General features: G+C 32.6%; 55 protein-coding genes (2 of these 55 cut by a window edge). 27 read left to right on the top strand and 28 right to left on the bottom strand.

All coding sequences use genetic code 11. From position 1 onward, the window contains the following. The 5 genes from OIU80_RS15390 to OIU80_RS15410 form a co-directional block, all read right to left on the bottom strand. A protein-coding gene (locus tag OIU80_RS15390; RefSeq protein ID WP_264287875.1) for a hypothetical protein crosses the window boundary here: on the bottom strand, positions 1 to 104 show its 5' end (the start). The gene continues 145 nt to the left of window position 1, outside the view; 104 of the gene's 249 nt are visible here — the first part of the coding sequence; it begins with the start codon at positions 102 to 104; its stop codon lies off the left edge, out of view. A 36-nt stretch (positions 105 to 140) separates the two neighbouring features. Continuing rightward, positions 141 to 314, bottom strand: a complete 174-nt coding sequence (locus OIU80_RS15395) for a hypothetical protein (RefSeq protein ID WP_264287876.1) — start codon at positions 312 to 314, stop codon at positions 141 to 143. A 77-nt stretch (positions 315 to 391) separates the two neighbouring features. Continuing rightward, positions 392 to 559: a hypothetical protein gene (locus OIU80_RS15400; protein WP_264287877.1), complete on the bottom strand. Its 168-nt coding sequence runs from the start codon at positions 557 to 559 to the stop codon at positions 392 to 394. 108 nt (positions 560 to 667) lie between these two features. Then, positions 668 to 844, bottom strand: a complete 177-nt coding sequence (locus OIU80_RS15405) for a hypothetical protein (protein ID WP_264287878.1) — start codon at positions 842 to 844, stop codon at positions 668 to 670. A gap of 88 nt (positions 845 to 932) precedes the next feature. Next, positions 933 to 2,498 (bottom strand): vitamin K epoxide reductase family protein, encoded by a 1,566-nt coding sequence (locus OIU80_RS15410; protein WP_264287879.1) that lies wholly within the window; start codon positions 2,496 to 2,498, stop codon positions 933 to 935. Between the two features lie 252 nt (positions 2,499 to 2,750). Between OIU80_RS15410 and OIU80_RS15415 the strand changes: the two genes are divergently transcribed. Next, a complete protein-coding gene (locus OIU80_RS15415; protein WP_264287880.1) occupies positions 2,751 to 2,909 on the top strand; it encodes a hypothetical protein in 159 nt (52 codons plus the stop codon). A gap of 34 nt (positions 2,910 to 2,943) precedes the next feature. Here OIU80_RS15415 and OIU80_RS15420 read toward each other — a convergent pair whose 3' ends face one another. Beyond that, a complete protein-coding gene (locus OIU80_RS15420) occupies positions 2,944 to 4,701 on the bottom strand; it encodes a helix-turn-helix domain-containing protein (RefSeq protein WP_264287881.1) in 1,758 nt (585 codons plus the stop codon). Positions 4,702 to 4,897: 196 nt separating this feature from the next. Between OIU80_RS15420 and OIU80_RS15425 the strand changes: the two genes are divergently transcribed. Continuing rightward, a complete protein-coding gene (locus OIU80_RS15425; RefSeq protein WP_264287882.1) occupies positions 4,898 to 6,076 on the top strand; it encodes an acyl-CoA dehydrogenase family protein in 1,179 nt (392 codons plus the stop codon). Positions 6,077 to 6,164: 88 nt separating this feature from the next. After that, positions 6,165 to 6,947, top strand: a complete 783-nt coding sequence (locus tag OIU80_RS15430) for a DUF3050 domain-containing protein (protein WP_264287883.1) — start codon at positions 6,165 to 6,167, stop codon at positions 6,945 to 6,947. Between the two features lie 218 nt (positions 6,948 to 7,165). Here the strand turns inward: OIU80_RS15430 and OIU80_RS15435 are convergent, their stop codons facing one another. The 4 genes from OIU80_RS15435 to OIU80_RS15450 all read right to left on the bottom strand — a co-directional run bounded on the left by OIU80_RS15435 (position 7,166) and on the right by OIU80_RS15450 (position 9,865). Further along, entirely contained in the window at positions 7,166 to 7,483 is a 318-nt protein-coding gene (locus OIU80_RS15435) for a 2Fe-2S iron-sulfur cluster-binding family protein (protein WP_039116982.1), read from the bottom strand. 72 nt (positions 7,484 to 7,555) lie between these two features. Further along, on the bottom strand, positions 7,556 to 8,029 hold the full coding sequence (locus OIU80_RS15440; protein ID WP_264287884.1) for a hypothetical protein: 474 nt from the start codon (positions 8,027 to 8,029) through the stop codon (positions 7,556 to 7,558). Positions 8,030 to 8,341: 312 nt separating this feature from the next. Then, positions 8,342 to 8,581: a NifU family protein gene (locus tag OIU80_RS15445; RefSeq protein WP_264287885.1), complete on the bottom strand. Its 240-nt coding sequence runs from the start codon at positions 8,579 to 8,581 to the stop codon at positions 8,342 to 8,344. 153 nt (positions 8,582 to 8,734) lie between these two features. Continuing rightward, complete coding sequence (locus tag OIU80_RS15450) at positions 8,735 to 9,865, bottom strand: Mrp/NBP35 family ATP-binding protein (protein WP_264287886.1); 1,131 nt, start codon at positions 9,863 to 9,865, stop codon at positions 8,735 to 8,737. A 336-nt stretch (positions 9,866 to 10,201) separates the two neighbouring features. Here OIU80_RS15450 and OIU80_RS15455 point away from each other — a divergent pair, with 336 nt between their 5' ends. After that, positions 10,202 to 11,812, top strand: coding sequence for a L,D-transpeptidase family protein (locus tag OIU80_RS15455; protein WP_264287887.1), 1,611 nt, complete (start codon positions 10,202 to 10,204; stop codon positions 11,810 to 11,812). A gap of 122 nt (positions 11,813 to 11,934) precedes the next feature. Here the strand turns inward: OIU80_RS15455 and OIU80_RS15460 are convergent, their stop codons facing one another. From OIU80_RS15460 to OIU80_RS15470, 3 genes are all read right to left on the bottom strand, one after another. Continuing rightward, on the bottom strand, positions 11,935 to 14,367 hold the full coding sequence (locus tag OIU80_RS15460; protein WP_264287888.1) for an ABC transporter permease: 2,433 nt from the start codon (positions 14,365 to 14,367) through the stop codon (positions 11,935 to 11,937). Positions 14,368 to 14,490: 123 nt separating this feature from the next. Next, a complete protein-coding gene (locus OIU80_RS15465) occupies positions 14,491 to 15,192 on the bottom strand; it encodes an ABC transporter ATP-binding protein (protein WP_264287889.1) in 702 nt (233 codons plus the stop codon). 91 nt (positions 15,193 to 15,283) lie between these two features. Continuing rightward, positions 15,284 to 16,528: an efflux RND transporter periplasmic adaptor subunit gene (locus tag OIU80_RS15470; RefSeq protein WP_264287890.1), complete on the bottom strand. Its 1,245-nt coding sequence runs from the start codon at positions 16,526 to 16,528 to the stop codon at positions 15,284 to 15,286. A gap of 159 nt (positions 16,529 to 16,687) precedes the next feature. Between OIU80_RS15470 and OIU80_RS15475 the strand changes: the two genes are divergently transcribed. Together OIU80_RS15475 and OIU80_RS15480 are read left to right on the top strand one after the other, a co-directional pair. Then, positions 16,688 to 18,037 (top strand): sigma-54-dependent transcriptional regulator, encoded by a 1,350-nt coding sequence (locus OIU80_RS15475; RefSeq protein ID WP_264287891.1) that lies wholly within the window; start codon positions 16,688 to 16,690, stop codon positions 18,035 to 18,037. After that, positions 18,037 to 19,368, top strand: a complete 1,332-nt coding sequence (locus tag OIU80_RS15480; RefSeq protein WP_264287892.1) for a sensor histidine kinase — start codon at positions 18,037 to 18,039, stop codon at positions 19,366 to 19,368. Before OIU80_RS15475 ends, OIU80_RS15480 begins: the two co-directional genes overlap by 1 nt. A gap of 157 nt (positions 19,369 to 19,525) precedes the next feature. On the opposite strand, the gene OIU80_RS15485 is transcribed toward OIU80_RS15480, so the two are convergent. The 5 genes from OIU80_RS15485 to OIU80_RS15505 form a co-directional block, all read right to left on the bottom strand. Further along, positions 19,526 to 19,852, bottom strand: coding sequence for an MGMT family protein (locus OIU80_RS15485; protein ID WP_264287893.1), 327 nt, complete (start codon positions 19,850 to 19,852; stop codon positions 19,526 to 19,528). Positions 19,853 to 19,873: 21 nt separating this feature from the next. After that, complete coding sequence (locus tag OIU80_RS15490) at positions 19,874 to 20,509, bottom strand: LysE family transporter (RefSeq protein WP_264287894.1); 636 nt, start codon at positions 20,507 to 20,509, stop codon at positions 19,874 to 19,876. 50 nt (positions 20,510 to 20,559) lie between these two features. Further along, positions 20,560 to 21,237, bottom strand: coding sequence for a tRNA (guanosine(46)-N7)-methyltransferase TrmB (trmB, locus tag OIU80_RS15495; RefSeq protein WP_195736992.1), 678 nt, complete (start codon positions 21,235 to 21,237; stop codon positions 20,560 to 20,562). Positions 21,238 to 21,374: 137 nt separating this feature from the next. After that, the gene (locus OIU80_RS15500; protein ID WP_264287895.1) at positions 21,375 to 22,742 is read right to left on the bottom strand and encodes an ammonium transporter; all 1,368 of its coding nucleotides are present in this window, start codon (positions 22,740 to 22,742) and stop codon (positions 21,375 to 21,377) included. A 242-nt stretch (positions 22,743 to 22,984) separates the two neighbouring features. Continuing rightward, entirely contained in the window at positions 22,985 to 23,476 is a 492-nt protein-coding gene (locus tag OIU80_RS15505; protein WP_264287896.1) for a nuclear transport factor 2 family protein, read from the bottom strand. Between the two features lie 292 nt (positions 23,477 to 23,768). On the opposite strand from OIU80_RS15505, the gene OIU80_RS15510 reads away from it, so the two are divergent. Further along, complete coding sequence (locus tag OIU80_RS15510; RefSeq protein WP_264287897.1) at positions 23,769 to 24,395, top strand: hypothetical protein; 627 nt, start codon at positions 23,769 to 23,771, stop codon at positions 24,393 to 24,395. Positions 24,396 to 24,484: 89 nt separating this feature from the next. Here the strand turns inward: OIU80_RS15510 and wrbA are convergent, their stop codons facing one another. After that, the gene (wrbA, locus tag OIU80_RS15515; RefSeq protein ID WP_264287898.1) at positions 24,485 to 25,648 is read right to left on the bottom strand and encodes an NAD(P)H:quinone oxidoreductase; all 1,164 of its coding nucleotides are present in this window, start codon (positions 25,646 to 25,648) and stop codon (positions 24,485 to 24,487) included. A 723-nt stretch (positions 25,649 to 26,371) separates the two neighbouring features. Here wrbA and OIU80_RS15520 point away from each other — a divergent pair. Next, positions 26,372 to 27,028 (top strand): oxidoreductase, encoded by a 657-nt coding sequence (locus OIU80_RS15520; protein WP_264287899.1) that lies wholly within the window; start codon positions 26,372 to 26,374, stop codon positions 27,026 to 27,028. Between the two features lie 59 nt (positions 27,029 to 27,087). On the opposite strand, the gene OIU80_RS15525 is transcribed toward OIU80_RS15520, so the two are convergent. Further along, the gene (locus OIU80_RS15525; RefSeq protein WP_129540076.1) at positions 27,088 to 27,402 is read right to left on the bottom strand and encodes an HPF/RaiA family ribosome-associated protein; all 315 of its coding nucleotides are present in this window, start codon (positions 27,400 to 27,402) and stop codon (positions 27,088 to 27,090) included. 345 nt (positions 27,403 to 27,747) lie between these two features. On the opposite strand from OIU80_RS15525, the gene OIU80_RS15530 reads away from it, so the two are divergent. Beyond that, positions 27,748 to 27,984, top strand: a complete 237-nt coding sequence (locus OIU80_RS15530; RefSeq protein WP_264287900.1) for a hypothetical protein — start codon at positions 27,748 to 27,750, stop codon at positions 27,982 to 27,984. Positions 27,985 to 28,046: 62 nt separating this feature from the next. On the opposite strand, the gene OIU80_RS15535 is transcribed toward OIU80_RS15530, so the two are convergent. From OIU80_RS15535 to OIU80_RS15565, 7 genes are all read right to left on the bottom strand, one after another. Beyond that, the gene (locus tag OIU80_RS15535) at positions 28,047 to 28,292 is read right to left on the bottom strand and encodes a hypothetical protein (RefSeq protein ID WP_264287901.1); all 246 of its coding nucleotides are present in this window, start codon (positions 28,290 to 28,292) and stop codon (positions 28,047 to 28,049) included. 398 nt (positions 28,293 to 28,690) lie between these two features. Further along, entirely contained in the window at positions 28,691 to 29,467 is a 777-nt protein-coding gene (locus OIU80_RS15540) for an HNH endonuclease (RefSeq protein ID WP_264287902.1), read from the bottom strand. A 78-nt stretch (positions 29,468 to 29,545) separates the two neighbouring features. Beyond that, entirely contained in the window at positions 29,546 to 31,990 is a 2,445-nt protein-coding gene (locus OIU80_RS15545) for an AsmA family protein (protein WP_264287903.1), read from the bottom strand. Between the two features lie 314 nt (positions 31,991 to 32,304). Further along, a complete protein-coding gene (locus OIU80_RS15550; protein ID WP_264287904.1) occupies positions 32,305 to 33,303 on the bottom strand; it encodes a Gfo/Idh/MocA family protein in 999 nt (332 codons plus the stop codon). A 356-nt stretch (positions 33,304 to 33,659) separates the two neighbouring features. Further along, on the bottom strand, positions 33,660 to 35,759 hold the full coding sequence (locus tag OIU80_RS15555; protein WP_404827379.1) for a prolyl oligopeptidase family serine peptidase: 2,100 nt from the start codon (positions 35,757 to 35,759) through the stop codon (positions 33,660 to 33,662). Between the two features lie 134 nt (positions 35,760 to 35,893). Continuing rightward, a complete protein-coding gene (locus OIU80_RS15560; RefSeq protein ID WP_264287906.1) occupies positions 35,894 to 38,101 on the bottom strand; it encodes a TonB-dependent receptor in 2,208 nt (735 codons plus the stop codon). Positions 38,102 to 38,301: 200 nt separating this feature from the next. Then, positions 38,302 to 38,646, bottom strand: a complete 345-nt coding sequence (locus tag OIU80_RS15565; protein ID WP_264287907.1) for a hypothetical protein — start codon at positions 38,644 to 38,646, stop codon at positions 38,302 to 38,304. Positions 38,647 to 38,875: 229 nt separating this feature from the next. Between OIU80_RS15565 and OIU80_RS15570 the strand changes: the two genes are divergently transcribed. Continuing rightward, complete coding sequence (locus tag OIU80_RS15570; RefSeq protein WP_319004972.1) at positions 38,876 to 39,643, top strand: porin family protein; 768 nt, start codon at positions 38,876 to 38,878, stop codon at positions 39,641 to 39,643. Here the strand turns inward: OIU80_RS15570 and OIU80_RS15575 are convergent. Further along, the gene (locus tag OIU80_RS15575; RefSeq protein WP_264287908.1) at positions 39,638 to 40,246 is read right to left on the bottom strand and encodes a hypothetical protein; all 609 of its coding nucleotides are present in this window, start codon (positions 40,244 to 40,246) and stop codon (positions 39,638 to 39,640) included. The genes OIU80_RS15570 and OIU80_RS15575 overlap by 6 nt on opposite strands. Before the next feature lie 370 nt (positions 40,247 to 40,616). On the opposite strand from OIU80_RS15575, the gene OIU80_RS15580 reads away from it, so the two are divergent. The 17 genes from OIU80_RS15580 to OIU80_RS15660 form a co-directional block, all read left to right on the top strand. Beyond that, entirely contained in the window at positions 40,617 to 43,088 is a 2,472-nt protein-coding gene (locus OIU80_RS15580; protein ID WP_264287909.1) for a bifunctional UDP-N-acetylmuramoyl-tripeptide:D-alanyl-D-alanine ligase/alanine racemase, read from the top strand. Positions 43,089 to 43,172: 84 nt separating this feature from the next. Further along, a complete protein-coding gene (gene mscL / locus OIU80_RS15585; protein ID WP_264287910.1) occupies positions 43,173 to 43,547 on the top strand; it encodes a large conductance mechanosensitive channel protein MscL in 375 nt (124 codons plus the stop codon). A 164-nt stretch (positions 43,548 to 43,711) separates the two neighbouring features. Next, positions 43,712 to 44,701 carry an aspartate-semialdehyde dehydrogenase gene (locus tag OIU80_RS15590; protein ID WP_264287911.1) on the top strand — a complete coding sequence of 330 codons (990 nt, stop codon included), beginning with the start codon at positions 43,712 to 43,714 and terminating at the stop codon, positions 44,699 to 44,701. Positions 44,702 to 44,825: 124 nt separating this feature from the next. After that, on the top strand, positions 44,826 to 45,404 hold the full coding sequence (locus tag OIU80_RS15595) for an SMI1/KNR4 family protein (RefSeq protein ID WP_264287912.1): 579 nt from the start codon (positions 44,826 to 44,828) through the stop codon (positions 45,402 to 45,404). A 122-nt stretch (positions 45,405 to 45,526) separates the two neighbouring features. Beyond that, on the top strand, positions 45,527 to 46,036 hold the full coding sequence (locus OIU80_RS15600; RefSeq protein ID WP_264287913.1) for an SMI1/KNR4 family protein: 510 nt from the start codon (positions 45,527 to 45,529) through the stop codon (positions 46,034 to 46,036). A 23-nt stretch (positions 46,037 to 46,059) separates the two neighbouring features. Beyond that, on the top strand, positions 46,060 to 46,524 hold the full coding sequence (locus OIU80_RS15605) for a DUF4265 domain-containing protein (RefSeq protein WP_264287914.1): 465 nt from the start codon (positions 46,060 to 46,062) through the stop codon (positions 46,522 to 46,524). 104 nt (positions 46,525 to 46,628) lie between these two features. Then, positions 46,629 to 47,156, top strand: coding sequence for a GNAT family N-acetyltransferase (locus OIU80_RS15610; protein ID WP_264287915.1), 528 nt, complete (start codon positions 46,629 to 46,631; stop codon positions 47,154 to 47,156). A 135-nt stretch (positions 47,157 to 47,291) separates the two neighbouring features. Beyond that, positions 47,292 to 47,672: a DUF1801 domain-containing protein gene (locus OIU80_RS15615; RefSeq protein ID WP_264287916.1), complete on the top strand. Its 381-nt coding sequence runs from the start codon at positions 47,292 to 47,294 to the stop codon at positions 47,670 to 47,672. Between the two features lie 18 nt (positions 47,673 to 47,690). Beyond that, the gene (locus tag OIU80_RS15620; protein ID WP_264287917.1) at positions 47,691 to 48,089 is read left to right on the top strand and encodes a tautomerase family protein; all 399 of its coding nucleotides are present in this window, start codon (positions 47,691 to 47,693) and stop codon (positions 48,087 to 48,089) included. Positions 48,090 to 48,104: 15 nt separating this feature from the next. Further along, complete coding sequence (locus tag OIU80_RS15625; RefSeq protein WP_264287918.1) at positions 48,105 to 48,614, top strand: hypothetical protein; 510 nt, start codon at positions 48,105 to 48,107, stop codon at positions 48,612 to 48,614. Between the two features lie 43 nt (positions 48,615 to 48,657). Further along, entirely contained in the window at positions 48,658 to 49,188 is a 531-nt protein-coding gene (locus OIU80_RS15630) for a GNAT family N-acetyltransferase (protein WP_264287919.1), read from the top strand. Positions 49,189 to 49,473: 285 nt separating this feature from the next. After that, positions 49,474 to 50,265, top strand: a complete 792-nt coding sequence (locus OIU80_RS15635) for an arylamine N-acetyltransferase family protein (protein ID WP_264287920.1) — start codon at positions 49,474 to 49,476, stop codon at positions 50,263 to 50,265. 336 nt (positions 50,266 to 50,601) lie between these two features. Next, the gene (locus OIU80_RS15640; RefSeq protein ID WP_264287921.1) at positions 50,602 to 51,429 is read left to right on the top strand and encodes a helix-turn-helix domain-containing protein; all 828 of its coding nucleotides are present in this window, start codon (positions 50,602 to 50,604) and stop codon (positions 51,427 to 51,429) included. 134 nt (positions 51,430 to 51,563) lie between these two features. Continuing rightward, positions 51,564 to 52,529, top strand: coding sequence for a nitrilase family protein (locus OIU80_RS15645; protein ID WP_264287922.1), 966 nt, complete (start codon positions 51,564 to 51,566; stop codon positions 52,527 to 52,529). A 376-nt stretch (positions 52,530 to 52,905) separates the two neighbouring features. Then, entirely contained in the window at positions 52,906 to 53,412 is a 507-nt protein-coding gene (locus OIU80_RS15650) for a GNAT family N-acetyltransferase (RefSeq protein ID WP_264287923.1), read from the top strand. Positions 53,413 to 53,703: 291 nt separating this feature from the next. Continuing rightward, the gene (locus OIU80_RS15655) at positions 53,704 to 54,123 is read left to right on the top strand and encodes a helix-turn-helix domain-containing protein (protein ID WP_264287924.1); all 420 of its coding nucleotides are present in this window, start codon (positions 53,704 to 53,706) and stop codon (positions 54,121 to 54,123) included. Positions 54,124 to 54,702: 579 nt separating this feature from the next. Continuing rightward, positions 54,703 to 57,671: the 5' portion of an RHS repeat-associated core domain-containing protein gene (locus OIU80_RS15660; protein WP_264287925.1), read on the top strand. It continues 1,174 nt past the right edge of the window; 2,969 of the gene's 4,143 nt are visible here — the first part of the coding sequence; it begins with the start codon at positions 54,703 to 54,705; the stop codon falls past the right edge of the window.

The following is a 57,671-nucleotide window of genomic DNA, read 5'->3' on the forward strand; positions in this document are numbered from 1 at the left end:
GTAATTTCCTTCTGTTCTCTCTTTGTTATTTTTTGAGCGCCTTCTAAATTTAAAATACTTTTTAACATAACTTGTTTTTTTGATTTTGTTAATACTTCAATCATTTTAAGACACTTGAAGCTTTATGTCCAAACTATTATCTAAGTCAACATACATGGTGTCCCTTTTGGAGCACATGCACATATACCATCTGGACAGCAAATAAGAATATCTGGACGTTGGCATACTGGTACAGATCCTGCACCACTAATAGATTTCTGTTCTTTTGTTGTAAGTTGCTGAGCACCTTCTAATTTTAAAATATTCTTTAACATAACTTGGTTTTTTGATTTTGTTAATACTTCAATAATTTTAAGACACTTGGAGCTTTATGTCTAATCACTTAATAGAATTAAATACAAAGATCAGATGGTCTTCTGCAAGGCCCTCCTTCTACATATTGACATGTCCCATTTGGACAATATCCACCTGCTGGCGGAACCCAACCACCGTTAATTTCTTTTTGCTGCTTTTTTGTCAACTCCTGAGCGCCTTTTAGGCTTAAAATGCTTTTTAACATAACTTGGTTTTTTGATTTTGTTAATACTTCAATAATTTTAAGACACTTGAAGCTTATGTCTTTATCTGTAAAGCCAAGAAAAGAACATTTCTTTTCTTGATTTTTAAATTAACACTCAACGTAACTATTGGGTCTGCAAATCTCATCAAATCTGCAATCAGATACACACTTAGTTCCTGTTGGACAAGATCCGCCACGGTCACAAGCTCTTCCTCCATGAATAGTTTTTTGCTCATTTCTTGTTAATTCTTGAGCACCTTCTAGCTTTAAAATTTTCTTTAACATAATTGGGGGATTTTAATTTGGTTATTACTCCAATCATTTAAAGACACTTGAAGCTTATGTCTATTCATATAAGAATTCCATATATACTTTACATATACACTAGAGAGTCTCTCTCTAACGTCTCATTACTTTCTAAAATATCATTAATAAAATATTTCAATTCGCTTAATTCATACTCGCTTGGATACAATTTATTATTAACGATTTTAACTGGTGTATAATTAAACTCATTTTGCGAACACCAATCGTATTGTTGTTGAATCTGCTGATTGACCTTCATAGAAACCGAGTCTACAATCCATTTTTTCTGCCATGCTTCTAATGACATTTTTTTAATATGCCAATCAGATATCGCTTCTACAATATTTTCAGGATTAACTTCATTAATCATTAACAATCTTTCTACAACAACTTTATAAGGATTTTGATTGTTTTCTGGATTTATATTAAACAAAACATTCAAAGATATTTTTTCAGGAAATTTCCAGACTAATTCAAATGCATCTTCAAATGCCTTATGACAATGCCCACAACTCGGACTTATGATAATAGTGAGTTTAGCGGCAGCCATACTATTACCAAAATGTAATCCTTCCAGTTTTTCAAACCCATCTAATGCAGTAATTTCTTTAGATAAGAATTCAAAAAGAGTAAAATTCCTTCTAAACTTAGTTAAGTTTTTTACCGAATTTTCAGCTTTTAATTTATCTTCTATAACTGGCTTTACCACAGACCACAATGACGAAACAACTATTAGAGAAAACAAATACTGAAAAAGACTAGTCAATGTAAAATTTACACTAAAACCTGATTCGAAAGCCCATACTATTCCTTGAATTATCATCAAAAAAGAAATAGCCAAGCATAATACACACCATTTTTTTATCTGAAATTTTTGAATCCAAATAGAATATATAATCACTGGTGCAGCTATCAAACTAAGAAAACCAACAAGATTAGCATTTGCTGACCCTATCAATATTGCCAGCACAGCTGTAACAAAAAAGATTAAAGGCAAATCTGAAAAGCCAAACCATTTATTAACCTCTACATTCTCCGATTTAATAACCGATTCACAAGAAGTACTTGGATTAATATTGCATAACTTAGATACCATTTGATTATCAATACCAAATTTCTCTTGTACAATAAAAACACTAATTAACAATCCTAATAAGGAGGTTATTAAAAAAGTATAATCAAATATCCTATAGTCATTATAAAAACTTGACAAGACGATTAGCGCCAAAAACAAAATGCTATATTTTAGCCACTTAGGATTTTCATTCAAAGCTTTCTCTTCTTGAACTTCATTGGGCTCAATTGCTAATACAACGCCATTCCAATCCTTAGAGAAATCATCTACTGATAGCGTAATCTTCTTACTTTTTTCAGTCTCAATTACAATTGATGATTCTATTTTTTCAACCAGAACCAAATCATTATTAAAAATCGCCAGGAAAGTATTAGGCAATTCATGCAATTGTTCTTTTGGAACTTTTATTACAATATTCTCTATTGATAATGTATTCAATGAATCTGTTATAGCAAACAGACTTGGATAATTAGGGTGCGAAAGGAATAACTCTTCGAATTCCTTTTTTGCATTTAAATAATTATTCAAATCAAGGTACTTGTTAACTAATTTAATCATAGTAATAATCTTAATTATTATAAAAAGGAATATCACAAATATTAATAATCTTTCAGATAAAAAAAGTTAAATTTCTAAATTTTTAAAAAAAATGAATACATAATTTATAAATAGTTAAGCACTTTTTAAACACGTAAACATCTATATGTCAATATAATACAAAATCAAGCGACTGAGAATTATTTCTAAAACTACAATCTAAATAACGGCTATTCCTTTTCCATAATTTTGATATTCTAACAAATAAAACTTATGAAAAAGTCCCCCTTAACATTAAACGATTTTAAAAAAAATGAACTTCCGAAAAAACATTACAAAATGATTACTGGAGGTGAAGATCCAAAAAATGGCACAACTGCTCCATCAGAAACTGACCCTCCAGGTACAGTAAAACCTCCGGGGCAATCCTAATTAAGGAACAATTAGAAACTACAACTTTATTCTTTTAAAAATTTGTAGTTTCTAATTTTTTAGTAAACTGAGTTGGTGTTACTCCGGTTCTTTTACTAAATGATTTTGTAAAAGAAATAGCATTTTTAAAACCTACACTCTCGGCTAGCGCCTGTGTTGAGTATTTTCGATATTTTGAATTTGTAATCAATTCATTAATAACATAATTAATCTTTAATTCATTGGAGTATTCACTAAAGGTCTTGCCAAATCTCTTATTAACAACATAAGACAAATAACTTGTGTTTGTTTTAATTTTTTTGGCTACAGATTGTTGAGTAAAATCAGAATTCAGATAGTAATGTTTCTTTTCTAACTGCTTTAATTTTTCATATATTTCTTCTTCCTTCTCTAAGTCTAAATTCATTTTGACAGCCATTTTTGGTATACTTTCCGTGACTGCTTCATCTTTATTAACACTCTCAGGAAGCGCTTCATTTAACTCTAACCTTAATTTATATTCTTCAATTAAACTATTTACTTTTCTATCAGTCTCTCTTTTTTTCTTAATACTCTTTACATACAAAACAATTAAAACCAAAAGCACTCCTACAAAAAGAAAAACCATCAGATTCCAAAACCTAATTTTATTTTGATTTTTGACCTGAAGCTCCTCCATATCCTTTCTGACATTCACATTTCCTAGCCGAAAGTTAACCTCCTGAACCTCATTATCTAATTTTGACTGAATTTGTTCAAACTTATCAAAATATTTCTCTGAATATTTCAATGCCTCTTGAGGGTTATTTTTAATGGTATAAATCTTAGCCAGATAATAATTTGAATTTACATAATACAAGTCATTAACCTTATTTATTTGATAAATTGAATCTACTTTTTTAAAAAAGTACAATGACTTGTCATAATCTTTAATATTGAAGAACAGACTTCCTAAATTATAACTAGCAATAAAAAGTTCTGGTTGCAAATTATTTTCTTTACTATACAGCAAAACATCGTAATACACCTTCTCGGCATTAGACAAATCATTCTTCATATAATAAATATTCCCTAAGCTCATTTTAGAGTTTAGTTTTGTATTTAGATAATTTTTAGAATATAAAATTGCCTTCGTGTAATAATGTTCCGCAGAATCCAAAAACTTGGGATTTGAATAATTTTTCCCATAAGCCTTCTCAAAAGCACGTCCTAAATTAAAATTAATATTACTCTTGTAATTTGTAAATTTTTCTTCTGAAAATGAATACTTTAATTGATCCGTTATCTCATTTGATTTTTTTAAAGATAAAATTGCAGCTTTATAATTCCCAACTTCTATGTTAATTAATGAAATATTCATGTAAAATTTCACCATCCGTATCTGATCATTCTCCTTCTTAGCAATAGTTACCCCTTTTTCAAATTTGTCAAAGGCTGCTTTTAGATTATTTTTCCTCCAATCTATAAGCCCTCCATAATTTAATAAATCGGCATTCAATATTCTCTTTTCTTTTGATTGTTTAACTTTTCCTAAAAACTTAAAAGCTTGTTCATAATACTGTTTTGATTTAATACTATCCTCTTTAAGTTGATACAAATAAGCTTTCGCTCCACTTGCAAAAGTTTTATGCGAATAGTCACTAGATTTCTCTATTCTATTTACAAAAACAAAAGCACTATCTACATTAGAATTTGCAGATGCCCTTACTTTATCTTGTAATAGAGCATACTCTTTGGAGCTTAGCTGTGAATTTTTCTGAGAAAAAACAGCACTTGTAATAAAAAAAAATAAGAGGCATTTAACAAATTTCATTAACCATTTAGTTTTGAATTATCCCAAATTTAGTTCATTAATACCAATAAGCAAATAATAATTTACAATAGAAAACACAAAACAATCACAATTTAATTCTGATTATTATTTCTAAATCCATAAAAAATATAACAATTTACTTTTGTTTTGTTATATCTATATTGTGTAAATTTGTTCTTGAAAAAAAACATAAATTATGAAACCAGACCTATTTCAAGCCCCAGATTATTATAACCTAGATGACCTATTAAGCGACGAACATAAACTTGTAAGAGATTCGGCCCGAGCATGGGTAAAAAGAGAAGTATCTCCTATTATTGAAGAATTTGCACAAAAAGCTGAATTCCCAAAACAAATTATAAAAGGCTTAGGAGAAATAGGTGGTTTTGGTCCTTACATACCTGTCGAATACGGTGGAGCTGGACTAGATCAAATTTCTTACGGCTTAATTATGCAAGAAATCGAACGTGGTGATTCGGGAGTTAGATCCACTTCATCTGTTCAATCTTCATTAGTAATGTATCCTATCTGGAAATACGGAAACGAAGAACAAAGAATGAAATATTTGCCTAAACTTGCCACTGGTGAATTTATAGGCTGTTTTGGATTAACAGAACCTAACCATGGTTCTGACCCCGGAAGCATGATTACCAACTTCAAAGATATGGGAGACCATTATTTATTAAACGGAGCTAAAATGTGGATATCAAATGCTCCTTTTGCAGACATAGCTGTTGTTTGGGCAAAAAATGAAGAAGGAAGAATACATGGTTTAATCGTAGAACGCGGTATGCAGGGTTTTACAACACCAGAAACTCACAATAAATGGTCACTTCGTGCGTCATCTACTGGAGAATTGATCTTTGACAATGTAAAAATCCCTAAAGAAAACTTATTACCAAATAAATCTGGATTAGGAGCCCCATTAGGATGCTTAGATTCGGCTCGTTATGGAATTGCCTGGGGTGCAATTGGAGCTGCAATGGATTGTTATGATACAGCCCTAAGATATGCTAAAGAAAGAATTCAGTTCGATAAACCTATTGCAGGAACTCAGTTACAACAAAAAAAATTAGCCGAAATGATTACTGAAATCACAAAAGCACAATTATTAACTTGGCGTTTAGGAGTTTTAAGAAACGAAGGAAGAGCAACAACCGCTCAAATTTCGATGGCAAAAAGAAACAATGTCGATATGGCTATTAACATTGCTCGTGAAGCCAGACAAATACTAGGAGGAATGGGAATTACTGGCGAATACTCTATCATGCGCCACATGATGAACCTAGAAAGTGTTATCACTTACGAAGGAACTCACGATATTCATTTACTAATTACTGGTATGGATATTACTGGAATTCCAGCTTTTAAATAGAAATCATCTATTAAAAAATACATAAAAACAATTCAAAAGCTTCTTGGTACCAAGAAGCTTTTTTATATTTGTAAAAAAAAATGCCACCATGAATATTGAAACTATAAACAATAGCATTCAACCTCAAAAAGACCTTTTATTACAACATCCTCTATATAAAAAGATTCAAAGCATAGATGATTTACATTGCTTTCTAGAAAGTCATGTATATGCTGTTTGGGACTTTATGTCTTTATTAAAAGCATTACAAGCAAAACTTACATGCACAACAACACCTTGGTTTGCAAGCAAAAATCCAGAAATAAGATATCTAATTAATGAGATTGTACTAGCCGAAGAAACTGACTTAAGTATTGATGGCCGTCGCCAAAGTCACTATGAAATGTACCTTGAAGCAATGGAAGACTGCGGAGCAAGTACAAAGAACATTGAAGGCTTTTTACATGAAATAAACTCTTTACAAAATATTTTTGTTGCCATAAAACAAAGTCAATTACACCCTAATATTAAAGCTTTTTTAGACTTTACTTTCAGAGTAATTGAAGAAGGAAAACCGCATCAAATCGCCTCAGCTTTTACCTTCGGAAGAGAAGACTTGATTCCGAATATGTTTACAGCAATTTTGAAAAATTTCCAAGAAAACTTTCCTGACACAGATTTAAGCAAACTGATATACTACTTTGAAAGACACATTGAACTTGATGCAGATGAACATGGCCCTATGGCAATGAAAATGATTGCTGATTTATGTGAAAATGATCCAAAAAAATGGTCTGAAGTTCAAGAAATAGCTATTCTATCACTAGAAAAAAGAATCGGGTTATGGAATGCTATCGAAGAGGAAATTAGCATAAAAATCGAAATGGTATAAAAAAACCAAAACAATATTCTTAATGTAAGTATTATTAAGGAACGGCAAATGTCTTAATAGATACTATAAGAAGTAGATTCAAAATAATACTTACATTTTCATTCGTAATCTTCACAATGATCATACTCTTATTTTTTGAGTGTATTTTACCAAAAGTAAAACACACAATAAAAGAATAAAAAAAGCGAGAAAAAATTTCCTCGCTTTATACTTTATTTTTAATACTCTGGAGCCAACTCCAGCTCTAATCCTTCTAAACCTTCTGTTATTGGTATTTGACAACCTAAACGACTATTAGACTTAACATAAAAAGCTTCCGAAAGCATTGCCTCTTCTTCATCTCCCATCTCTGGCAATTCAACATCATTTAACACATAACACTGACAAGAAGCACACATCGCCATTCCGCCACAAGTCCCTTCTACAGGAAGCTCATAAGCTTTACACAATTCCATTACATTCATTGCCATATCAGTTGGAGCTTGCAGTTCATGAACAACTCCCTCTCTATCTTTAATCTTTATTAATACATCCATTTTTAAATTATCGGAATTTTGATTATTAACGCATTTTCAATACAACAAAAATACATTATCTTTTACAAAATACTAATTGCTAGGTTTAAAACTAAAGGCATATTCTTTTGATTTATCTTTTAGATGCATTTTAAGCCCCAAAACACTGTTTTTTTGCAATATTGTAACTATAGCTATAACAGAATAATAATCTTTATCGTTTTGAAAGATTAGTGTACCCTCGTAGGTAGAATTTACTATACCTTGCTTATCTTTTGTTGTTTTAATTTTTCGAGGATGAGAAAACTCAGCAACTGTATAACTTTGTTTATTTGAAAATTTAGCTTTTCCATCACAAAAGTCAAACAAGAAATCATAATTAGAAATTCTCAAACCCCCTTCTTCTGTAATTGGAGAAATAACAATTTGGCCTTCATAATTAAAATCCGACCAAACTTCATATTCGTTTACCCATGCCTTATCGACATATAGGTTTTCACTCATTTGTTGAGCATAACTGGTAGAAGTAAAAATCAACAGAACGATTAGCTTATAGTAGGTATTCATAAATGTAAGATTTAGGTTATATCGCAAATTTAAGCTAAATATACACTAAACACCATTACACAACCCTCAATTATTAACACTTTTTCTTAACAAAACTAACTCAATTCTTTACTTCACTAAACATTTCGTAATTTCAACGCTGTTTACGCATTGGTAATTCTAGCATTAAACAAGCATATCTTCTGCTTTGAGACTATATTACTAAGTATCTAAATATTTAAAAAAGTTCCTAAATATTCTCATTAGCACTTACTCATAACTTAGAATAAATCGCGAAAAAAAAAATATATTTATCGTAGCAAATTGCTACAACTACATAATATTTACCACAGTTTCTATCTGTGGAGCAAATTTTTTAATTGTAGTTTCTACTCCTGCTTTAAGTGTCATTTGATTTACACTACAGCTCGTACAGGCTCCTTCAAGACGAACCTTAACATGTTTATCATCTTCTATAGAAACCAATGTTATATCCCCACCATCGGAATTCAGAAACGGTCTGATTTCATCTAGAGCTCTTAAAACATTGTTTGTTAATTCTTCTGTTGTCATAATTTTAATATTCAATCAGAGAATGTGTCAATTAGAAAATGTGTCAATTAGATAATTAGAAATTTTGTGGATAAGAAAGGTTAAACTCTCCATTTTTACAAAAAATGCTAATTATCTAATTTCCTAATTGTCTCATTATCTTAATTATCTAATTTATTTTTTCTTTACTGCAGAACATCCTGCCATTGTTGTGATTTTTATTGCTTCGGTAGCTGGTAAACTTTCATTACGACTTACCACTTCTTGCACTACATTTCTAGTAATCTCCTCAAAAACAGTTTCGATAGCTGATGCAGTTTGTAGAGCCGCAGGACGCCCATAATCTCCAGCCTCACGAATAGACTGTACAATTGGAACTTCTCCTAAAAACGGAACTCCTAAATCTTCTGCTAAATTCTTAGCACCTTCTTTTCCAAAGATATAATATTTATTCTCAGGCAATTCTTCAGGTGTAAAGTACGCCATATTTTCTATAATTCCTAAAACAGGTACATTGATGTTATCTTGCATAAACATCGAAACTCCTTTTTTAGCATCTGCCAAAGCTACAGCTTGCGGAGTACTTACCACAACTGCTCCAGTTATAGGAAGTGATTGCATGATTGAAAGATGAATATCTCCTGTACCTGGAGGTAAATCAATCAACATAAAATCTAACTCTCCCCAATCGGCATCAAAAATCATTTGATTTAAAGCTTTAGAAGCCATTGGCCCTCTCCATATTACCGCCTGACTTGGTGCAGTAAAGAATCCGATAGAAAGTATTTTAACTTCATAGCTTTCAATAGGCTTCATTTTTGATTTACCATCAACCAAAATTGAAACTGGTTTTTCTGATTCTACATCAAACATAATTGGCATAGATGGCCCATAAATATCAGCATCTAATACTCCAACTGCAAAACCCATCTTAGCTAATGTAACGGCTAAATTTGCTGTAACTGTTGATTTACCAACTCCCCCTTTTCCAGAAGCTACAGCAATAATATTTTTAATTCCTGGTATTGCACGACCTTTAATTTCGTTTTTCTCAGGAGTTTCAACTTTAATATTTACTTTAATTTTTGCATCTGCAGAAACTAAATCATGAATTGTTTTTTTAATATCATCCTCAGCACGTTTTTTTATGTGCATAGCTGGTGTGTGTAAAACTAAATCGACTACAACTTCATCACCAAAAGTAATAACATTTGTAACGGCTCCACTTTCAACCATATTCTTGCCTTCTCCAGCTATAGTAATTGTCTCTAAAGCTTTAAGGATTTCTTTTCTGTCTAATTTCATTTTAACTTACTATTTTCTATTGACAATAATCGCTTCAAAAACTATATTAATTTAAACCGATTTCGGATTACAAAGATAACTGATTAAGTTCTTATTCTAACGGTTTTAGATTGGATTTATTGATAGGCTAATCGTTTGAAGTTATTACTAAATCATTTTTCATGGGTAATAAAATATTTCATCAACAATAAATTTATTTTTTTAAATCATAAAATTTGGTATTCAACAATATATAAAAATAATATTATTAAATATAGCATTTAAATTTTCCATACCTTTATTAATACATTGAGTGCCAGATTCTTTTCAAGACTGCACTGCACTAATCAAATAATTATGAGAAAAATTACTTTATTATCCGCAATTCTTCTGTTGACCTTTTCATTAAGTTCATTTTACTCCAACAAAAAAAACATTTCACCTACTGAATCCTCTACTTCTCTTATAATTCATAAGAAAACCGATAACAGCAAAATAATCCTTTCGATCAACAATGCTACAATTACTTCTTTTTTTAAAGATTACCCCAAATTCAACACATATCAATCTGATGTAAATCAGCTTTATAAAAATCGAAATTATAAAATGATATGGTATGACAATAATGAACTTATTGAATTTGCTCATTTATTATATCAAAAAGTAAACATGCTTGAAAAAGAGGGCGTAAAATCTACTGTTCCTTACAGAGATGAAATAGATTTAATATTTAATGAAACCGAAGCTAACAAACCTTCGCAATCTGACACTGAGCTATTATTAACATCTTTATATGTATTCTACACCAACAAAGTTTATGAAGGAATCGATGCAAAAAAGGTTCAGGATTTGGGATGGTTTTTACCAAAGAAAAGCATTTCATATGATAAATTACTGGATTCCTTATTGATTGACCCTAAATTATTAGACAAAGACAAAATAGACCTATTTAGTCAATATTATAAATTGCGTGATGTTTTAGACAAATACCGCCAAATTCAAAAAACCAACGATTGGGATCCAATAACTATGGATCAATCATTCCAAGAATTAAAACCTCTTGATAGTTCAAAAACTATTGGTCAAATTAGACATCGTCTAGTAGTTATTGGAGATTTAAAAGAAGATTCTAAAAGAGATGTGTACGACCAAGAACTGATGGATGCCGTTTTAAATTACAAGAAAAGATATGGTTTAGCATTAAATTACAAAATCACTTCAGAGCATATCAATCAAATGAATGAACCTATCGAGGACCGCATAAGAACTATTATGTTAAATATGGAACGTTGTCGATGGATTCCTGCCGAATTAGAAAAGGGTAAAGAATATGTAATGGTAAACATTCCCTCATACCATTTAGTTTATGTAAAAAATGGAGCTTATGAATTGGTTTCGGACGTTTTTGTTGGTTCCAGATTAAACAAGACAGTAATTTTTAGTAGCAAAATGGACCGAATTGTATTTAGTCCTTATTGGACAGTTCCTCAGAGCATTGTTAAAAATGAGTTGAAATCTGCAATCGCCTCCGATAAAAACTATTTAAAAGATCACAACATGGAATGGTATAACGGAACTATCAGACAAAAGCCTGGACCTAACAATTCGTTGGGTTTAGTGAAATTTCTATTTCCGAACCCTAATGACATCTACATGCACGATACTCCTGCCAAAAGTTTATTTCTCGCTCAAGATAGAGCATTTAGCCATGGCTGTATAAATGTTCAGAAAGCAAAAGATCTTGCAATCGCTATATTGAAAGATTATCCAGACTGGCCTATTGATCGTATTGATAACGCTATGAGCGGTGAAAAAGAAACAGTTTGCATGTTAAAAAACAAAATACCAGTTTACATCGGATACTTTACTGCTTGGGTAAATGATGCTGGTGAAATTAGTTTTTATAAAGATGTATATGACAGAGATAGTCGTTTGTCTTCATTATTATTTCCTGATAAGGTTAATTAAATAAAAGAATTATTCCTAACGAGTTATCTTATAGATATGTGTTCCAAAAAAAAGACCCGACCTGCGATAAAGCTAGTCGGGTCGGGAACCAAAACTCAATTCTAATTAATTGCTCAGATTAATTATTCGTATTTAAGATATTTAAGTATATCTATTTTAGTTATTTGATATGCCTTTGCCAAAACGATTACCAAAGTTAATAAAAGCAACACAACCAATGCAATAAAAAATGGCAAGAATGAAACATCAACCCTAAAAGCAAAATTCTCTAACCATTTATTAAGCAAAAAGTAGGCAGGAAAGATTCCGATTACAAAGCCTATAAGACAAAAAAGCACATATTGTTTTGACAATTCTTTAAGTAAAGCATCTGTTTCTGCGCCAAGTGTTTTTCTGATTGCAATTTCCTTCAACCTTCTTTCCATTGAAAATGATGCTAATGCAAATAAACCGAAAATCGCAATAATAATCACAATAACATTAAGTACAAAAAACAAATTTTTCTGTTTTATCTGCTCATTATATGTTTTTGCAAATGCCTTATCCACAAACTGATAATTAAAAGGATAATCAGGATTGATATTCTTTTGCCAGTAAGTCTCTAATTTAGATAATGTTTCAGTCAAGTTCTCAGGTGAAACTTTTACATATATATTCTCTAAATTATCCCATTTTAAAGTTTTAACATTGACAAAAACCATCGGTGGAACTTTATTTTTAAAACCTAGAATATGAAAATCTTTTACCACACCTACAATTTTAAATTTTAGATTTCCATCTTTATTTCCCCAACCAGAACTAATTACAGTATTTATGGGATTTTTAAGATTAAGCATCTTAGCGCAAGTTTCATTTATCAACCAATTATTTATTGTATCTGATGCATATTGAGGCGATAAATCTCGTCCTTGACTCATCTTAATTTTCATCATTTCAAGAAAACCAAAATCCATTGTCACATTTTGAGGTTGAACAAAAACACCATTGTGTTTAAATCCTGAACTTGAATTCGCTCCTTGACCAAAAGAACCTGCAAAAGTAGAGACATGTTCAACGCCAGTTATTTTCATCAATTCTTCTCTGGTCGTAAAATACTTTTCTAATCTTTTTTCTCGGTCTTTATAATTAAATGAAATACTAATTACTTGATTTCCACTGAAACCTAAATCTTTATTCATCATATAACTTACTTGAGAGTAAACAACTAATGCTCCTATGATAAAAAAGGCTGCAATCGTAAACTGAAAAATCAACATCGAATTCCTAATCCAGATACCACTTTTACTTCTTGAAAAATTCCCTCTTAAAACTTTTAATGTTTCAAAATTGGCTACATAAACTGCCGGAAATATTCCTGCTAGAACAATTACAACAATAAAAACAATGATAATTTGCAGGTAAAATTCAGCCCCTTTGACAACAAGGGTTTTACCCAAAAAGTCATTAAAAAAAGGCAAAGAAAGCTCTACAATTGCTAGCGCCAAAAGAATAGCCAAAACAACAATTATTGCTGTTTCGAATATAAACTGCCAGATAATTTGAGATTTATTTGCTCCAACAATTTTTCGCACACCAACTTCTTTAGCTCGTTTAATTGCTGATGCTGTCGCTAAATTAATATAGTTTACTAGGGATAAAGCCAAAATAAGTCCAGACAAACCTACCATAATATACAATAACTGCAAATCCCCTCTGCCTTCTGGATAACTCCCTCCAACCTTAGAACCTATGCCATAAAGTCGAGCCTCTTTTAGCTGATCCAAAATAACAGTAATAACTCCATTTTCTTTCACATATTGCTCAACAGTCTGCCCATTTTCTTTCGCATCTTTCATTGTTCGGTTAACAAAATCCACATGCTGCATTTTCTTTAAAACATTTGCAGCATCTGTTCCTTTTTTCACCTTTATACAGAGCGAATGATTAAAGTTTCCCCAATTATTCATATCATACTCTTTCAAAAGTCCTCCGAAAACATAATTAGGTTCAACAGAAGATGGTCTCATGATTTTATAAACTGCTTTTACAATAAAAACATTTCCATCATTGACAATAGTTTTCCCTATAGGATCTTCATTTTTAAAAACCACTTTTGCTTCATCTTCCGAAATGGCAACACTATTTTTCTCTTTAAGAATATCTTTTTTAGCACCTTTAACAATTGGAAATGGAAATATTTCAAAAAAATCGTAATCAGCAACTATGATTTTTTTACCCATCCATTTTTGATTGTTATATTTGAGTATATCTTCATAATACCAACTATCAAAAAAAGTAATATTTTCAATTTCAGGAATTGTAGCCTTACATGTTACTCCAAAGGGAACTGGACTTGAATTCCATATATTCTCTGTTGCACCACCTATGCTATTAAGAACCTGATACACGTTCTCCTTCTCAGGATTCCATTGATCATATGAATTCTCATTGTTCCAATATAAAATTGCAAAAATAACTCCTGCAATTCCTATGCTTAATCCTAATACATTTAAAAACGAAAACAGTTTGTTTTGCTTTAAATGATAAACAAATATTTTTATCCAGTTAAATATCATCTTTCTTATTTATGATTTGGTTTGATTGATTGATTGATTGATTTAAAATATTTTATAAAAACAATGTTTTACAAAATTCTATCACTACTATAATTACTATTGTTATCAATTTTATCATAATTTCTATACTTTAAAAACATCTACATTTCTTTGATTTAATTTTTCCGAAAAAATAATCCCATCTTTCATGTGAATTGTTTTTTGAGAAAAAGATGCGTCGTAATCTGAATGCGTTACCATAAGTATTGTTGCTCCTTTGGCATGCAAATCAGTTAAAAGCTCCATAACTTCATTACCATTTTTACTATCTAAGTTTCCTGTTGGCTCATCTGCCAAAATAATCTTAGGATCATTTACTAAAGCTCTTGCAACTGCAACACGTTGTTGCTGTCCTCCTGAAAGCTGTTGCGGAAAATGTTTTAATCGATGAGAAATATTTAACTTCTCTGCAATTGCTTCTACTTTTTGTTTTCTATCAGATACCTTCACATTATTGTAGATTAAAGGCAACTCTATATTATCATAAACTGATAGCTCATCGATAAGATTGAAATTTTGAAAAATAAATCCAATATTTTCTTTACGTACACTAGCTCTTCCTTTTTCTTTAAGGCCAATCATTTCGTTATCCAATAACTTATAACTTCCGCCACTTGCACTATCTAAAAGTCCGATTATATTAAGCAAAGTAGATTTACCACAACCTGAAGGCCCCATTATTGTTAAGAAATCTCCCTTTTTTATTTTCAAATTAATTCCGCTTAATGCTGCTGTTTCTACTTCTTCTGTTCTAAAAACTCTAGTTAAATCTTGTATTGTTATCATATCTTTTAAAATATTTGTTGTTATTGATTGTGTTTTTTTGATTGATGATTGAAACTTTTTTTGTGACTTGTAAGTCGTAAAATGTGATTGATTACTTCGAACTTATTGAAAGCTCTTCCATATCTTTATAATCTAAATAAGAAGACACTATCACTTTTTCGCCTTCTTTTAGTCCACCTAAAACTTCATAATATAAAGGATTTTCTCTACCTAATTTAATTGCTCTTTTTTCGGCTTTATTTCCATTTACAACAAAAATCCATTTTCCTGCTGTTTCCTGATTAAAGCTTCCTTTTGGCAAAACAAGGATTTTATTTCTCTCTGATAAAATTAATTTCACTCCAAAACTCAATCCATCCTGCAAAGCAATTTTTTCTTTGGAAGCAAAATTCAATTCAACAGAAAAACGCCCCCCTTTGACTTCTGGGATTACTTTCGTCACAACTACTTCTAATCTTTTTCCCTGATATTCAACTTGTCCTTTTAATCCTTCACGCATTTTTTCCAAATAAAACTCATCTACTTCTGCCCCCAACTTATAACCTTGTCTAGAATCTATTCTTCCTATACTTTCACCCGCCTGAAATGTCTTTCCTAAAACGGGCTGAAAAGAAGTTAGTCTTCCTGATTCTGGAGCTGTTATCAAAAAGTTTTTTTTATTATTTCTCAAAATATCCAAACTCTTTTCCATAGTTTGAATCGAACGGTTAATTTGTGAAATCTGTAATAGATTCGTTTGCTTCTCTTTTTGGATGCTTTGTTGAATAGTTTTTCTTCGTTCATCCTGAAAACGCAAACTTTCTTTAAATGCATTCCAATCATTTCTAGAAATCACATCTTTCTCATACAATTTCGAATTCATATCGTACAATCGTTTCGCATCATTATAATCATGTTCTATTGCAACTAAATCCTTAGTCAAATTCAACTCTTGATTTCTAATATTCAACTTTCCAGTATTCAGATTATTAATCTGTTCTATAATTGCCGTTTCTTGAGTAAGGTAATTTAGTTCCGTGTTCGGATTATACAATCGAGCCAATGACTGTCCTTTAATAACCGTTGCACCGTTTTCTACAAATATTTCCTTAACCGAACCTCCTTCAGTGACATTCACCAACATAACATTCAAAGGTTCAACTTTTGCCTGAAAAACCATAAAATCTTCAAAGAAATCTGTCTCTACAATTTTCACCGTCAACTCATCTGCCTTAACATTTAGGCTTCTCTTTTTATTAAAAGAAAAAAAGACTACAATAGCCACAGCTAAAAAAGCCACGATTCCTATTGTCAGATACCTAATTTTTTTACTTTTACGAGGAATTACTTTATCCATGTGTTCTAATAATTTACTGATTACCAATAGGTAAATATTGTGCCAAAAGAATTAAAACATATAAAGCATTGATTTATAAAGCAGTTTAAAAACCACCAATAAAAAGTAGTGTTCGATAATGAACAGTTGACCGTTCATAACCGAACAAAAAAACATATCATGCGAAAAAAACAAGCCAATATATTAGTTGTCGATGATCAGGAAGAAATTCTTTTTTCAGTAAAAATGATTCTAAAAAAACAATTTGAATCTATTTTTACTACAAACGACCCAAGAAAAATCATCTCACTATTATCCGAAAACCCAATTGATGTTGTTTTATTAGACATGAATTATCGCATTGGTTTTGAAGATGGTCGCGAAGGAATTCATTGGCTAAAAGAAATCCAGTTATTATCTCCACAAACTGTTGTCATTTTAATGACTGGCTTTGGAAAAATAGAAACTGCTGTAGAAGGCATAAAAATAGGTGCTTTTGATTATGTTTTAAAACCTTGGAATAATGAAAAACTACTCACAACAATTGATAATGCTGTTCATGAAAGCCGAAAGAAATCAAAGAAGTTAATAGTAAAACCCGAAGAAAAGAAATATTTCACCGGAACTTCTGACAAAATAAAGCGAGCTTATACAATTGCCGATAAAGTTGCCAAAACAGATGCTAACGTACTAATTTTAGGAGAAAATGGAACTGGTAAATTTGTTTTCGCACAACATATCCATCAAAATTCTCAACGAAAAGACAACCCTTTTGTACATGTTGATTTAGGCTCTTTAAGTGATAATTTATTCGAAAGCGAACTGTTTGGTTATGCCAAAGGAGCATTTACAGATGCCCAAACAGATACTCCTGGCCGATTTGAAACTGCTGCTAACGGAACTATTTTCCTAGACGAAATAGGAAACATCCCTTTGCATTTACAATCAAAACTATTACATGTTTTACAAACCAAATCGGTTACCCGCTTAGGCGAAAGCAAAGCCAGACCTCTAAACGTACGCATAATTGCAGCTACTAATAGCGATATCAAAGCCGAAGTAATAAACAAAACATTTCGTGAAGATTTATTGTATCGTATTAATACCATGGAAATTACTTTGCCTGCTTTGCGCGAACGAAAAGACGACATTGTACCAATGGCAGAATATCTTCTTAACGAAATTGGAGAAAAATACAATCAACCTGATATAGTCTTTGATGAAAACGTTGCTAAATATTTAGAAAAATATCCTTGGAAAGGAAACGTGCGTGAAATGGAAAATAAGATCGAAAGAGCTCTAATTCTATCCGAAAACAATATAATTACAGTAACTGATTTAGACATTCTTGATTTTGAAGACATCCCGATTGATGACGAAAACCCTTTATCTGAGATGGAGAAAAATGCTATTGAAAAATCCTTACTTAAAAACAACAGAAACATTAGTAAAACTGCCGAAGAACTAGGACTATCCAGAGCTTCTCTATACCGAAGAATTGAAAAATATGGTTTAAAAAATATTGAATAATGAAAAACTGGAAATTTTACAACCTCTTATTTTTACGCGTTTTTATAGTTATAATCATTCTTTTTACTTCATTGTATCTTGCACAAAAGGAGCTGTACCACAATAGTATATTGGCAGGTGTTGCCGTTATTATTGCTCTGATAGAAATGTATTCTTTTATCAAAACAAAAACTAACTTTTACGACAAAACAATTCTCTCAATTCTTCAAAACGACTACTCGTCCAATTTTCCCGAAGAACAAAAAAAAGGCAGTTTCAAGAATCTCGCTCTTTTATATAATACTTTAAAAGAAAAGCAACAGGAACAAACTTCAAAAGAATTAATTTATCGTTCTATTTTAAACAATATAGATACTGCCACTTTAATTCTAGAAAAAGACAATAACAATTGGAATATATTCTTAATGAATGATTATTTCTCCTCTTTATTTAATGTTCCAAAAGTAAGCCATTGGAGTTACCTCAAAAATTATCTTCCATCACTGTGTGAAGAAATTGAAAATACTCATTTTAGCGAATTAAAAACAGCTATTAGTGTCAAGATTGAGCAACAGGATTTACAAACTTTTACGCTCCAAACTTCACTTACAAAATCATTAAACAAAGAATATTTTATTATTTTATTAGATAGCATCCAACGTGTTATTGACAAAAAAGAAAAAGAAGCCTGGATTACTTTAATGAAGGTTATTTCACATGAATTAATGAATTCACTAACACCAATTCGTTCGCTTTCGCAAAATTTACTTCAAATAATTGGTCAGGAAAAACTTGAAGAAGATGATCTTGAAGACATTAAAAATAGCATATCGACTATTATTAACCGCAGCGATCATTTACAAATTTTTGTAGAAAACTACCGAAAATTAACCATGTTGCCTACTCCAAATAAAAACCCAACAGCTATTAATTCTCTTTTTAATGATTGTTTAAAAATCATGTCACCAATTTTAAAAGAACAAGGAATCGAATTGATAAACAACATCAACAGTTCTCGCTCCATTTTAATTGATAAGAATCAAATGGAACAAGTTATTATCAACCTGATTACCAATAGTGTTTTTGCTTTAAAGGAAAGACATGAGAAAAAAATATTCTTATCGGCATTGACCGAAAACAATCGTTTTTTTATTACAATATCCGACACCGGAAAAGGAATTGACCCTGAAATTAGAAACAAAATATTCCTTCCTTTTTTTACAACTCGAAAAGAAGGTGCAGGAATCGGACTTACGCTTTCAAAGAATATTATTGAAGCTCATGGTGGCTATTTAAGCTACCAAGCCGATGAAAACAGAACGAATTTTGTGATTTGCCTGATTACGTCCTAAAACGGTTTACAGTCGCAGTCGACAACTTGAAACTTGAAACAAAAACAAACAGTCACAGTTTACGGTCTCAGTCAAAAACCTGAAACTTAAAATTATTCGCAAAAAAATTTAACTGGAAACTGGAACTGTAAACTGAATTCATCACATTTTAAATAGACTATAACTCTATTGCTGGTTGCCAAAAATGCTTTTCGAAATCTACAATTTGATTGTCTTTAACTTCGATGCCTTCATTTTCGAGTAATTGTTGCATCAGGTTGGTTCCATCAAAATGATGTTTACCACTTAGCAATCCTTTTCTGTTTACCACACGATGCGCAGGTACGTCATCCATATTATGGCAAGCATTCATCGCCCAACCCACCATTCTTGCTGAGCGTGCCGTTCCCAAGGCTTTTGCAATAGCACCGTACGAAGTTACTTTCCCGTACGGAATCTGTCTTGCAATTACATATACCCGTTCGAAAAAATTATCCTCAGCCATGGCTTTATTTTTTAGTAAAAACTAAGCAAAATAATATCGTATGATATTAAAAAGTGTAATTATCGAAATTATTCCTGTAATGCTTCCGATAATGATATTCATGTTCTTCAGTATATAATCCGTTTTCTGCTCTATCTTTTGAAAAAAAGCAATATAGCAGTAAAAAACGGTGAATGAACCTAAAACTGATCCTGTTACAAAGATTGAAATAAAATGATTTTCAAACAAAAACAACTTATAAGAAGCTAGTGTAACACTAACAAAAACATAATATGGGATTGGGAAAAAATTAAGCGCCGAAAGTAACATTCCCAAAAAGAAACGGCTTTTCTTGCTGTTATTTTTTATCTTATTTTTTTTCTTTTTTGGTTCTTTTGCAATCCACAGAAAGTAAACTGTTAGAATAGCAAAAATTCCAAAACCAATTTCTCGTAATAATATTACAACATCTGGTCGCTGGTCAATAATCCTTGCTGATAAAATTGCCAAATATACTTGGCAAAAAATAATAAGCACTGCACCAACAACAAACCACAATGCATTTTTTTTCCCTTCTTTTAAATTCACTTTGGCTGCCGTCATATTTATTAATCCAGGTGGAATAATACCAATAAAAGCCGTAATGAAACCTAAAAGTAAGGGGATAATAAATGTCATGCGCTGCGAATCATGTATTAAAAAATGGGTATTTGAAATTAAAAAACGAACTACGCTTTAATTTTGAAACGAATATACGTAATTGCCTTATTAATTTCTAAATATTGTTTCTCATAAAATGTTTGAAAGGCAGTTACTTCTTCTGGACTTCCTTCGTTTACATACACATTATGGTTAGCATATAAAACCTCATGACCTTCTCCATGCAACAGCCCTAAGGTGTAACCATGCATAAATTCACTATCGGTTTTTAAGTTTACAACACCATCTTTTTTAAGAATCTTTTTATACAACTGCAAAAATTCCGAATTAGTCATTCGGTGCTTAGTACGTTTGTATTTTATTTGAGGATCTGGAAAAGTAATCCAGATTTCATCTACTTCATTTTCGGCAAAAATATGGTTTATCAATTCGATTTGAGTACGAATAAAAGCAACATTATGCAAACCTGTTTCGACAGCAGTTTTAGCACCACGCCAGAAACGAGCTCCTTTTATATCGATTCCAACAAAATTTTTGTTTGGATATCTCTCTGCTAATCCTACAGAATACTCCCCTTTTCCACAACCTAATTCAAGTACCAACGGATTATCATTCTTAAAGAAGTCTGTATTCCATTTCCCCTTTAGCGGAAATAAATCGCCTACAACTTCTTCTCTCGTTGGTTGAAAAACGTTATCAAATGTTTCGTTCTCCTTGAATCTCTTTAGTTTATTTTTACTTCCCACTTTTTTACAAATATTTCGGCAAAATTAAGGAATATATACGAATGAATCGCATCGGATTTCAAAAATGAAAAAAACCACATCGAATGGCTTTTTTCTACAAAAATATTCGATGTGGTTTTCTTTATAAAATCACCTAATTAAATAGCACTTTTTATCTTAGGTTCTAGGGTTTCGTCGTGTTGAGATAAATCCAATCCAATATGCTCTGATTCTTCTGAAACACGCATTGGGATAATTAGATTTGTTAATTTAAATAGAAGATAAGCTCCAAAGAAAGTAAATATCGAAACCAAAACCAATGCCATCATATGGTGTGCAAAAACCATCCATCCACCATGAAGTAAACTTGCTTTTTCGCCATGAGCAAAGATTGCAGTAAGAATCATTCCCATGATTCCTCCCACTCCATGACAAGCAAAAACATCTAGAGTATCATCGATTTTCTTCAAGAAGGTAGCATTTACTACCATATTTGAAACTAGTGCTGCGCTAAATCCAAAAAACATACTTTCTGGCACTGATATAAATCCTGCTGCTGGAGTAATTGAAACCAATCCTACAACTGCACCGATGCAAGCACCTAAAGCGGATACTTTGCGTCCATTGATTCTATCAAAAAACACCCACGTTAACATTGCTGCTGCAGATGCTGTAGTTGTTGTAGCAAAAGCCATTGCTGCAACGCCATTTGCTGCCAAAGCAGAGCCTGCATTAAAACCAAACCAGCCAAACCACAACATTCCTGTTCCTAATAATACAAAAGGAATATTGGTAGGTATATGTCGGCTATTTTTTCTTTTTCCTAATACTAAGACTCCTGCTAATGCTGCAAAACCAGCGCTCATATGAACTACCGTTCCTCCTGCAAAATCCTTAACTCCAAAATAAGTACCTAAAATTCCTGTAGGATACCAAACAGCATGACATAAAGGAGCATAAATAAATATGGTGAACAAACAGATAAAAAGCAGATACGAGATAAACCGAACACGCTCGGCAAATGAACCTGTGATAATTGCTGGTGCTATAACTGCAAATTTCATTTGAAACAAGGCAAACAACATAAACGGAATCGTATTTGCTAATTGTTTATGAGGCAAAACACCCACATAATCCATAAAGGCAAATGTTGTTGGATTTCCTACGAAGCTATAAAAATTTCCTCCAGAATGAATTCCTATTGGCTCCCCAAAAGCAAGACTAAAACCAACTACAACCCACAAAAGTGTTACAACTCCAAGGCAAATAAAACTTTGAAGCATGGTAGATATCACATTCTTTTTCCCAACCATTCCTCCATAAAAAAAGGAAAGTCCTGGGGTCATAATCAAAACCAAGCAACAAGAGGTAAGCATCCAGGCAACATCGGCAGGAACAATGTGATCTGTAGTTCCAAATTCTGAGAGAACATAATCAGTACCACTAACTGTTGGCCAAATTGCCCCCGTTATACATACAATACTTATAATGATAAAGGAGATAATCCACCACTTTTCTATTTTCATTTTTAAAATACCTTACTTTAACCCTGTTTTTACAGGGGTCAAAGTTATAAAAAAATAAGTATTTTACTTTTTAAGGCCTAAAAAATAGCGGCTAGCATTAAATTATAATCAATATTGCAGTTTTAAAAGCTTTTTATTGCCAGTATCCCATTTTGAGGTTCTAATTAATATATCAAATTATCAATACTATTATAACAAAATTAGAACCTCTATTTTTAAAAGACTAAAAACAAAGTCTTTACTTACTTTTTCTTAAGCTTGGCAATTATTCCATCTTCGATTGGTGCTTTTATTTTTACAACCTCATCTACATGGTCGTTTGGAATCGTCATAGACAATACATAATGCTTTACTTTCCATTCTTTTCCCACTTTTACCATAACTCCCGATCCGCGACAAATTTTCATTTGGGTGTCAAGTAATTCATCAAACCAAGCTGTTTTTCCTGTTGCATCAAAAAAGACATGACGTTCTAATGCTGTAAAATTCCACGCTTTTCCTCTATCAAAAAAAGGCTTCGCCCAAACTTTAAAATCGGCTTTATTCCAATTTTCGGTTGCATCTGTTCCGATAAAAATAGCATCATCGGCCATTAAAGCAAAATAAGGTTCAAAACTAGCAGCGGCAGCGGCTTTATGCCAAGCATCAAGAGTTTTATTGATTTTATCAACCTCAACAGTTTGTGCTTGCGCAAATGATGTAATGAATAAAAGAAGTAAAATTGATTTTTTCATAGTATTTGGTTAGTTGTTTTTTTAAAGCTGAAATATAGAGAATTTACCGCAAAGAACGCAATCCCGATGCTTCGCGATAAAATCCTTTTAATCATTTATCCTAATAGGTAACAGGAGCGAAAAACCAAACTGAGATTTACCCAAAACTTTGCGCTCTTTGCGTATCCCGATAGCTATCGGGACTTTGCGACCTTTGCGGTAAAATAGCTAGCGAAAAACCTGTTTTAACATCGAATGATTTATAAAATCAATCAAAAACGAGTATATTTGGGAACTTTAAAATTACTCAACCATGAATTCGAAAATCTTTATAAGCTCGTTAATCATTTCTTCAATCCTTTTTATTTCTTGTAAGAAAGAATTAGAGCCTCAAGAAAGTACTCCTACCTCTGAATTAGTAAAACTAGGATTAGCACAAGACACGACAAAAGCAAATTCGGCAGTTCAAACACCTGCAACAACAACAAACCCAAACACTGTAATGGGTGCTACTGGAGGAATTAATCCTGCCCACGGACAACCCGGTCACCGTTGCGACATTGAAGTTGGAGCTCCTTTAAATTCTGCAGCTCCAGCACAAACAGTACAACAAACCACAACCCAAACTGCTCCTACAACAACTGTAGTAACAAATACAGCAACTGCTCAACCTACAACAACTACCGCCAAAGGAATGAATCCTCCTCACGGACAAAAAGGACACCGTTGTGACATTGCTGTAGGCGCACCATTAAATTCTGCAGCTCCAAAAGCAACTACTCAACAAACACAATCGGAGTCGGGTACCGTTAGCCAACAAATGGCTATTCCGCTTCCTGCTCCAAATACTGATGTTACTGCTCCAGGAATGAATCCTCCACACGGACAAGAAGGTCACCGTTGTGATATTGCTGTAGGCGCCGCATTACCAAAATCATAAAGTAACGATTACAATCGACTTCATATAAAGCAAAAACCCGAATACATATTGTGTATTCGGGTTTTGTATTTTTATTCAAAAAGTTATTCTTATTCGATTTCGAAAATCGCCTGAATTTCAACAGCCGAATTTATCGGTAACGAAACTGCACCAACAGTCGCTCTTGCATGTTTTCCTTTTTCTCCAAAAACCAATGCTGTTAAATTAGAAGCCGAATTCATAAGACCAGCATGTTGTGTATATTCAGGAGTTGTATTAAAATACCCTGTTAACTGAACACATTGTTTCACTTTGTTCAAATCACCTCCACAAGCTACTTTCAATACCGCAATAACATTTAACATTGTTTGATAGGTTGCCTCTTTTGCTTGCTCGTCTGTAACTGTTGCGCCCACTTTACCTGGATTTAATATCTTACCGTCTTTTAATGCAACTTGATTGATATATACTTTATTATTAGAAATTGTATAGGGTACATAATTCCCAACTGGCATAGGAGCTTCAGGAATTACAATATTATTATCTTTTAATACTTTGTTGACATCAAAACCTACTTTTTCGGCTGGGGTAAGTTTTAGCATTTTAGCGCTTTCGGTATTTTTTAACCCCGAAGCTACTCTTGCCAAAGCTTTACCTTGTTCTTTAGCCAAATTCAATTCGCTAGTCGAAGGTCTTGTTCCTGTTGATCCAGCCAATGAAGTTGCGCCAAAAGGAGTATTTCCCTGTGGAACTGTTTTATCCAAAGTAGCTGTTCCCATAATTCCTGTAGGAACAATTACCATTCCGTGTGATGCAAGGATATTCCAAAAAGACAAAATTGCTGCTTCTTTTCCTGCTCCTGATCCAGCCGACATAAAAACAGTTGCTGGTTTTCCTTCTAAAACTCTTGATGTCCAAATCGGAATACTTTTGCTGAAAAAGTAATTCATATCGGCACTAATGTTTGCAAAGTGAACCGGACTTCCAAAAGCGATTCCATCGTAATTAGCCAATTCTTCGATTGTTGCAACTGGCAATTTCTCTACCTCAGCAGTTAATTTTTCTTTTGGATTTATCGAAGCAACTCTTTTTATTGTTGCTTTTGTATTTGGATACTCCTGAATTCCCTCTGCCATAGCTTTAGCCATTTTATATGTTCCTCCACTCTGAGAATGGATAAGAACCAAAACAGTAGTCTCTGGTGTTTTAACTTGCGCATTTGCACCAAAACCTATAAAAATTACAGTTAATAATGCGAGTAATTGCTTTTTCATGAATTTATTTTAAATGATTTAATATTTGATAACCCAAATTAATTTGTTTGTCTTTTCACAAAAAATAAACACCTTTTTTGGGACTACAAAATTACTTCTTACAATAACGAAAAGCGTTATTATTATCTTAATTCATTTATAAAGTTTAAGGTTTTATTTTAGAACATTAAAAAAACAGAATTCAATTTGATAAACATTAATCGATTTTAACACATAGAAACATCGGTTTTTAAACATTCAACAAAGTCGTTACACTCTTGTATTAAAACACAATATAATAACTATGAGAAAAAGCATTGCTTTCTTAGTTTATCTCTTTTTAGAGAATCCATCCTATGTTTCTATGTGTTTAAAAAAAAATGCCCCAATCGAAGCAAACAAAGTAGTTACACTCTTGTATTAAAACACACTAGAATAACTATAAGAAAAAGCATTGCTTTCTTAGTTTATCTCTTTTTAGAAAATCCATTCTATGTTTCTATGTGTTAAATAAAATTTTATGTCCCGAGCGAAGCAAACAAAGTAGTTACACTCTTGTATTAAAACACAATAGAATAACTATGAGAAAAAGCATTGCTTTCTTAGTTTATCTCTTTTTAGAAAATCAATTCTATGTTTCTATGTGTTAAATAAAAATTTATGCCCCGAGCGAAGCAAACAAAGTAGTTACACGCACCGAATTAATCTAATATTTTTTCTAACTTACAGCAAACAAATCACCTTATGAAAAAAGCAATTATTTATGGAGCAAGTGGATTAGTTGGATCTTATATCCTTGAAAACTTATTGAGCAATACTAATTACGAACAAATAATAATCGTTGTTCGAAAAGAATTAAACCTTCAGCATCCGAAACTAAAAACTCTTATTGGTGATTTTCATTCTTTAAACAAGTTAGTAAAAGACATTCAAACAGACGAAATTTATATCGCTCTAGGAACCACACAAAAGAAAACCCCTGATCAAAAAACATATTACCAAATTGATCATGACTATCCCGTATTAGCCGCAAAACTGGCTAAAGAGAATGGAACAAAATCTGTCTTTTTAGTTTCCTCGATTGGAGCAAACCCAAATTCATCGGTTTTTTATACCAAAACAAAAGGAGAAACAGAACAAGATATTATCAACTTAAATTTTGAACATACGTATATCTTTCGCCCTTCGATGATTTTAGGAAATAGAAAAGAAAACCGACCTCTTGAAAAAGTTTTAAAGACAATATTCAGAATCATCAATCCGCTATTTGTAGCTAGTCTAAGCAAGTACAAAGGCATTGAAGCTAGTGATATTGCCAAAGCAATGGTTAATAGTGCTGATCGGGCTAATGAAAGAGTCAAAATATTGCATTGGAAAGAAATGATTGCTGTATTAAAATAAAAAAATGGCATTATCTTAATTTTAGATAATGCCATTTTACAATTATATAGGTATATAAATTAATACTCCTTCATTTTTTCGAAAGTTGTAGTAAGTGATTTTTTGATTTTACCCAAAGCTCCTTGAAAAGCTTTTTCGAGTGTATCGGCGTGATCTGTAACAGTAATAGGCTGTAATTTTACAGGACGAACTTCAATCACACATTTTTTGTCGTTCAGACTAAATTTCTCTCCGTTTTCGTCTCCAAAATGTACTTCGATACGCGTAACCTTATCTTCAAAACGTGCCAACGATTTATTTAATTCGCCAGAGAAATAAGCTTCTAATCTTTCGTGTCCTTCTATGTTTTTGTCGGTGTTGATTTGAATTTTCATCTTACTATATATTTAATGTTTGTTTCTCAAAGCTATCAAATTTTGAATAAAAAAACGAAAGAGTTAATAAAACATTATGAAAATAAGTAGCGATTTTTTCCGCTTCGTTTCCCTTTCCTCCAAAGAGAGAATCACAGTAGAAACTCCACAATAACAGACAAGTTAAATACTAAGGTAATTAGCAAGAATTTTTATATGTTTGCAGTCCTAAAACTTTCAGATTATGAACTTGACAAAACTTTTGCCCGTGTGGTATGCTGGCGGTATTGGAAACAACCGTAACGCTCTGAAAGGCGTAGGACAGCTAACCTATGCGGGTTTTATATTTCCTTAAACTTTCAGATTATGAGTACAAACACCCTTACCAAAGAAACAGAATTGCGATTAGCCGATTTTCTCAACGAATCAATTGATCCGATAAGTATGGCAAAAAGCATTAGGCGAATAAACCACATTCTGGCCTTAACCGTTATTCGCAACGATGATAATCGTAATCCGATTAACAAATATTGGCTAGAAAATGATTTTTATTGGCTTAACGAATTAGCCGAAATCTTAAATCCTCATTTGGAAGTTGAATAAGTAAAAGAAGCCACTGTGAATAGTGGCTTTTTTGTTTACAAGATTATCTGTATAAATACCACTTAACTATAATGTATCTCAAAATATTTTTCTAAAGCTTTAAAAAAAATCATTTTATCAAGTTTTAATAATTCTGATTTAACATCCCAATCTTTAATCATTTCTTCATCTTCTTCACATATTTCTTCATTATGAATCTTTCTATAAAGAATGTCATTCATCAAAATATCATCACAAGAATAATAATTCGGATAGTATTTTTCAATAAACTCCCAATAATCAAACTTGCAATTTTCATTCGCTTCCATAGTGATTTTTTATTTCAAACTTACAAAAAGCAGACTATACTCCATTCTTTCATAAACAACATTTAACAAAATTGGCTTCTAAGAATATTAAGCCAAAAATTGAGCTTAAAAAACTAAAAGGATTGCCTCAAGAAAACATAACTAATTTGGCTGAGATAGATCGAACTTATTTTGCGTGTTTTATCATACTGAGGTAGGAAGATTATGGAATTTCGTATGGAGATTTCTCCTGCGTCGAAAAGACAAGATTGGAGACGTATTTTATGGAGCTACTTGTGTATCCTTTGGCTCCGTCTCAGGATTAGGAAAATGTTTTGTGGAGTTAGTTGACTGAAAATATGCGCAGTATTGTCATTTCGAAGAATGAGAAATCTTCGCGAGTAACTCCATAATAATTATCAAACTAAAGAATTAAAAATTATATCAAGATGATATTCAAGGAATTCTTTTCGTGGTGTAATATGAGCAGAAATTATTTTTTGATTTTCGATTTTACTAAAATATCTATCAAAGAATTCTGTTCCTTTTTTCTTTTTAATTCTATCAGATAATATTATTTCGTGATTTAAATCTATCCCAATTAATCCTTTATCAAAAGCTTTATCATAAAGTGCAGAAAAACAAATTCCGTTTTCAGGATTTAACCGATGCTCTTCATTTTTAGACCAAGGTATTATATGACTAGCTAACAAAAGTTCTGGAACATCAATTCCTGTGATTGCACATTTATTATCATAATTAGATAAAACCATTTGCCTAAAAACAGATTGATTTACTCTCGTCTTTACTACTCTACTAATATCTTCTCCTTTTAAGTCTTTTACATCAAAAAGTATCTCTTCAAATTTCTTTTCGATTGTAACATTCTCTTTTTTGGCAAGAATTTGTTCGCTCAAGAAAACCAATTCCTCTTGATTATTAAAAAATTCATTCCAAATAGGTTGTACTTGATTCATTCCGTTTTTCAAGCCAGTAATCCCTCTGTTAATATGAAAAGGATCAATACTAGCAAAATTACCTAATCTCATTACAATTGAGGCAGGAGTTCTATTAATAAGATTTGCTAATTCAATTATTCGGGGATTACTTGAATGTGTTTTTCCAAAAGCAATTTTCAAGTATAAATTGAAAGCTAATATCAATTCTTCACGTGTCCACAATTTTTTTGGAGCCATTTTTTATTATGATGATTGCATTCAAATATAAATTTTATTATTCTTATTTGAAGTTGTTTTTTCAATTATAAAATATCCTTACTTATCCTTCTTTCCCCATTTAATTTTAATTTTCCCTCCATCATCGACTGCTAGTAAGTGCAAAACAATTCCTCTGTTGCGAATGGCGTCTCGTTCGGCTTTGGTGGCTAGTTTGGCATCGTTTTTAGAATTTCGGAGCGGAACTGTCATTGCCAGATTGGTATTGTTACCGATAGAATAAACTCCCTCGACATCAAAATTCAGAACACTCGAGCTTACTCTTAAATCCAAGACATCGATATCATGCCCTCTTAAAACAAGATTTCCTGACAAATCGCTGAATGTGATATTTTTTACATCGCGAAACGGAAATGCAAACTTTCCGATTTTTACAATTGGCTCAAAATTTACCAAAGCGCCGTTATTGACTTTAAAACTAACATTTCCTGTTGCCGATTTGGGCACTAAATTCCCTTGGGAATCCATCACTCCACCAATATTTGCTTTGGTTGTTAGTTTTCCTCTAATATCTTTTGCATCAAATGATTTAATATCGAAGTTATTAAATGATGTTAGAAAACTAGTAATATCTACATTATTAACCTGTGCACTGGACTGAAGGTTGTACTTATTCCCTTTTGGGTTCAACACTCCCGAAAAAGCGACTGTTCCTCCTGATGTTTTCAGAAATCCATCATGAACTGTTACATTGGAGTTAGTTAATTTAATTGTTGCCTTGGCATCTGAAGCGGTTAGTTTTCCATACACTAACTTCTCTAAATTAAGCTGTAATACTACCTGACATTTATTTATAACGGTATGAAGCTGATCTGAAAAACTCTCTCCATTGGCTGTTTTTTTGGCAACCTGTTTCTTTTTTTGTGTTGCTGCAATAACGCCTATAAATTGTTTTACATCGATGCTTGGGCTATAAATCTTCCAATCGATTAGCATTTTTTCGGGAGCATCATAATACAGATTCAGGAAATTATCAACTCTTCCTTCTACATAAACCGTATTGTGTCGGTCTTTGAACGCGAATTTTTTAATTAAAAGTGCTTGTTCGGTAAAGTCCAACTGAATATTTGTTTTTTCAAAATGAAGCCCTTTCGGAATATACTTTAAACTGGCATTTGCAACCCGAACACTTCCTATAAATTTCGGTTTTCTGAAGTACAAATCGACAATATCACACTCGAATTTAAAATCGACTTTGGCTTGACCGTTAGAAAAATGCATTAAATCGGCATTTATTATACTGTTGAGTTTTTCAACTTCAAAATCGGCATTTAAGATTCCTGTTGCAACTGGCTTGTCGAAATTATGAATCATTGCATTCGGAATTACAAAAGCCATTTTGTTATAGGCTCCTTTAAAATCTTTTAGTATCACAGCCGAATTTGCATCTTCACACCCCAACTCTTCTTTGAATATATTTGTAAACTTACCATTGAAGCTACAGTCTGAAATAAATCCATCGGGAATCTGTAATTCATTATTCTTTACCACAGCTGTTACATTAATCTTAGGATCTCCTTCGGAATTGAAATCTCCATCAAGAATACAGGTTACATCTATCGGCTTTTTTAAATCATAAAATTTTAGTTTGGAACTAATATTATTGGCTAATAAATTGGTTGCATCCTTCCAGAGAATCTTTGTTTTTATCTCAATCAAGAAATTAGCACTAGGTTTATTACCTACATCAAAACTGGATTTAACATCAAATTTATCTCCTCCTATTTCGAGTCCATCAACATTGGCTGTAATTTTATTCTGGTCTGATTTATATGTAGCTGCAATGATTCCTCTGATTCGTTTGTCTTTGGCAAAGCTTCCTTTTTGGGTATTGAATGCCATGCTTTTTACGTTTGTTTCTACAAAAAGATTGGTATTCCAATTATCCCCATCGTAATTAATTTTGGCTTTTAATGCCATTACTTCAAAATCGAATAGTTTATTTCGCGGTTTGTTTTCGGAAATAAAATGCACATTGGTCAAACTTATTTCATCAATCATTGTTGTTTTTGCGTTGGCTTTTTCCTCTTTTTTCGGCTTTTTCCTGAAGATGTCTGTGTTTGTTATTCCGTTTGGACCATTGTACAAATCGAGTGTCGCATCATTTATTTCGATTTTATGAAAATCTATTTTATCCGACATTAAATTCATAACATTTAATCGCACTTCTATTTCTTTTGCCACCAGAAACGTTCTTTTGTGTTGCACCCACAAACTATCTTTTAGAGTCACCTCTTTTAAAGCTAAAGTAAGATTAGGAAATCCCGTAAGAAACTTATAATGAATATCTCCTATATGAATCGTCCCGCTAATATTATCGTTTATCTTATTATTTATTTTAGAGACAATTTCGGCTTTGTTATTATTAAAATAAAATGCCAATGCTCCCGAGGCAATTAATACCAAACCAATAAGCCCTAAAAGAAAAAAAGCAATGCGTTTGGCATACTTTTTAAAACGAGCCGACTGAAGAAAATGTTTCATTTAAGCGTAGATTTTTAAAGGAGTATTAAAGATAATCTAAAACAGTAGAAATAACTACGTTCCCTTACAGAAAAACGCCTTTACAGCACATAAGTGCTACAAAGGCGATATTGTTATTACTCACTGAGTTTAATTAATTTTAACGGATAGAAACATAGGTTTTTTTACATAAAAAAGATCCAAAAAAAAAGAAATACATTTCTTTCACATAGCTAGGCTCTGTGCATTTAAAAAAAGTGAAATGCCTTTTTTGAGATTACAAGATCTATGTTTCTATGTATTAAATGATATTTTTATGAATCACCAAAGCTTGATTATTTAGCGAGATGTGCTTGTCTGAATTCTTTTAAAACTTCATCGATAACCCAAGTGGTTCTCGCTGCCGAAATTCCGTTAGACGGGCAACCAGAATTGCCAAGAATTTCCTGCACAACGGTTTCTATAAGCGGCTGCTGGATATGCAGCGGATTCTCTATCGGGAAGCTTTCTATTTTTCCGTCTTTATCTTCAAGCTGTATTGGATCGTTACCAAAGGTTGAAAAGGAAATTTTACCTTTATCGCCTACGATTTCGACAATATCATGTCGTTTATGACTACCAAAATTCCACAGTCCTGTGCCGTGAATTCCGTTTTCAAACAGAAATGACATCGAAACGCTATCTTCGGCTGGATATGCCTTAAGTTGTGAAGTTGCATGACCTCGAACCGACTTAATTGGTCCAAAAACAAAATCTAGAAAATCTAGTGTATGACATGCCAAATCAACAAATATTCCACCGCCAGAAAGATGTGGCAAAACTGTCCAAGGCAAATTAATTTCGTCGTCGTATCTTGCTTCAAAAGAATGATACAAAACACAGTTTACATGTCTTGGCGTTCCAATGATGCCGTTATCGATTAACTCCTTTATCTTTAGGAAACGTGGCAAACATCTTCTGTAATATGCTACAAATAGCGGTACATTGTTAGCCTTGCAAGCACTTATCATTTCGTTGCATTCTTCAAAATTTAATGCCATTGGTTTTTCGACATAAACTGGTTTTCCTGCTTTGGCGCATAAAAGCGCATATTCTTTATGTGATGATGGCGGCGTTGCAATATAAACAGCATCGACATCTGGGTCATTTATTAAATCGACAGCATTCGAATACCACTTAGATACATTATGACGTTTGGCATAATCTTCTGCCAAGGCTGCATCTCTGCGCATTACAGCTACCAGAGCTGAGTTTTTTGCTTTTTGAAAAGCTGGTCCGCTTTTTACTTCGGTTACATTACCACAGCCTATAATTCCCCATCTGATAATTTCCATGTTTCTATTTTTATTGGTATTTCAAATTTAGTTTAAACTAAATAAAAAGTTGGCTATGAATTTTAAAAATTTGCTCTCTTTGCGTGAATATTTATGAACCGATCATGTAAGAAACTTTAGTTTTACGTAAAATAACCCCAAACTTGTCGTTTCGACGAAGGAGAAATCTCCGCGGGTAGCTCGACAAAGATTATGGAGTTTCTTGCGGAGATTCTTCGTACCTCAGAAAGACAAGATTGAGTAAAAACTTTTCGAACATTGCATAAAGCCTTGCCTACTTTGCGGTTAAAATCCCATAAAAAAAACAGGCTCCTCAAATTAGAGAAGCCTGTTTTAAACTATTTAATTCTTACGGTTTACTTTTTAGGTAATGCTTTAAATCCCATATTGTACAATGTAAATGCCTGAATATCGACATTTTCCTGAATTGTAGCTGCTACTGATTTTCCTGCTCCATGTCCTGCTTTTACATCGATACGGATTAAAACTGGATTATCTCCTGTTTGTTTTTCCTGTAATTCAGCTGCAAATTTAAAACTATGTGCTGGTACTACTCTATCATCATGATCTCCTGTAGTTACCATAGTTGCTGGGTAATGAACTCCTTTTTTTACATTGTGAACTGGTGAATATCCTTTGATGTATTCAAACATTTCTTTGCTATCCTGAGATGTTCCATAATCGTATGCCCAACCTGCTCCTGCTGTAAATGTATGGTAACGCAACATATCCATAACTCCTACTGCTGGTAACGCCACTTTCATTAATTCTGGACGTTGTGTCATTGTTGCTCCTACTAATAATCCTCCGTTTGAACCTCCGCGAATTGCTAAGAAATCTGAAGATGTATATTTTTGAGCTATAAGATATTCTGCTGCTGCAATGAAATCATCAAATACATTTTGTTTTTGCATTTTTGTTCCTGCATCATGCCATTTTTTACCATATTCTCCTCCTCCACGAAGATTTGGAACTGCATAAACTCCTCCGTTTTCCATCCAAACTGCATTTGCAATACTAAATGATGGTGTTAAGCTAGCGCTGAATCCTCCGTAACCATATAAAATAGTTGGGTTTTTACCGTCTAATTTCAATCCTTTTTTATAAGTAATTATCATCGGTACTTTTGTTCCATCTTTAGATGTATAGAATACTTGTTTTGATTCGTAATCTGCACTTTTGAAATCAACTTTAGGTTGCTGATAAATTTCTGATTTCCCTGACTTAACATCAAAAGAATAAATAGTCCCTGGAGTGGTGTAATTTGTAAATGAATAGTACACTACTTTATCCTCTTTTTCTCCACCAAAACCACCTGCTGTTCCTACCGCTGGTAATTTTATCTCTCTAACTAATTTCCCAGTATAGTCATATTGTTTTACTGAAGAAACTGCATCTTTCATATAGTGTGCAAAGAAATATCCTCCTCCTGTTGATGGTGATAATACATTCTCTGTTTCGGCGATAAAGTTTTTCCAATTTTCTGGTTTTGGATTGCTTACATCAACTGTTACAATACGCTTGTTTGGTGCTTTTAAATCAGTTACGATAAACAATTTTGTTCCTTCGTTTTCTAGTACTCCGTTTGCACTATTAAAATTATCTACAATAGTAACAATTGGGCTATTTTCTTTAGTTAGATCTTTAATATACAACTCATTCCCATAAGTAGAGTTAGCTGCTGTAATGATTAAATACTTCATATCATCGGTTACATAACCTCCAACATATCTTCTTTTTTGATCTAATCCAAAAACTACTTTATCATCTTTTTGTGCTGTTCCTAATTTATGGAAGTACAATTTATGCTGATCTGTTTTTGCAGACAATTCGCTTCCTTTTGGTTTATCATAACTTGAATAGTAGAATCCTTCTTTTCCTTTCCAAGAAATACCACTAAACTTCACATCTACGATTGTATCTTCTAATACTTTACGAGTTTGTGCGTCTATGATAATTACTTTTCTCCAATCGCTTCCTCCTTCAGAGATAGAATAAGCTGCTATAGTTCCGTCTTTTGTAAAATCCAATCCTCCTAACGATGTGGTTCCGTCTTTTGAGAATGTATTTGGATCTAAGAAAACCTCATCTTTACCGTTTTCTCCTTTTTTATATATTACAGATTGGTTTTGCAATCCGTTATTTTTAGAATAATATGTTGATTTTCCTCTTACAAAAGGTGCTCCTATTTTTTCATAGTTCCATAATTTTTCCATTCGTTTTTTTAACTCATCTCGAAAAGGAATTTGGTCTAAATATGCATAGGTAACTTTATTTTGTGCTTTTACCCAAGCAGCTGTTTCTTCAGATTTATCATCTTCAAGCCAACGATATGGATCACTCACTTTAGCATCAAAATAAGTATCAATAGTTTCTCCCTTTTTGGTATCAGGATATTTTATCGAATTTGATTTTTGACTTTGTCCAAACGCGACTGTTGTAGCGGTTATAGCCATTAGAATACTAATTTTTTTCATTGTTATAATATTTCGGTTTGTAGCAAAAATAGTTATTTTTTCAATCTAATTTAATATAAAAACGCTAACTATATCGTTAGCGTTTTTAGTGGTCTTATTTACGATTTATTATCTTACAAATTGAAGTTAACTCCTAAAACTATGTTGCGTCCTATATTAGGAATTCCATCTGTTTTTAATCGAGATAAGTGCGCAATGTATTTTTTATCGAATAAGTTATTTCCGTTTATATTTACATCAAAAGCCGTTTTGCCAAATTTCACTTTTCCTCCTAAACCTAGATTAACTAATGAATATCCTTTTGAAGCTGTTTCAAAACCGCTTACATTATCCTGATTAAAAGTTGAACTTACATTTAAAGTTGCAAATCCATCTTGGAACCAGTTCTTGATGTTAAACTCTGTTCTTATCGTGTTATTCCAGTTGTTTGCAGGAATTAATGGCAGGTAATCTCCGTTTTGCTTTTTACCCGTTACGGTTTCAAAACTAGTTTCAAAATGCAACCAATCTAAAGGATGTGGATGAAAATGCAATCCAACCTCTCCACCATACAATTTAGCATTGTCCTGTACATAAGCAAAAACATCATTATTATCAATTATATCTCCTGTTGGCGAAGTATAGATATAGTTGTTTACATGATTATAAAACCCATTTACAAAAAACTCAAAATGACTGTTTTTATATTCCAAATTCAAATCGGTTTGTACGTTTTGCTCCGTTTTTAAAGCTCCGTTTCCAACTTCGTAACGATTTGTTCCTTCATGAACCCCATTTGATGTTAGCTCTGCCAAGTTTGGCGCTCTAAATCCGGAAGCAACATTTAAACGCATTGTTAAGTTATCTGCAAGATTGGTTTTATACCCCAACGATGCGTTGAAACTATCAAAGGATCTGTCTAATGCCTGAAAATATCCTTCTTCTCCTTCTGTTCCGTGTGCAATCGAAGTTACGTTTCGGTTATCAAAACGCAAACCTGCTTGTAACACATTACTTTTCCACTCGTAATTTGCTGTTCCAAAAACACCAAAATCATTTGTTGTTGCATCTGGAATTAAATATTCTTCTCCCGAGTTAGCATTCTTTTGATGCATTCCCTGAACGCCAACAATGGTTTCGATTTTACCCATTTTAGGCAAATGATATTTTGCATTGTAATTAAATGTTTTTAGTTTCATGTGCAATGCAGCCTCATTACTATCTTCAAACTCACTTCTATCATTTGTGATATATCCTAAATCGACATCTAATTTTGAATTCTGAAAGAAAAAAACATTATTTAAACTCAACAAATGATTAAAAACGCCTTGTCTTGGAAACTCAGTATTCTTAGTTGTTGTTTGTTCTCCAAATCCTTCTTCGGGAATTCCTAAATCTAGTTTGTTGTAATTGTAACGCAAAACACTTGAGAAACTAGAATTACTATATCCTATTCCGGTTTTAAAATCGGTTTCGTTATAACGGGTATTTGTTACACGATCGCTATCTCCTGCTTTATAATCTGAATGTGAATTAAAACTTCCACGCGCTAAAAATTTCCAATTTTCTGTAGATGTTTTTAAGCCAATTGAAGAATTACTCCCTTGTGTATTAGAGAAATATTTCTGACTGAAATTTGCCTTAAAATCTCCTGCATCGGCAAATTTTTCTGGGTTAAAATACAACACTCCTCCCAAAGCATCTGAACCATATAATAACGATGCTGGTCCTTTTATAACCTCAACACTTTCGACTCCTGCATCATTTAATCCCAAACCATGTTCGTCTCCAAATTGTTGGTTTTCTAATCGAACTCCTTGCGAATACACTAAAACACGGTTTCCGCTTAATCCTCGAATTACTGGTTTACCAATAGAAGTTCCCGTAGAAATCTGAGAAACTCCTGGTATTGTTGCTAATCCTTCTATTAATGTTGAAGTCCCTTTTTGCTGTAATGTTTTAATAGTTTCATGTTCTACTTTCATTACGTTTTGTGATTGTAATTTGCTAAAAGCTGTTGACACAATTACCTCGTCCATTTCAAAAGCTGCTTGCGAAAGCAAAATATCCAGCGTGTTCTCTTTTAATAATTTTTCGATGTTTTTATTTTGAGTTGTATACCCTACAAACGTAAATGCAATACGCAATCCTCCTTTTGGAAGATTATTTAAGATGTACTTTCCGTTTTCGTCGGTTGTAGTTCCTTTATGTAATTCTGAAACATAAACTGAAACTCCTGGAACTGGTTGATTTTGCAAATCGGTTACGGTTCCAGAAACTGTATTTTGGGCATTAATCAAGCCCGAGAACCCTAAAATTAGGGCAATTATGATTTTTTTCATTGTAAATGATACTATAGTTAGATGATTTCTTCATTAAAAAAATTCAAAAAAATGTATAAATACGCTCAACAATTCCGATAACTATCAGAATTAGTAAACCATTTTTACCGTTCGAATCTATAAACGAAGGTTTTGTTTGATTTTATGAAAATCAAAACGGGGTAAATACGTTGTATTCCGAAAATATCGGATACAAAAATCTAAACTATGGGTGGACCTCGAAGAGAATATAAACTTCCGGAAAATAAAATAGTTGTTCCCGAAAAGCTAAAGAAATAAGGAATTTCATCATGAAAAACTGGTAACTGAAAAGTGAATTTTTCAGGTGTAATATAACTGCTTATCGCAAAATGACATACATAGCAATAATCGAAATTATGGTGCTGATGCGTTATTTCGGTATTTGTTACGTTATACTCGTGATGACATTGTTTTTTTGAAAACTCTTGTACAATATGCTCATAACTATGGAATGACTGGAACAGCATTGAGAACAATACCGTCATCGTCAAAGAAATACTTAATATGAGCTGTTTTCTTTTCATTCGCTACAAAGGTATAAAAAACATGTAAGCGAAATGAATACTATAGAAAAAAGGTTCTGAGGCACTAAGTTGCAAAGGAGCAAAGCTTTTCCTTTATAGCCTACCCAAAAAAATTAATCAAAAAGCTCATAAAAATTTAAAATATGCATTCAAATTTGAACAAATCATGACATAAAACAGAATAATCAAAATCAAATCGCAACCGAAACACTCAAAATCTTATATTTGTATGGTTTATATCAAAATGCAAAAATCACTTATACTCTTGGAACAATCATTAAAACCAAAATCCAAAATGCGATTATTTTTTAGTTGTTTATTTTTAGTTTCGTTTCTGAATGTTTTTTCTCAGGAAGAAATGGCTCCTGCTACTGAAGCTCCAAAAGTAAAAATTGACTCTCTATATCGAGAAGATCAGTTTTATTTTGCGATTACCTATAATGCATTGAACAATGCACCAGAAGGATTATCGCAAAAGAAATTTTCAGCAGGATTAAGTTTTGGTTTTTTAAGAGATATGCCTATTAACAAAAATAGAAATGTCGCTATTGCAGCTGGTTTAGGTTTTAGTTACAAAAATTACTTTCAAAATATTGCAATAACAGGAACTAGCGATGCTCCTATTTATAATGTAGTAAATTATTCTAATGTTAATTCAAACAAATTTACCCAATATTTAGTCGATTTTCCTATTGAATTCAGATGGCGTACTTCTACTTATGAGAGTTATAAATTTTGGAGAATATACGGCGGTATAAAATTTAGTTATGTTTTATTTGACCGATCTGTTTACAAAGATTCGGAACAAAAAGTAACCATTAAAAACAATAGTGATTTCGAAAAATTCCAATACGGTGTGTATATGTCAGCTGGATTTAATACTTGGAATATTTATGCCTATTATGGTTTAAAACCTTTATTTAAATCGGCAAAAACAACTACTGAAAGTATCGATATGAGAACAATGAATATTGGTATAATCTTCTATATCCTATAACCAAAAAACTAAAAATAGTATTTGCGGAATTATCCCAATCAGTAATCCTATAATCAGTTCCTTATTGGTATGAGCATTCATTTCCAGGCGCGATGAAGCTACCAAACCATTCATTAATATAAAAAAAGCAACCCAATACATCATGTGGGGTACTTGAAGATGTCGACTCAATCCAATTGCGAAAATCGTTAATCCGCTAATGGCTATCATGTGCAAACTGGCTTTTATTTTAAAAAAAGACAATACAAGTGCAATTATAGTACTAAACAATGCTCCTAAAAAGAAAAAATGCAACTCTGGATATCGCATAATCACTACACTACGCTTAACCAATAAAATAATTAAAAAACAATGAAGCACCAACGGAATCTTACGTTGTGCCGTTTCATGAATCATAATCGAATCGACATTTCCTGTTGAACGAAGCAACAAGAAAAACAACATTGGAACTAAAACCGTAATAATCAATATCTGAAAAAGAATAAAGAATTTCTCCTCATTGACAAATGCATCTTCTTTAAAAAAAAGATAAAACATACTCGCATACATCGAAATAAACAATGGATGGAATAGATAGGAAATTATTGGAAGAATCTTTTTCAACTGCTTGATTTTATTGTCTTGAACAAATATAAAAAAATATATGACTTTCTATAAAATGCTCAAAATTTTAACAGCAACTAAAAAAGGGAACGCAGATGAAGCAGATTTACTAAAATAAAGATGCTGATAAAAACTAATTTCAGAAAATGACAAAAGAAAAAATCCGCTTTTATCAGCGTTTTCGCCTTAGCGAAACTGTGTCATCCGCGTTCCATTATAGACAAACTTTACAATTTGAATAATTGCATTTTTAAGAAAATATTAAAAACTCTTTTTCTACCTTTAATGTTTCAAATTATATCATGATTTCTAAATCATATTTATCATCAATTTGCGTTTTACATTTCAACACAAAACATTTCACAAAACAATGCCTATAAATCTTAAAAACATAATTCAAACACTTCATGCTAAATGGTTTGGAGGTAATTCCGATATCAATATCGACCATATTTCTATTGATAGCCGTTCTTTACAAAACGGACCTAAAACTTTATTTTTCGCTTTAAGCGGACCAAACAATAATGCGCATGACTACATTCCTGACTTAATCGAAAAAGGCGTTCATAATTTTGTGGTAACACATATTCCTGAAAATTATACACAAAGAGCTAATTATATAGTTGTCGAAAATTCACTAACAGCTTTACAGGCAGTGGCTGCTTACTATCGAAGTCTTTTTGATTTTCCTATTATCGGATTGACCGGAAGTAACGGCAAAACGATAGTAAAGGAATGGCTCAATTTCTTGTTGAGTCCTGACCATAACATTATAAGAAGTCCAAAAAGTTACAACTCACAGGTTGGCGTTCCTTTATCGGTGATTGCTATAAATGAGAAACACAATCTAGGTATTTTTGAAGCAGGAATTTCGACGGTTTCTGAAATGGATAAACTAGAAAAAATCATCAAACCTACTATCGGACTTCTTACCAATATTGGTTCGGCACACGACGAAGGCTTTTTAAATCTTGTACAAAAGATAGATGAAAAACTACTTTTATTCAAAGAAACTCCCACAATTATTTACCAAAAAACAGAGGTTGTTCATTCTTGTTTGACACAATTTGCAGCCGAATATCTGCTGGAATCCAGAAAATTATTTTCTTGGAGTTTTACTGATAAAAATGCCGATGTTTTAGTTACTACAAAACAAACTCATAACGGAAACACATTAATTCGATATGAATATATCGATGAAATAAATGAATTTACTATTCCGTTTCAAGATGATGCTTCGATAGAAAATGCTATTTCGTGCCTAATGGTTTTGTTGTGCTTAAAATACGATTCGGCTACAATCGAAAACCGAATGCATTTATTGTATCCTGTAGAAATGCGCTTGGAAGTAAAAAACGGAATTAACAATTGCAGTATAATCGATGATAGTTATAGTTCCGATTTTCAATCGCTAAAAATCGCATTAGATTTTCTGGAAAGCCAGCATAAATTCAAAAAGAAAACCGTGATTTTATCCGATATTCTTCAGAGCGGTTTTACAAATGACGAATTATATTCGAAAGTGGCTCAACTTATCGAGTCCAATAAAATAACTCGTGTTATTGGGATTGGTTCGACCATTTCGTCTTTTAAAGATAAATTTACTAATTGCATAACATTTCCCGATACAGCAACATTCATTACGCATTATGAATCGTTGGATTTTGAAAATGAAACCATTCTTGTAAAAGGAGCACGTTCGTTTCAGTTTGAAGAAATTGTAGCATTGCTTGAGGAGAAAACACACGAAACAATTCTAGAGATTAACCTCAACGCTATTGGTCATAATCTTAATTTTTTTAAATCAAAAATAAATCCAGGCACCAAAATGATGGTGATGGTAAAAGCCTATAGTTATGGAAACGGTGGTCTTGAAATCGCAAAATTACTAGAACATCACAAAGTAGATTATTTGGGTGTGGCTTTTGCCGATGAAGGAATTTCACTTAAAAATGGTGGCATCAAACTACCGATTATGGTACTTAATCCTGAAACTACTACTTTTTCGGCTATTATTCAGCATCAATTAGAACCCGAAATTTATAGTTTAAAAGGACTCAATGCCTTTTTGAAAATTGCTAAAGAAAAGAAACTACATCATTTTCCCATTCATATAAAATTAGATACAGGAATGCATCGATTGGGCTTTGAAGCCAATACGCTCGATGAGTTAATTGCTACTCTAAAAGGGAATACAAACGTTGAGGTAAAAAGTATTTTATCGCATTTGGCAACAAGTGATGAGGAGAAACATTTTGACTTTGTCCTTTCTCAAATTGATTTATTCGAAAAACTATCTTCTAAATTATTGGCGGCATTAGACATTAATCCAATTCGCCATATTCTGAATACTTCTGGAATTAGCAATTTCCCTCAGGCACAATACAATATGGTGCGTTTAGGAATTGGTTTATACGGAGTTTCTAATGATCCAGCAGAACAAAAATATTTGGAAAATGTAAGCACATTAAAATCGATTATTTCGCAAGTAAGAACTATTCCTGCCGATGACAGCGTGGGATATGGGCGTCGGTTTATGGCCGAAAAAGAAACCCGAATCGCTACAATTCCGATTGGTTATGCCGACGGAATTGCCAGACTTTGGGGTAACGGAGTGGGCTTTGTAACTATAAAAGGGCAAAAAGCACGGATTATTGGAAACATTTGTATGGATATGCTCATGGTTGATGTAACTGCTATTGATTGCAAAGAAGGTGATGATGTAGTCATCTTTGGCGAAAGCCCAACTGTAATCGAAATGGCACAAGAATTACGCACGATTCCGTATGAAATTCTTACCAGTATTTCGCAACGTGTGAAACGCGTATTTTTCCGTCAGTAATATTTTAGTTCATAATTAATTAAAATATGCAAAATATTACTTATTTTCGAGTGAGAAAAAATTTTAAACTAAACAATATCAATTATGGGAATGTTATCTGAATTTAAGGAATTTGCAATGAAGGGCAACGTGGTAGATTTAGCTGTCGGTGTCATAATTGGAGCTGCTTTTGGTAAAATTGTGAGCTCGTTTATCGAAGATGTTATTACACCATTGCTATTAAAACCTGCATTGGATGCCGCGCATTTATCTTCAATTGAACAGTTAACTGCTTTTGGAGGCGTAAAGTATGGTTTATTTATTTCGGCAGTAATTAACTTTTTAATTGTTGCTTTTGTACTATTTATGATAATCAAAGGGATTAATCATGCCAAGAAAAAAGATGTTGCTCCACCTGCTCCAGCAGCACCTACGCAAGAAGAATTATTGACTCAAATTAGAGATTTATTAAAAAAATAATCCGCTACACTATTGTCTAACTAAACCGTTCATAATCTGAACGGTTTTTCTTTTTTGTTACAAATATAACTTTTTGTTATTTTTTGTGAACCCGCTTGTTTTCAACTTCATTATACCTATTTTTGCACTTCAAATAACAAACATTCACAATAAAAAATATAAAAATGAGAATAGCGATTGTAGGCGCTACCGGTATGGTTGGCGAAGTAATGCTAAAAGTATTGGCAGAAAGAAATTTCCCTGTTACAGAATTAATTTTGGTTGCATCTGAGAAATCAGTTGGTAAACAAATCGAATATAAAGGAACGAATTATACGGTAGTTGGATTACAAACGGCAGTTGATCTGAAAGCTGATATTGCTATTTTCTCAGCTGGTGGAGAAACTTCATTAGAATGGGCTCCAAAATTTGCAGCTGCAGGAACAACTGTTATCGATAACTCATCGGCTTGGAGAATGGATCCTACAAAAAAATTAATCGTTCCTGAAATCAATGCTTCAACTTTAACAAAAGAAGACAAGATTATAGCAAACCCAAACTGTTCGACTATACAAATGGTTTTGACATTGGCTCCTTTGCACAAAAAATACGATATCAAAAGAATTGTTGTTTCTACGTACCAATCTATCACTGGAACTGGTGTAAAAGCTGTAAAGCAACTTGAAAATGAATATGCTGGTATAAAAGGTGAAATGGTTTATAAATATCCTATTCACAGAAATGCTATTCCTCATTGCGATAGCTTTGAAGAAAATGGATATACCAAAGAAGAAATGAAACTAGTTCGCGAAACTCAAAAAATTCTTGGTGACAATACTATTGCTGTAACTGCAACTGCAGTTCGTGTTCCTGTTGTTGGTGGACATAGCGAAGCAGTAAATGTTGAGTTTACAAATGATTTTGATGTAAATGAAGTACGTGAGATTTTACATCATACTGACGGTATTGTTGTTCAGGATAACCTTGACACATTTACCTACCCAATGCCTCTTTATGCAGAAGGAAAAAATGATGTTTTTGTAGGTCGTATTCGTCGTGACGAAAGCCAACCAAACACTTTAAATATGTGGATTGTTGCCGATAACCTAAGAAAAGGTGCTGCAACAAATACAATTCAGATTGCAGAATATCTTGTAGCTGCAAAATTGGTATAATACACACAATTATATTAGATAAAAGCCGTAATCGCAAAATTGTGATTGCGGTTTTTGTTCGTTATAATAACTCCGGTTTTATAATTAAAAACTACATTTATAATTTCAACTAAGACATATTTAAATGCATAATTCAAATAACGAAAGTATAATAGAAACAATTCGGAAATTAGATTCTCAGATAGCAAGAACAAGAACTGATTATTACCAAGTGTTAAAAGAGCCTTTGAATGATTTAGAAATAAATGCATTAGAAGAAAAATATAAAATTAAAATCCCAACTGATCTAAAACTGCTTTACAAATGGAAGAATGGACAAAACCATAATTCATTTGAATCATTTGTGAATAATTCGATGTTTATACCTCTAGAAGAAACACTTCAAATTGCAGCCGAAAATACTTCGATGATTGGAACTGATTTTGAAATTGAAAATTGGTGGAATGAAAAATGGCTGCCTATTTTCCATAATGGTGGTGGAGATTATATTTGTTATGATTGTCATGGGACTTTCACAGAAAACAAAGGACAACTAATTGAGTTCTGGCATGGTGATAACGACAGAAATGTTATATCACTAAATTTAGAAACTTTTATATCAAGGCTTACCCATTATTATGAAATTACCGAGCAGAAAGATTTTGATGAATACTTTGAAATCGAAAGTATTGATAATTACCCCAAAAGATTTATTGTCGAATAAATGAATCTCTTTTTTTAATATAAAGCCGTAATCACAAAATTGTGATTACGGCTTTTCTGCAGAAAAAGAGTATTCTCAACAATAAAAAAAGCCATATCTTAGCTACTATAAATACAAAACGCATGAACTTCGATAACTATAAAGTAATCCCGAATTACAACACCCACAGAACCGACTTGTTTCTTGCTGATGATGAAGACATTCAGGCTTGCGAACAAACTTTAAACATCACTTTTGACAACAATTATAAAGAATATGTTGTAACGTACGGAAGCGGAATTCTGGGTGGAACGTACGTAAGAATCTATCTTCCGGAAACAATAGTACTCACTGTTGATGAATGGAAAAAAAGAATAAACGAATATTGGTTTTGGGATGAAGGAGCAGCTGTTTTAACAAAAGAGCAAGTTTTAGACTCAGTAAGAATTGGAGATACTTTTGACGGTGACGAGATTATTCTCTATAAAAACGAGTATTACATTTTACCAAGAAATAGCGAAATGATATACAAAGCAGGTAAAACACTCGAAGAAACTATAAATTGGTTATGCAATTCTGGAATTTTAACTGAAGCATTTTCCGAAAGAGAATTCGAACCTTTTGACCCAAGCGAATGGGGTGATAAATTATAATAAAACGATAGCATTTAAATAAAATGGCAGAAGAACAAGACAAATATGTCAAAATACTTTTTAGATTTTTTAGTAAAATTCTTAACGAATCGGCTGTAGAAACATTATGGGCAACAACAATTAATGCTGAAAATGGGCTGTACAAATTGGATAATATTCCGTTTTATGCACCCGTTTCTTGTGAAGATGTTGTTTTTGCAGAATTCGACGAAACGGAACAAAAATTAGTCTATAAACAAACGATTGAGCATTCAGGAAATTCTACAATTCAGGTTATTGTATTAGATAAAAACATTCAAATAAACGATTTACGTGAAGTATTTAATGAACTCGGCTGTGAGTCTGAAAAATTCAATAAGGACTATTTTGTAATACAAATTCCAGCAGCTTTAAAATACGAACCGATCCGACAAAAATTAATCGAGTTAGAAGAAAACAAGATTATAAATTATGCTGAACCTGATTTATCAGATAATCATTGGTATTAAAAGTTGTAAAGCGTCAAATGAAAATAGTAGAATGAGATTTGTAAAATGACAAAAACTTAATTCACTAATAGTCTTTACAATAAAAACAGAATAATTAGTCATTCATGGAAACGATACAAATTACAAAAGTCACGATAACAGATATTGAAAAACTGCAAAACATAGGAAGACAGACGTTCCTAGAAACTTTTTCGAAGCCTAATACGGAGGAAAACATGAACAATTATTTGTCTACTAGCTTTGCCTTTGATAAACTTAAAAAAGAAATTGAAAATCCAGATTCTGAATTCTTTTTTGCAGTATTAAATGATGCCGTTATTGGATACTTAAAAACAAATTCAGGAGACGCACAAACAGAATTAAAAGATAATAATGCCTTAGAAATTGAACGTATTTACGTTTCGCAAGAATTCTTAGGCAAAAAGGTTGGACAACTTTTGTATGACAAAGCGTTGCAAATTGCCAAAGAAAAAAATGCTGGCTATTTATGGCTTGGCGTTTGGGAACAAAACCATAGAGCATTGGCTTTTTACAAGAAAAATGGCTTTGTAGAATTCGACAAACACATTTTTAAATTAGGAAATGACCCGCAAACAGATATAATGATGAAGCTGACCTTAAATTGTCTATAGAGGAACGCGGATTAAACAGATTCGCGTTTAATCCGCGTTTTTACTTTTGTATCCCGATAGCTATCGGGACCGTATCATCCGCGTTCCTTTCGCAAAGAGTTAGATAGAGTATTTACATTATTAATAAATGAAAAAATGAGTTTAGAGCTTGATAATTTTTATCTAAAAAAAGAAGAACCAAACAAAGGTTGCTTACTTGCATTACGAGATATTATTCTTTCACAAGACTCAGAAATTACTCATACATTAAAATATGGCATGCCTTTCTTCTGTTATAAAGGAAAGATGTTTTGCTATTTGTGGGTTCATAAAACAAATAACAAACCCTACCTTGGCATCGTCGAGGGAAAACACTTTGATAATCCTGAGTTACTATCCGAAAAACGCTCGCGGATGAAAACAATGCTATTTGACCCAGACAAAGATTTACCAATTGATACCATCAAAGGAATTATTGAAAAAGCAATTGGTCTTTACAAAACTGGAGTAATCAAAATAATAAAGAAAGGAAAATAGTAACGCTAAAAATTAGTTATGCCATTTGTTAGAATAAGTTTGCCGAAAAAATTATCGCAAGAAACCAAAGAAAACATTTCGATTTCGATACACGAATCTTTAATTCAGGAATTCAACATTCCAGAAGATGATTATTTTCATGTAATAGAAGAATTAGAAACTACACAAATTAAGTTCCCAAAAAGCTACCTTGGCATTACCCATTCGGAAAACATTATTTACGTTCAGATAACAGCTGGACAAGGAAGAACAAAAGAGCAAAAAACAAAACTATATGCTCAGATTGCAACTAGAATTTCAAGTACAACCGAAATCCTAAAAAATGACATTATCATAATTCTATTGGAGAATAATGGTAGCGAAAATTGGTCTTTTGGAAATGGGGAAATTCAAGAACCGAAACATTTAAAACAATAAGTAACAAGCAACATAATGGACAATTATCTAAGACAATTAATATCAATCGAATTTGAAGACAGAAAAGAAATCTTTACTGGATTTCTTATTGATTATACCGACGATTGGATTTTAATCAAAAATAATCCCGTTGACTTTATAATTGATGGTTACGTAATTTTAAAAAACAAAAACATAAAGTCAATAACACGAGATAGCGATAATGCATTTACAGAAAGTGTAATCAGACTGAAAGGATTGAAAACCAACTCAGACGAAATAATTCCGTTAAGAGATTTATCTTCTATACTTACCTTTATAACAAACAAATATGAAATTTTCCAGATTGCAAAAAAATCGGAGAAAGCTGTTTATCTCGGTAAGTTGATAAAACTGGATGAAGAAGAATTGGTTATCGATTTTCTGGAAACACGAGGGAAATTTGGAGGCGAGCTAAGTTTTAATCCAAACAAAATAAGAGTAATAGAGTTTGATACTGATTATATCAATTCGTTAAAGCTTCTTGTTAATGAAGGAAGAAAATAGAACTTTAACTTAAGTTTTAAAACCTATTGAAATTAATCAGATCATGAAAATTACTATACGACAAGAAAATAAAGATGATTACCCAAAAGTTTTCGAAATCATCGAAGAAGCATTTAAAAATGAAGAATACAGCGATCATAAAGAACAATTTCTAGTTGAAAAACTAAGAAAATCGAATGCATTTATTCCTGAATTATCCCTTGTTGCCGAAGTCGACAATGAAATAGTAGGGCATATTTTGTTGACCAAATTACAAATCGAAAACAAAGACCAAGTATTTGATTCACTTGCTTTAGCTCCTGTTTCGGTAAAACCAGAATTTCAGGGAAAGGGAATTGGTGCAAAACTGATTCTAGAAAGTCATGCTATCGCAAAAAAACTAGGTTACAAATCGATAATTCTTTTGGGTCATGAAAACTATTATCCTAGATTTGGGTACGAACTTACTAGCAAATACAATATCGAAATGCCGTTTGATGTTCCTACAGAAAACTGTATGGTAATTTCGTTAACCGAAAATGGATTAGATGGTGTAAGCGGAAAAGTAAAATATCCAGCAGCATTCATGGAGTAAAATAGTACTAGAATGAATTTATATAAACTGAAGATAAGCATTCCATAAGAGCAACCGTTTGAAATCATAATCGAATTTCCAATTGATATTCTCTCTGAATATAATGTGCATTATCAATAATTCTTTAAACAGAACACAAAATACAACAATTCAAAAAAATCATCTTAACCATATAAAAATGTAAGTAAATATAAGCAGGACTAATCAGAGTAAAACTTAAATGATCTTATATCACTTAAATGGTACAGTTTTTTGGTTACAATAGTAAATTTAAACTCAAATAAAATGACAAAACATACAAATCCAAATCAGATAGATTCAGACAATTTTGTTTTACAAGATTATTTGGACAGAATTCATTTTGTTGGCGATATTAAATCAAATATCAAAAGCATTGGTAAATTAATGCAATGTCAGCTGTTTTCCATTCCTTTCGAAGACTTAGATGTTCAGGCTGGGAAAACAATTTTATTAGCAGGAAACGATATTGTCGATAAACTCATAACCCGTAAACGCGGCGGATATTGTTATGAAGTTAACGGTTTATTTGCTCTAGTGCTTCAAAAAATGGATATCCCGTATCGTTTTGTTGCTGCTCGCCCATTGGTAACCCCAGTTGAAAATCCTAAAACGCACATAGCAATTATTGTAACCGTTGAATCAGAAGAATATTTGGTCGATTTAGGCTTTGGTGGCAACGGGATAAGAGAACCATTAAAACTAAATGATACTACCGCTGTGCAACAAGGCACTGAAACTTTTGCTTTGGTAAAGTCAGAAAACGGAAGTTTCATATTGCAAACTTTATTGCATAACGAATGGAAAGATTTATATTCATTTGATTTATCACATCAAGAATGGATTGATTTTAAACCTGCCAATCATTATAACTCAACACATCCAGATTCTTTTTTTACGCAAAATCTTGTTGTGGTTTTACAAAATCCATTGGGAAAAAAGATACTTTTTAAAAACTCATTTAAATCTATTGAAAACGGAAAAGCTCAAAGTTATACTTTCGAGCCTGAACAACTTGATGGTATTTTAGCAACTGAATTTAACTTAAAAAAAGCGTAGTGATTACTATGTAAAGGCTACATCTTCTGTTTTTAAAGTAGAAAAAAGGCAAAAACCATAATCCAAAAAATATACTTAATTTTGTAAAATGTCAGTTCATAACAACTCAAGACCAAAAGAAATAGATTAAAAAACAATGTTATGAAGTTAACATCCGAAGAATTACTAGTAATTATTGATCCTCAAAAAGATTTTTCTTGAATCATCTTTGATTATCAATTCCACTCCGATGGCTATCAAAACTATGTCTCTATGTGTTAAATACTATTTTTACGACCCGAGCTAATCGAACAGACGAAGTAATTGCACCCAACGAGTTAATATAATTACAAAACCATGCAAGTTTTACCTCCAAAGGAATTATCGCCATATATCAAACATTATCTTTTTTTAGAAAATAAAGGTAATGATACTCAGAAACTCCGTTTGTTTTCTGATGGTAATACTGGCGTTGTGTTCTCTTTAAAAAGTAAACTCATTTCTGGTTTTAGCAATTATGAAGCACAAAATTACTTGCCAAGTTCATTTTTGTACGGACAACTAAATGGTTTTAAAGACATTTATTCGGGCAGCGAAATGTCGATTGTTATTGTGGTTTTCCAACCTAACGGAATCAATCAATTACTAGGAATCACCAGTAGTGAGCTGCGTGATACGATAATCACTATCGATGATATATTTGGTTTAGAAGGAATTGAACTTCAGGAAAAATTATCCGAGCAATCGACTATTCAGGAAAGATTGAATCTTTTAAATCATTTTTTTAAAACGCTTGAAGCGAAAAAACCTATATCAAACCAATTGATAGCTGCTGCTTCATTGGATTTTATTATCAAAACCAAAGGACAGTTTTCGCTCAAACAATTAGTTGATTATACGGGTTATACCGAAAGGCATATCGAAAGAAAATTCACAGAATGCGTTGGATTGAATCCAAAGAAATTCGGCAATATTGTAAAGATTCATGGCTTTTTAAAACTACTCAAGAACAAATCAGAAGATACCAATCTCACCACGATTTCTTATGACGCAGGATTCTCAGATCAATCTCATCTTATACGAGAATTTAAAAAACATACCGGAATGACTCCCAAAGAATATTTGTATAATGCAGGAAAACTAACCAATAACTTTATAGAAACTGTTCCTGCTAAAAATCCATAGACCACTTTGCGTAAACCTTTGCGCCCTTTGCGGTTAATTTTTTTTCCACAGATTTCACAGATTAAAATGTCGGTTTTATACAATTTGTAAATTATTGACAACGCTATTTTTGTCTAAAATTAATAGCGTACCATATGAAAAATCTAAAAATAGCCACAGCTCAATTCGAGAATAAAAGCGGCGATAAAAACTACAATTTATCTGTAATCGAGAAACTTTCTCAAAAAGCATCTGGTGAAGGTTGCGATGTAATTGCGTTTCACGAATGCTCTATAACCGGATATACATTTGCAAGGCATTTATCAAAAGAACAAATGCTAAACTTGGCAGAAGTTATTCCGAATGGAGAAAGCGTCTTAAAACTTACCGAAATAGCCAAAAAGAACAACATAGTTATATTGGCAGGACTTTTTGAAAAAGATGACAATGATAATTTATTCAAAGCCTACGTTTGCGTAGATAAAAATGGTTTGGTTGCCAAATACCGAAAACTACATCCGTTTATAAATCCTTATCTAACACCCGGAGATCGTTATTGCATTTTTGAAATCAAAGGTTGGAAATGCGGAATCTTAATTTGCTACGACAACAACATTATCGAAAACGTACGTGCGACTACACTTTTGGGTGCTGACATTATTTTTATGCCTCACGTAACCATGTGTACCCCTTCTACCCGACCTGGCGCAGGTTTCGTTGCACCTCAGCTTTGGCAGAATCGTGAAGCCGACCCAACTTCGTTACGATTGGAATTTGACGGAATGAAAGGACGCGATTGGTTAATGAAATGGCTGCCAGCAAGAGCATATGACAATGCTATTTATGCTGTTTTCTCCAACCCAATTGGTATGGACGATGACCAGTTAAAAAATGGCTGCTCTATGATTATCGATCCTTTTGGAGATGTAATTGCCGAATGCCGTTCTTTTGATGACTCATTTGCAACAGCAATACTAACCCCCGAAAAATGCATTCAGGCAGGAGGAAATCGTTACATAAAAGCTAGAAGACCAGAATTATACCGTGATATTATTGGGCAAGAACATAAATCGGAACAAAATGTAGTTTGGTTAAATACGGATGAAAAAAAACAAAACTAACCCATTTGGTGTAATTATTTCAACACATAGACACATAGTTTAACAAAGCCTAGAAAAGACGTTTCACTTAAAAATAAATCACATAAGGCTATGCGAAAAAAATATATTTTTCTTGAATCACCTTTGACTATCAATTCTGTGAATCTATCCCGATATGTATGGAAACTATGTCTTTATGTGTTAAATATCATTTTTACAAATTGCAACCAACTAGTTAAAACTAATCTTTTACAGCCATAAAAGAGTTGCCCCCCACAACAACATAAATCTTCTGTTGAAATAAAAAAGTGGGGCTTGACGACCAAATTTCAGCTGTTTTCCGAAAGAAAAATTTATCTTTGAGGAATTGATTAATCTACAGAATAAAAACACTACAATGGAATTTTTTAAAACTACAAATGAAGATATTGATGCCGTATTCGATATCTATAATGAAGCCACGTCGTATCAAAAAACAGTCAATAATAAAAGCTGGAGAGGTTTTGAAAAAGCATTAATAGAGAAAGAAATCGCCGAAGACCGTCACTTTATAATCAAAGATGAAGGGGAAGTTGCCTGTACATTTGTACTTACTTTTAATGATTTGATTATTTGGAAAGAAGCCAGCGCAGATCCTGCAGTATATCTTCATCGTATTGCTACGAACCCAAAATTCAGAGGTCGTTCTTATGTTACAAAAATCATAGAATGGGTGAAAATATATGCCAAAGAAAATGGTAAATCGTACATAAGACTAGACACTCATAGCGGAAACGAGAGAATAAATAAATACTATATGAGCTGTGGTTTTGACTTCAAAGGCGTTAGCGTTATCGAATGGACAAACGAATTACCAGAACATTACAAAGAAGGTTCTTTTAGCTTGTTTGAGATTAAATTATAATTCATTGAATGTGATTATTTTTAACACATAGAAACATAGGTTTTTCACTCTCAAAGAAGGCGTTTCACTTGTTTTAAATACACATAGCTAGCTTTGTGAAAGAAATGTATTTCTTTTTGCTTTCTTTTTTTTACAAATAAAATCTATCTTTCTATGTGTTAAATGAAATTTTGCGCATTGTACCCAACAGGTTAAATTATATCAATTCAGATTATGAAAACCGTATCTTACAAAATTGAGGTTTTTTACTAAAATATATTTTCCTTTAAGAATTTTAAATACCTTTGATATATGAGCACAGCAATAAAACTAAAACATATTGGCAGAAATATTAGCCGAATTAGAGAACTTAAAGGCATGAAACAAGAAGCGTTGGCTTTTGCAATTGGCTTAACTCAACAATCTGTTTCTAATATTGAAGCAAGCGAAAATGTTGATGAAGAAAAACTTATTGAAGTTGCAAAAGCACTTGGAGTTTCTGTTGAAGCAATTAAAAATTTTACAGAAGAAAACGTGATTAATTATTTCAATACTATTTACGATAACGACTTTAGCCACAGTAATGGGGCTATACAATCAAATCATTGCACATTCAATCCATTAGATAAATTGATGGAAGCTGTAGAAGAAAACAAAAAACTCTATGAACGTTTATTGCAGACTGAAAAAGACAAAAACGAATATTTGGAGAAACTATTAAAAGGCAAATAAATGTCCTTTAATAAAATATAATATATTACAAAAAAAGAGATTTCAAATTTGAAATCTCTTTTTTGTTTTAAGATTACAAATGAGAAATGATTTCATGCTTTTGAACAATTGATTTGGGATAAATTCTTATTTATTATTTAAAATACAACCTCAAAATCGATTTTCAGTCAAAGTAAATTTTTAAGTAATATATACTAGCAAAAAAGCATTCTTAGAGTCATCCTAAGAATGCTTTTTATGTTCTTGTCTACTCGGGTCTAATCACAGCAATAGTGGTGCTTTATTTTAGATTTGGATTCCTTTTTTGATATAAAATCAGGATGCAAATTGGTCACGTTTTTCACATCTTTTTTTAGTCACATTAAAATTTGTTGTTTTTTATTTTAACAAAAAACTTACAAAAACACATGCTTAGTCAAACATTTTGTAATATATTTGGTACAATGACTTTCTTCTTGTTTTTCTTTAATAGGTATATAACTAGTTTTAAATGAGATTGTTAAAACAAAATAACAATCATTTTTACGAACACTAAAAAAGAAATATGAGAAGAATCTCAATTAACCAAACCTATTAACTATGTTATTAACCGATAACCATTTTACTGTTGTCGTTGGTATCGACATCCACTTTACCACCTTACCTCCATTTAATCCCTTTCATCCTTATATTGGGATTGTTATTGACCCATTTGATTATGTTCCTTTTTTAGGAACCAATGTACATGTAAATGGCAAGAAACGTGGAAACTCAGACACCAGTGGGATTATAATTCCCTTACAACACATTCCACTTTTTTCACCTTGGGTAATGGCACTAATTATCGGGCATGAAAGCATGAACTTTTTTGCATCAGAAACCGTTTATTCCGATGGTACTCGAATGAGCCCCAAAGGACATATGTTGATGACTTGTAATGATATCGGAATCCCGCTATCAATGGCTGTAGGTAAAACCAAAGTAGGTAAAAAAATGTTACCCTTTGCGCCAACACTATTTGCGCCAACTTCGTTTTCACTGCCAATTCCTACAGGAAAACCAGTTATGATAGGTGGTCCATATCCGCCAGATTGGGGCGGGATGATAACAGGTTTAGCATCCAGTATCGGATTTAGTACGCTATTGAAAAAAGCTAGAGGTCTTGTCAAAAAGTTTAATCTTAGTGGAAAAAGTCCAAAAGGACTTAAAAAGGTGCTTTGCAGATTTGGATTTGAACCTATAAACCTTGTTAATGGAGCAGTAATATACGAAGGCAGTGATTTTGATATAGCCAGTCCAATATCCCTGAACTGGGAACGCACTTGGTACTCTGACTCTGAGTACATAGGCTGGCTCGGGCATGGTGTACACAGTATATATGACCGAGCAGTAGAATTATATCCCGAAGAAGAAGCCTTAGGACTGCGTATGGACGACGGAAGACTAGTTGGTTTTCCTGCTCTAATGCCCGACGAAGAGTTTTACCTGCGTGAAGAAAAAATAACCTTAAAAAGAACTCAAGACGGCTATCAAGCTTACGACCATGCCAGTAAACTTTTTTATGATTTTACCTTATTTGATGGTAAAAAATACCAACTTACCCAAATTACCAATCACGACGGGCTTTGTATCATTTTTGAGTTTACAGGAAATCGCTTAAACAAAATCATTGATGCTTCAGGCAGAGAAATACAAGTAAGCACTAAAGATGGATTTATCCAAAAATTAGAACTGGTTACACCCGAGCAAAGCGAACTTTTAGTGACCTATGAGTATGACGAACACTACAATATGGTGGTGATTCGTGATGCTTTACAAAAACCAACAGTTATTGAGTTCGAAAACCACTTGATGGTAAAAAAGACCGACCGTAACGGACAAACTTTTTACTGGGAGTACAACACCGAAAATAAGTGTACTCACACTTGGGGCGATGATGGGTGGCAAGAAGGTTGGATAGAATACCATAAAGAAGATGAAGAGAGTTATAACCTTGTAACCGATGCCAACGGAGCAGTAACAACATATTATTACGAACCAAGCCAACTTGTTACAAAAGTAAAAGACCCATTAGGCAATAGCGTATATTATACCTATACGGAGTTTATGGAATTGTACCGAGAAATCGACCAAGAAGACCGCATTACGGGATTCAATTACGACGATATGGGCAATAAAATAAGTACAACTTATGCCGATGGTACAAAAGAAATGATGTTGTTTGACGACGAAAATCGTCCAACGATAGCCATAGACCCTGAGGGGCAAAAAACAATCTATATCTACAACAAAGAAAAAGCACATCAACTTAAAACCATAATCGCACCCGATAAAACCAGTACCCATTTTACTTATAATGATGACGGACTACTGGCAAGCGTTGCCAAAAACAATAATAAGTTGCAATTGGTTTACGATGAGCAACACAACCTTATAGAGTGGCGAGAAAACGACCAAAAGTTAAAAACTTGGGAATACAACTACCGAGGGCGTGTACGAGCGATTTACACCCCAATGCAAATGGCGGACTATTTTACGTATGATGCGCTAGACAGAGTACAGCAAATTGTAGAGAAAGACAGTAACGTAATTGAGTTTACCTATAATAATTACGATGAAGTAATTGCTCTAAAAGACAGAAAAAACAATATCAAGTTTAGCTATACCCCAATGGGGAGTTTAGCTACAAGAGAGCAAAACGGCGTAAAAGTACGTTTTACTTACGATAAAATGGAACAGTTAAAAAGCATCCAAAACGAAGACTACGAAAACTACACCTTTACCCGAAATAAAGCAGGGCATGTTATAAAAGAAACTGCATTTGATGGAATAGTAAAAAAATACAACCGCAACCTAGTTGGTGAAGTAACCCGAATAGAAAGACCAAACGGGAAATATACAGAATACGAGCAAGATGCACTTGGGCGCATCACTAGAGCCAACTACCACGATGGAACTTGGGAAATATATACTTATAACAAAAACGGACTGTTGGTAGAAGCTACCAACCAAAATGTAAGCATCTATTTTGAGCGCGATGCAAATGGAAGAATCATACAGGAAACACAGAAACAACAGTTAGACGTTGTTGAAAACGCAATAACATTAACAGCCACATACAATGCCTTAGGTCAACGTACCAATATCAGTACCAGTTTAGGAGCTGATATTAACACACATTACAACCAAAAAGGACAACTAGAACGTATAGAAGCGCAAAGCACGGAACTTAAAGAACAACATCAGGCTTGGGAAACGACCTTAAAACGAGACGAATTAGGGCGAGAAATAGAACGCTATGCCACAGGTGGACTACAGATAAAAACGAGTTACAACAGCAGCGGCAAACAAAAAGAGCAAGAAGTATTTGCTAATGGCAAACGCACAGGTTCGCGTTACTACAACTGGGATACCAATCAGCAACTTCGTAGTGTGGTAAACCAACTTACAGGAGGAATGACCTTTTTTGATTATGATGATTTTGGTAACCTAGCTAAAGCGGATTATGATGGAAAAGGAGAATTATATAAAACCCCTGATGCTGTAGGGAATCTCTATAAAACACATGA

This window comes from Flavobacterium frigoritolerans (assembly GCF_025847275.1).
Lineage (GTDB): Bacteria > Bacteroidota > Bacteroidia > Flavobacteriales > Flavobacteriaceae > Flavobacterium > Flavobacterium frigoritolerans.

Coding starts and splice junctions, on each gene's coding strand:
- OIU80_RS15395 (WP_264287876.1), bottom strand. CDS start 314: ATGTTAAAGAATATTTTAAAATTAGAAGGTGCTCAGCAACTTACAACA.
- OIU80_RS15400 (WP_264287877.1), bottom strand. CDS start 559: ATGTTAAAAAGCATTTTAAGCCTAAAAGGCGCTCAGGAGTTGACAAAA.
- OIU80_RS15405 (WP_264287878.1), bottom strand. CDS start 844: ATGTTAAAGAAAATTTTAAAGCTAGAAGGTGCTCAAGAATTAACAAGA.
- OIU80_RS15410 (WP_264287879.1), bottom strand. CDS start 2,498: ATGATTAAATTAGTTAACAAGTACCTTGATTTGAATAATTATTTAAAT.
- OIU80_RS15415 (WP_264287880.1), top strand. CDS start 2,751: ATGAAAAAGTCCCCCTTAACATTAAACGATTTTAAAAAAAATGAACTT.
- OIU80_RS15420 (WP_264287881.1), bottom strand. CDS start 4,701: ATGAAATTTGTTAAATGCCTCTTATTTTTTTTTATTACAAGTGCTGTT.
- OIU80_RS15425 (WP_264287882.1), top strand. CDS start 4,898: ATGAAACCAGACCTATTTCAAGCCCCAGATTATTATAACCTAGATGAC.
- OIU80_RS15430 (WP_264287883.1), top strand. CDS start 6,165: ATGAATATTGAAACTATAAACAATAGCATTCAACCTCAAAAAGACCTT.
- OIU80_RS15435 (WP_039116982.1), bottom strand. CDS start 7,483: ATGGATGTATTAATAAAGATTAAAGATAGAGAGGGAGTTGTTCATGAA.
- OIU80_RS15440 (WP_264287884.1), bottom strand. CDS start 8,029: ATGAATACCTACTATAAGCTAATCGTTCTGTTGATTTTTACTTCTACC.
- OIU80_RS15445 (WP_264287885.1), bottom strand. CDS start 8,581: ATGACAACAGAAGAATTAACAAACAATGTTTTAAGAGCTCTAGATGAA.
- OIU80_RS15450 (WP_264287886.1), bottom strand. CDS start 9,865: ATGAAATTAGACAGAAAAGAAATCCTTAAAGCTTTAGAGACAATTACT.
- OIU80_RS15455 (WP_264287887.1), top strand. CDS start 10,202: ATGAGAAAAATTACTTTATTATCCGCAATTCTTCTGTTGACCTTTTCA.
- OIU80_RS15460 (WP_264287888.1), bottom strand. CDS start 14,367: ATGATATTTAACTGGATAAAAATATTTGTTTATCATTTAAAGCAAAAC.
- OIU80_RS15465 (WP_264287889.1), bottom strand. CDS start 15,192: ATGATAACAATACAAGATTTAACTAGAGTTTTTAGAACAGAAGAAGTA.
- OIU80_RS15470 (WP_264287890.1), bottom strand. CDS start 16,528: ATGGATAAAGTAATTCCTCGTAAAAGTAAAAAAATTAGGTATCTGACA.
- OIU80_RS15475 (WP_264287891.1), top strand. CDS start 16,688: ATGCGAAAAAAACAAGCCAATATATTAGTTGTCGATGATCAGGAAGAA.
- OIU80_RS15480 (WP_264287892.1), top strand. CDS start 18,037: ATGAAAAACTGGAAATTTTACAACCTCTTATTTTTACGCGTTTTTATA.
- OIU80_RS15485 (WP_264287893.1), bottom strand. CDS start 19,852: ATGGCTGAGGATAATTTTTTCGAACGGGTATATGTAATTGCAAGACAG.
- OIU80_RS15490 (WP_264287894.1), bottom strand. CDS start 20,509: ATGACATTTATTATCCCCTTACTTTTAGGTTTCATTACGGCTTTTATT.
- OIU80_RS15500 (WP_264287895.1), bottom strand. CDS start 22,742: ATGAAAATAGAAAAGTGGTGGATTATCTCCTTTATCATTATAAGTATT.
- OIU80_RS15505 (WP_264287896.1), bottom strand. CDS start 23,476: ATGAAAAAATCAATTTTACTTCTTTTATTCATTACATCATTTGCGCAA.
- OIU80_RS15510 (WP_264287897.1), top strand. CDS start 23,769: ATGAATTCGAAAATCTTTATAAGCTCGTTAATCATTTCTTCAATCCTT.
- wrbA (WP_264287898.1), bottom strand. CDS start 25,648: ATGAAAAAGCAATTACTCGCATTATTAACTGTAATTTTTATAGGTTTT.
- OIU80_RS15520 (WP_264287899.1), top strand. CDS start 26,372: ATGAAAAAAGCAATTATTTATGGAGCAAGTGGATTAGTTGGATCTTAT.
- OIU80_RS15525 (WP_129540076.1), bottom strand. CDS start 27,402: ATGAAAATTCAAATCAACACCGACAAAAACATAGAAGGACACGAAAGA.
- OIU80_RS15530 (WP_264287900.1), top strand. CDS start 27,748: ATGAGTACAAACACCCTTACCAAAGAAACAGAATTGCGATTAGCCGAT.
- OIU80_RS15535 (WP_264287901.1), bottom strand. CDS start 28,292: ATGGAAGCGAATGAAAATTGCAAGTTTGATTATTGGGAGTTTATTGAA.
- OIU80_RS15540 (WP_264287902.1), bottom strand. CDS start 29,467: ATGGCTCCAAAAAAATTGTGGACACGTGAAGAATTGATATTAGCTTTC.
- OIU80_RS15545 (WP_264287903.1), bottom strand. CDS start 31,990: ATGAAACATTTTCTTCAGTCGGCTCGTTTTAAAAAGTATGCCAAACGC.
- OIU80_RS15550 (WP_264287904.1), bottom strand. CDS start 33,303: ATGGAAATTATCAGATGGGGAATTATAGGCTGTGGTAATGTAACCGAA.
- OIU80_RS15555 (WP_404827379.1), bottom strand. CDS start 35,759: ATGGCTATAACCGCTACAACAGTCGCGTTTGGACAAAGTCAAAAATCA.
- OIU80_RS15560 (WP_264287906.1), bottom strand. CDS start 38,101: ATGAAAAAAATCATAATTGCCCTAATTTTAGGGTTCTCGGGCTTGATT.
- OIU80_RS15565 (WP_264287907.1), bottom strand. CDS start 38,646: ATGAAAAGAAAACAGCTCATATTAAGTATTTCTTTGACGATGACGGTA.
- OIU80_RS15570 (WP_319004972.1), top strand. CDS start 38,876: ATGGTTTATATCAAAATGCAAAAATCACTTATACTCTTGGAACAATCA.
- OIU80_RS15580 (WP_264287909.1), top strand. CDS start 40,617: ATGCCTATAAATCTTAAAAACATAATTCAAACACTTCATGCTAAATGG.
- mscL (WP_264287910.1), top strand. CDS start 43,173: ATGGGAATGTTATCTGAATTTAAGGAATTTGCAATGAAGGGCAACGTG.
- OIU80_RS15590 (WP_264287911.1), top strand. CDS start 43,712: ATGAGAATAGCGATTGTAGGCGCTACCGGTATGGTTGGCGAAGTAATG.
- OIU80_RS15595 (WP_264287912.1), top strand. CDS start 44,826: ATGCATAATTCAAATAACGAAAGTATAATAGAAACAATTCGGAAATTA.
- OIU80_RS15600 (WP_264287913.1), top strand. CDS start 45,527: ATGAACTTCGATAACTATAAAGTAATCCCGAATTACAACACCCACAGA.
- OIU80_RS15605 (WP_264287914.1), top strand. CDS start 46,060: ATGGCAGAAGAACAAGACAAATATGTCAAAATACTTTTTAGATTTTTT.
- OIU80_RS15610 (WP_264287915.1), top strand. CDS start 46,629: ATGGAAACGATACAAATTACAAAAGTCACGATAACAGATATTGAAAAA.
- OIU80_RS15615 (WP_264287916.1), top strand. CDS start 47,292: ATGAGTTTAGAGCTTGATAATTTTTATCTAAAAAAAGAAGAACCAAAC.
- OIU80_RS15620 (WP_264287917.1), top strand. CDS start 47,691: ATGCCATTTGTTAGAATAAGTTTGCCGAAAAAATTATCGCAAGAAACC.
- OIU80_RS15625 (WP_264287918.1), top strand. CDS start 48,105: ATGGACAATTATCTAAGACAATTAATATCAATCGAATTTGAAGACAGA.
- OIU80_RS15630 (WP_264287919.1), top strand. CDS start 48,658: ATGAAAATTACTATACGACAAGAAAATAAAGATGATTACCCAAAAGTT.
- OIU80_RS15635 (WP_264287920.1), top strand. CDS start 49,474: ATGACAAAACATACAAATCCAAATCAGATAGATTCAGACAATTTTGTT.
- OIU80_RS15640 (WP_264287921.1), top strand. CDS start 50,602: ATGCAAGTTTTACCTCCAAAGGAATTATCGCCATATATCAAACATTAT.
- OIU80_RS15645 (WP_264287922.1), top strand. CDS start 51,564: ATGAAAAATCTAAAAATAGCCACAGCTCAATTCGAGAATAAAAGCGGC.
- OIU80_RS15650 (WP_264287923.1), top strand. CDS start 52,906: ATGGAATTTTTTAAAACTACAAATGAAGATATTGATGCCGTATTCGAT.
- OIU80_RS15655 (WP_264287924.1), top strand. CDS start 53,704: ATGAGCACAGCAATAAAACTAAAACATATTGGCAGAAATATTAGCCGA.